Below are 57,671 nucleotides of genomic sequence, written 5' to 3' on the forward strand. Positions count from 1 at the left end.
AACGTGGCACAGTGGAGCACGTGACCGACTCCTCGCCCCGCCGCACACCTTCGCCGCCCGCGCAGGCGCCCCTGAACCCGCCCGCCGCCCAGCCCGCTGGTCCCGGCACGAGCCGGCCCCTGGCCCGTCTGGCGCGTGAGACCACCCCGGAGAACCCCTGGCCGCTGCGGCTGCTGTCCACCAAGATCGACGAGTACGTCAACAAGATGACCTTCGTGTGGGTGGAGGGGCAGATCGTCCAGTTCAACCGGCGCCCCGGCTCGGGCATGCAGTACCTGACCCTGCGCGACGCAGACGCCGACATGTCCATGTCCGTGTCCGTGTTCACCCGGGAGTTGGCCGCCATCGAGCGGGCCACCGGCGTGCAGGTGACCGAGGGGGCCCGCGTCGTCGTCCACGCCAAACCGCGCTTCTGGACCAAGCGCGGCAGCCTGGAGTTGCGCGCCGACGACATCCGCCCGGTCGGTATCGGCGACCTGCTGGCCCGCATCGAGCAGCTGCGCCGGATCCTGGCGGCCGAGGGCCTGTTCGACGCCGAGCGCAAGCACCCACTGCCCTTCCTGCCCCGCAAGGTCGGGCTGGTTTGCGGCCGCAACGCCAAGGCCAAGGACGACGTCGTCGTCAACGCCCGCCTGCGCTGGCCCGGCCTGCCCTTCGAGATCCGCGAGGTAGCCGTGCAGGGGGCGCAGGCGGTGCGCGAGGTCACCGCCGCCATCCGGGAGCTCGACGCCGACCCGAGCGTGGACGTGATCGTGGTGGCGCGCGGGGGTGGGGCCGTGGAGGACCTGCTGCCATTCTCCGACGAGGGGCTGGTGCGGGCCGCGGCCGCCGCCCGCACCCCGATCGTCTCCGCGATCGGGCACGAGACCGACTGCCCGCTGCTGGACCTTGTCGCCGACTACCGGGCGTCCACCCCCACGGATGCGGCCCGTCGCATTGTGCCGGATCTGGCCGAGGAGACCATGGGGCTGGACCAGGCCCGTGAGCGCATGCGCACGGTGCTGCGCTCCCGCCTGGACGCCGAGCAGCGTGGCCTGGACCAGGTGCTGGCCCGGCCGGTGATGGCCGATCCGACGCTCATCGTGCGCGACCGGGTTGCCGAGCTGGAGCAGGCCCGCGAGCGCATGCGCCGGGCGCTGTCCGCCACGCTGTCCCTGGCCGACGCCGATCTGCGCGCCGATCACGCCCGCCTGCGGGCCCTGTCCCCCCAGGGTGTGCTCGACCGGGGCTACGCGATCCTGCGCAGCCCGGGCGGCGGCATCATCACCTCCGCCCAGCAGCTGAAGAAGGGCGACCTGATCGAGGGCGTGCTGGCCTCGGGCCGCCTGGTGGCGCAGGTCGTGGGTACCACCAAGCCCGCCTCCAACGCACCCGAATAACGAAACGCCGCCCCGCGCCGGGTCGGACTACACCCACCTGACCCACCTGCGCCGAGCCCGCCCCTGCCGAGTGCCAGATTCAGCTTCCCGGCCGCGTCACCGACTCCCGCTCAACCACGCGCCCGACGATTCGCAGGTTCTGCGGCTGCGCATCCGGGTTGTCCAGCAGGCCGTAGAGCCGCTCCACCGCCCACGCCGCCATCTCCGCGTGCGGGAGGGCGATGGAGGTCAACGGCGGGGACAGCGACTCGTTGATCAGCACCATGTCGTCGAATCCGACCACGGACAGGTCCTGCGGTATGCGCAGTCCCAACTCGGCGGCGGCCGCGTACACGCCCATGGCCATGGCGTCGGCGAAGCAGAACACTCCGGTGGGGCGCTGTGCCGGTGGCGCGTCGAGCAGCCGGATGGCGGCGTCGTGAGCGGCGCGACCGGTCGGCGTGCAGGCGACAACGACGGGCTCGATGCCACTAGCGCGGCAGCGGGCGAGGAATCCCTGTGCGCGCCCGTGAGCCGCGGGGATGTCATCCTGATTGTTGATCATGGCCACGCGGCGGTGCCCGGACGCTAACAGCGCCTCGGCGCCGGCGCGGCCGCCGGCCACCTCATCCGGCACTACCCAGGAGTAACGGGCGTCGGCGGTGAAGGCGTTGACCACCACCGTGGGCACGCCCGCCAAGGCCGATGGCACCGTCACCTTCTGGTGGTAGAGGGCACCGAGGATGACGCCGTCGACTTGATGGTCCATGAGGGTGGCGATCACACCGTCCTCGTCGTCGGCCGTGTCGGCGACGATGAGCAGCCCGCCGCGGGCGCGCACGGCGTCCTGGGCTCCCAGCACCATGCGGCCCAGGTGTTCGGTGGTGGCCAGTTGGCGCCCGACCAAGGCGATCGTGTCCGTGCGTCGAGTGCGCAGGGCGCGGGCGGAGGGATTGGCGCGGTAGCCGAGAGCCGCCGCCACGGACTTGACGTGGCTGCGGGTCTCCTCCGAGACGCGCGATCCCTCCGGGTTGTTCAAGGCGTGCGAGACCGTCGTGACGGATACGCCGGCCTCCCGGGCCACATCCTTGATGGTGACCCGGTCAGCCTTGCAACCAGGACTCATCGGTCACTCCCTCCTGCAGACACTCGGGCAGGCGGTAAGTATCTCCCATGTGGTCCGCCGCGATGCAGGCGCGGGCCATCAAGACCATCGGCGTACCAGGCGTGCAGTTGCTTGCCGGTTCGCGCGGAGTCTCGATCCGGATTCATCATGCCCGAGCGTTAACTGGCGCACATCCGCCGCCCGCGTGCAACAATCGGTGCCATGAGCGCACCCTCCCCCGCTGAGTCGATCGGCCCCGCAGACGCCAACGCCGACGTCGCCTCCCTGCCCTACGAGCAGGCCCGCGAGCAGCTGGTCGGCGTCGTCCAGCGCCTGGAGGCCGGTCAGGTTCCCCTGGAGGAGGCCCTGAAGCTGTGGGAGCGCGGCGAGGCCCTGGCCGCCCGCTGCCAGTCCTGGCTCGACGACGCACGCGCCCGCCTGGCCGCCGTCGCCGGCAACGGCAGCGAGCCCGCCGAATCCGCCGGCCCCGACGCCAATTCCACACCCTTCTGAGCGCCCTTCCGCCCCGTATTCGCTTGTCACCGTCCGCCCTCGCCACCGCCCATCAACCATGAGGAGCCCAACATGTCCGCACCCGGCCCCGCAGGCGCCGCCCTCGTCATCGGCGAGGCGCTCGTCGACGTCGTCATCCACCCCGGTCAACCCGCCCAAGACATTCCCGGCGGCTCCCCCGCCAACGTCGCCCTGGGGCTCAGCCGCCTGGGCCGCGACGCCGAGCTGGACTGCTGGATCGGCACCGACCCGCGCGGCCTGGCGGTGAAGGCGCACCTGGAGGCCTCCGGAGTGCGGCTGACACCGGGGTCCGACGGCGCCGAGCGCACCTCGACGGCACAGGCCACCATCGGCGCCGACCGCGCCGCCACCTACGTGTTCGACCTGGACTGGAATCCGCCCTACCCGCAGCGCACTGAGGGCGCCCCCGCGCCACTGCTGGTGCACACCGGCTCCATCGGGGCGGTCCTCCAGCCCGGCGCACGCACGGTCGAACAGGTGCTGTCCGACTACCGGGCCACCTCCACGATCTGCTACGACCCCAACGCCCGCCCGCAGCTGATGGGCACGCCCGAGCAGGCACGCGCGCAGGTCGAGCGGCTGATCGCCCTGGCCGATGTGGTCAAGTGCTCCGATGAGGACATTGCCTGGTTCTACGGTGAGGACGCGGATGTCGAGGCCGTGGCGCGCGACTGGCTGAAGCTGGGCGCGGCCGTCGTCGTCGTCACCCGCGGCAAGCAGGGTTCGCTGGCGGTGACCGCCTCCGGGCTGCGCATGGAGGTGCCCGCCGACCCCACCGTGGTGGTCTCCGACACCGTCGGCGCGGGCGACTCCTTCATGGGCGGGCTCGAGGACGGCATCTGGGCCGAGGGCCTGGTGGGCGCCGAGCAGCGTGAGGCGCTGCGCAACATCGACGCCGCGGCGCTCGAGCGCGTGCTGCGGCATGCGGCCGCCATCGCGGACATCACCGTCTCCCGCGCCGGCGCCAACCCGCCCACCCGCGCCGAGCTGGAGAGCCACACCGCCTGACCCCGCCCTGCCCCTTCCGCAGCGGCGGGCAGGTTCGGCACTCAGTACAGCGGGATCTCGTCGAGCATGCGCGTGACCAGCTCGGCGATCTCGCTGCGCTCGGTGCGCACCAGGTCGACGTGCGCGAACAGGTCCCGGTCCTTCAGGGACTCGACCACGCTGACCACGCCGTCCCAGCGGCCCACCCGCAGGTTGTCCCGCTGGGCGACGTCGTGGGTGAGCACCACCTTGGAGTTCTGGCCGATCCGGGACAGCACCGTCAGCAGCACATTGCGCTCCAGCGACTGGGCCTCGTCCACGATCACGAAGGCGTCGTGCAGGGAGCGTCCGCGCACGTGCGTCAGCGGCAGCACCTCCAGCTGCCCGGCGGCGACGATCCGGTCGATTCGGTCCGTGGGCACCACCGAGCTGAGGGTGTCAAACACCGCGTCCCCCCAGGGGGACATCTTCTCCGCCGAGTCGCCGGGCAGGTAGCCGAGGGTCTGCCCGCCCACCGCGTACAGGGGCCGGAACACCATCACCTTGCGGTGCTCGTGCCGGTTGACGACGGCGTCCAGGCCGGCGCTCAGCGCCAGGGCGGACTTGCCGGTGCCCGCACGGCCGCCCAGTGAGACGATGCCGATGTCGGGGTTGAGCAGGTGGTCGATGGCGATGCGCTGCTCGGCGCTGCGCCCGCGCACGCCGAAGACCTCGCGGGAGGGGTCGACCAGGTGAAGGGTCCCGCCGACCACGGTGGCCAGCGCCGATCCGCGTGGGGACGTCACCACCACGCCGGTGTGGGTGGGTTGAGCCGCCAGGTCGTCGGCGGCCTCCTCGTCCGTCAGCCCGGACAGGTCCAGGACGCCGTCGTCCCACAGGCAGGAGATCTCCTCCGCGGTGACAGTTACAGCGGTCATGCCGGAGTAGATGTCCTCGCTGGCGAGCTCGGCCCGATACTCCTCCGCGGTCAGCCCGACGGCCGCGGCCTTGATACGCATGGGCAGGTCCTTGGACACGACGACGACCTCGCCGTCGTCCCCTCCCTGCCGGGCGCGGCGGGCAAGGGTGACGGCCACGGACAGGATGCGGGAGTCGTTATCGCCCAGGCGCATGGCGGCGGGCAGCACGTGGTCGTCGGCGCCGTTGAGCTCGACCCGCACCGTGCCGCCGCGGTCGCCCACGGGGATGGGGCGGTCGAGCCGGCCGTGCTGCTCGCGCAGGCCGTCGAGCAGCCGCAGTGCGGAGCGGGCGAAGTAGCCCAGCTCGGGGTGGTGACGCTTGCCCTCCAACTCGGTGACCACCACGACCGGCAGCACGACGGCGTGCTCGTCGAAGCGCAACACGGCGCGGGGGTCTGACAGTAGGACCGAGGTGTCCAGGACGTAGGTTCGCATGGCTGTCTCCGTCTGTGCTCGGCGGGCTGTACCCGACGTCCGGCCCCGGCCCGTCTGTGATACCGCTCACCATACCCGCTGTCGCTGCCGGAACGCTGAGCACAACGAGGCGTGGTGGCCGGAGCACCGTCGGCGCGGGCCTACAGTCACGGGCCTACCCGCCGACGGCCAGCCACGGCGCCACCGCCGACGGCGGGGTCCGGCGTCCGAAGAAACCTCGGCTACTTGCCCAATCGGCGCTCGCGTCGCCCGTAGTCGCGCAGCGCCCGCAGGAAGTCGATGCGGCGGAAGTCCGGCCAGTACACCTCGCAGAAGTAGTACTCGGAGTGGACCGACTGCCACAGCAGGAAGCCGGACAGGCGCTGCTCCCCCGAGGTGCGGATGACCAGCTCGGGGTCGGGCTGCCCCTTGGTGTACAGGTGGGCGGTGATGTCCTCCTCGGACAGGGAGTCGGCGACCTGCTCCAGCGTGGCGCCGGCGGCGGCGCGCTCACGCAGCAGGGAGCGCACGGCGTCGGCAATCTCTTGGCGCCCGCCGTAGCCGACGGCGACGTTGACCTGCATGCGCCCATCCACGCCCGGCCCACCGGCATTCCCCGCCGCAGACGCCGAGGCGCCGGCGGCGGATCCGGCACCGGGGCCGACGCTCCCGTCGTCGGGGCCGCCGTCGTCGCGCCCGGCGGTGGACGCGACGGCGGCGCGCAGCCGGTCCGCCACGGGCGCGGGCAACAGGTCCACATTCCCAACCAGACGCAACCGCCAGCGGCCGGCGGCGGCCAACTCGTCGACGGCGTGGGCGATGATGTCCAGCAGTGGTGAGAGCTCGGCGGGGTCGCGTGAGAGGTTGTCGGTGCTCAGCAGCCACAGGGTGACCACACCGACGCCGGCATCCTCCGCCCACCCCAGGAACTCCTCGATCTTGTCGGCGCCACGCTTGTGCCCCTGCGCGGTGCCGATACCCATGGCCCGCGCCCAACGGCGGTTGCCGTCGAGGATGACACCCACATGCTCGGGCACGCGGTCGGGTTTGACCTGGGCGACCAGGCGGCGCTCGTAGAGGTCGTACAGGAGGTTGTCGCCCGCCATGGCTCGTCTCTTTCTGTGCGCGCCGGTCCGCTATGACGCCGCCGCACCAGGGTCGGTGGGCGCGCCCAGCTCCGAGGGTACCGCGAGTGAGCCCTAGCCCACCTTCCCCACAAACCTACGGAAGCGTAAGTTACGGTAGCGTAGGTTGCTGGGACGTCCACGTGAGGAGAACCGTCGATGCGTACTTCCGCCCGGTCGCGCGGCGCGGCCGCAATCAGCGCCGCCAACGACCTCGCCCGCGCCGTCAAACCCAAGCTGCGCGGGTGGATCCACGCCTGCACCGCTCCCCTGGCGCTGGCCGCCTGCATCGTGCTGACGGTGCTGGCGCCGGGTGCAGGGCTGAAGTGGGCGTGTGCCGCCTACCTGGCCTGCTCGCTGCTGCTGTTCGCCAATTCGGGCGTCTACCACATCTCCAACGGCCACTTCCCCAGCGCCGTGTCCACGGTGCTGCAGCGCTTCGACCATGCCAACATCTACCTGCTGATCGCCGGCACCTACACACCCCTGTCGGTGGCACTGCTCGACGCCGGCACGGCCCGCCTGGTGCTGGGAATCGTGTGGGGCGGGGCCGCACTCGGCATCCTCACCACGCTGCTGTGGCCGACGGCGCCGCGCTGGCTGTCGACCCTGTTCTACATCCTGCTCGGCTGGGTGGCGCTGTGGTTCCTGCCCCAATTCTGGGTCACCGGCGGTCCGGCGGTCTTCTGGCTGCTGGTGGCCGGCGGCGTCGTCTATACGACGGGCGGTGTCATCTACGCGCGCAAGCGCCCCGACCCGTTCCCCCGCTGGTTCGGCTTCCATGAGATCTTCCATACGTGCACGGTGGCCGCGTGGGCCTGCCACTGCGTGGCCTGTTATCTGGCGGTGCTGGGCTGAGAGGCCGCGAACCGCGCCGCGCCCACCGCAGACATCCGGCCGACATGGCCACGCACACCGCCGTCGCCGACCCACGGGGCGGCGGGAACGTATAGACTCGCGGTTTATATCCGGACAGCACCTGAGGATTCCTGAGGATTTCTGCCGCCCGTTCGCAAGGAGGAACCATGGCCGAAGAGACCACCGAACAGCAGGGCACCTGGCTCACCCAGGAGGCGTTCGACCGACTCACCGAGGAACTCGAGCGCCGCAAGAACGTTGAGCGCAAGGCGATCGCCCAGCGCGTGGAGGCCGCCCGCCAGGAGGGCGACCTGCGGGAGAACGCCGGCTATCACGCGGCCCGCGAGGAGGCCTCGCTCAACGAGGCCCGCATTGTCACGCTCACCGAGATGCTGGAGCACGCGCAGGTGGGCGCCGCCAGCTTCGACGGCTCCGTCGCCGCGGGCACCGTCGTCACGGCGAAGGTCGCCGGCCGCGAGCAATCCTTCGCCCTGGGCGGGCAGGAGATCACCGCGGACGTCCCCGAGGGCGTCAAGGTCTTCTCCCCCGACGCCCCACTCGGCCGCGCCCTCATGGGGCACCGTGCCGGCGAGACCGTCACCTACAACGCGCCCACCGGCAAGGAAATAACCGCCGAGATCATCGACGTCAAGGCGCTGTAGACCACACCAACGATCAACGCGCCCCGTTCCCGCCCACGCGGCGGGCACGGGGCGCGCTTGTTCCTCTCCTGTTCCCACTCTTACTCCACTACTCCACGCCTCGCGCCGCATTCCCGGGTCGGCGCGAGCGTGGCGTTTTCGACCGGGGTGCCGCGGGGGTGCCCGCGCATACGCCTCCGGCGTACTCCCATGGTTCACACTTAACGCGCTCGGCCGCCCCGAGTACGGTCACCCCCATGACAGCAGCTACACAGCCCGCTCCCGCCGCCGCGCCGACGGCGCGCCCCCGCCCGGCCCGCAACCCTCAGATTCCCGGCCGGGAGACCACGCTCCTGCCCAACCCGGGTGACCACGTCGTCCTGGGCACTCCCCTGGACGGCCCCTGGCCCGAGGGCACTCAGGTGCTCTACCTGGCGGGCGGCTGTTTCTGGGGTGTGGAGCGCTTCCTGTGGCGCCAGCCCGGCGTCGTGGCCACCGCCGTGGGCTACATGGGCGGCACCACCCCGAACGCCACCTACCGGGAGGTGTGCACCGGCGCCACCGGTCACGCCGAGACGGTGCGCGTGGCTTATGACCCGGACGTGTGCGGGCAGGGCGGGGAGAGCCTGCTGCGCACCTTCTGGGAGAACCACGACTCCACCCAGCTGAACCGGCACGGCAACGACGTCGGCACCCAGTACCGCTCGGCGGTGTGGACCACCACGTCGGCGCAGGCCAACGCCGCCCTGGCGATCCGCACCGCCTTCCAGGGGGAGCTGACGCGGCTGGGCCGCGGCACCTGCGTGACGACCATCGCGCCGGCCACCGAGCTTTACGCCGACTTCGGCGGCCCCTTCTACCTGGCGGAGGACTACCACCAGGGCTACCTGGACAAGAACCCCGACGGCTACTGCAACCACGGCCCCAACGGGATCACCTGCCCGATCGGGATCGCGAACGTGCCCGCCCAGACGGACGTGCTGCCGCCCGAGGCGGTGTAAGCACACCGAGGCCGCGGCAACGCGTTCGGGCCGGGTAGAGGCGTTCAGCGTCTCTACCCGGCCCGTTACGTTCCCACCCGGCGCCCTACCGGAGCCGGCAGCGGCGAGGAATGCCCCGGCCTTCAGGCACCCAGCGCCAGGTTGACGGCCACCCCCAGCATGACCAGGCCGACCAGTACATCCAGCACGCGCCAGGTGCGTGGGCTGGACAGCGGCCCGGACAGCGCCCGCGCCCCCAGGCCCAGCGCCGTGAACCACAGGATCGACGCCGTACCGGCGCCGGCGGCGGCCACCCACCGGGCCGCCCCGAAGCCGTTGGTGACCGTGCCGAGCATCAGCACGGTGTCGAGATAGACGTGCGGGTTCAGCCAGGTGAGCGCGAGCGTCGTCAGCGCCACCGACGACGCCGGACGCGCCTGCTCCTGCTCAAGCGCACCGGGACGCATGGCCGACCGGAAGCTGGAGATCGCGAAGCCGATCAGGTATAGCACGCCGCCCCAGCGCAGCACCTCCAGTGCCCAGGGGGCCAGGCGCGCCACCACGCCGATCCCGCCGGTGCCAATGGCGATGAGCGCCAAGTCGCTGAGCGCACAGATGGCTATCACCAGCCCGACGTGTTCGCGGCGTACGCCCTGGCGCAGTACCCACGCGTTCTGTGCGCCGATGGCCACGATCAGCCCCAGGCCGGTGGCGAAGCCGGTAATGGCCGGCGCCAAGCCTGCGTTGTGTGCGGCCGACACCGTTCCGAAGACCGGTGCCGCCGTCAGGGCAGCGGACGCCGGGTTCCAGGACGCAGGGACCAAGGCCGCGCAATCCAGCAGGCTCATGGAAGTGATCACGACCCGACCGTACGGGCAACGGCCGGGCTGCCGTAAGCCCGGCCCGCCGTCCGCCTCGGTGGCGGAGCCCACGCGGTGCCGGGTGCAACTCGCCGTCGGCGGACCGCACCGCAGGGATCGCGCCGGAAATGTGCCAATATCAGGGCATGAGTGAGCGCAGTGACTTCACAGACGACCGCGGCTATGGCGACCGCGGCAACCGGCGCGACCGATATGACCGTGGCAATGACCGCGGCGACCGGCGCGACCGCGGGGACTACCGCGGCTCCGGCGGCTACGACCGTGGCTACCGCAGCAACTACCGGGGCGACGGCGAGCGCGGCTACGGCCGGGATCGCGGCTATGGCGACCGGCGCGACGACCGGGGCTATAACCGCGACCGCGACGGCCGGGGATACGACCGGGGCGGACGCGGCTACGACCGCGACGGCCGGGGCTACCGCAACCACCGGGAGGACCGCGATTATCGCGACAACCGCGGCTATGGCGACCGGCGCGGACGCGACTACCAGCGCGACGACCGCGGCGGACGCGGATACGACCGGGGCGGCCGGGGGCATGACCGCGGCGGGCGCGGATACGACCGGGGAGACCGGGACCGCGACTACCGGCGCGAGGGCCGCCGCCACGAGAAGGGCCCGCGCAAGGGCACGCTCAGCGACCTGGTGGATTACCTGCACGTACTCGACGGCCGCTCCTATTCCGCCTACCGCGACACGGTCGGCCACTACCGCGCCCCCGAGGGCTGGGTCCTGCACGTCGACTACGTCCAGCCTGACCCCTACGCCCCGCCCACCCGCATCCGCATTCAGGTTCCTGCCGACCTGCCGGGTCTGAAGCTGCTGCACGAGGAGGACCTGCTGTCCACCCACGACCGGCGCGTCGCGGTGGGCGACTTCCTCACCCGGGAACTGCACCGCGGTTTCCGCGGCACCAACCTCTCGATCGCCGGCCCCGGCCAGGAGATTCTCGAACGCTGCTCCGTCATCGTCTCCGCCCCGGCCGAGGCCGATCCCGAGGCACAGACCGACGCCGATGCCTCCGCCGCGGCGTCCGCCGCGGACGCGGAGGAATCGCGCGGCCCCGCAAAGCAGGCCGACGAGGTCGTGGACCTGTTCACGGTGCTGACCGAGACGGACGCCGAAGACGCGGACGAGTCCGTTGCAGTGGAGGAGGCGAGCAGCCCCCACGCGACCGCCGCCGAGGATGATGCCGCCGCCGAAGATGACGCCGCTCAGGCCGCTGCCGAAGAGGACATGCCCGCCGCGGATGACTTCGCCGCTGCCATCGGCTCCACCGAGCCCGCCGACACCATGATTGCGGCGCCGTCGGCGCAGATCGAGTTCACCGAGCCGGCGTCCGCCGCCTCCGCTCCACAGGCCCCGGACGCCGTCGAGGACGCCGAGGACGCTGCCGAGGTCGCAGGTGCTGAAGCAGAGGAGGCGCCCGCCCCGGCTGCCGCCTCCGGCCCCGACTTCATCATTGAGATCCGCGCCCGGGTGGCGCTGCCGGCCCGTGGCCGCTCCATCCGCGGCCGCGAGGCCGCAAACATCTTCAACCTGGACCTGACCCGCGAAGTCAACGCGGCCCTGGACCTGACCGGCGAGCGTGCCGAGCGCCTGCTGGCGCACGTCGCCGCCCTGGAGGACCACCGGGCGCTGACGCGGGCGGTGCTCGACAACGGCTGGGTCTCCTTCCTCGCCGACGGGTCGATCCTGCCCCGCCGCTCCGGCGTCAGCGATGCACCCATGGAGGAGGGCGCCGTCGCGCTGACCGCCCCGGACTCGCTGGCCGCCACCGTCACCCTGCCGCACGCCGGCGAGGTGCGCGGCACCGCCGTCGGCTCCGGAGTAACGCTCATCGTCGGCGGCGGCTACCACGGCAAGTCCACGCTGCTGAGTGCGATCGAACGCGGCGTCTACCCGCACGTGCCGGGCGACGGCCGCGAGCTGGTCGCCACGGTCCCGGACGCCGTCAAGGTACGCGCCGCGGATGGCCGGGCGGTCACGGGCGTGGACCTGACCCCGTTCATCTCCCACCTGCCCGGCGGGAGGGACACCGCCTCCTTCACCACCACCAATGCCTCCGGTTCCACCTCGCAGGCGGCCTCCATCGTGGAGTCGATCGAGGCGGGCGCCTCGGCGCTGCTGCTGGATGAGGACACCTCAGCCACCAACCTCCTGATCCGCGATGCGCGCATGCGCACGCTGGTGGCCGACGACCAGGAGCCGATCACCCCGTTCGTGGACCGGGTGGGCGCGCTGGCCGAGGCGGGCGTGTCCACCGTGCTGGTGATGGGCGGTTCCGGGGACTACCTGGATGTGGCCGACCGGGTGCTGCTGCTGGACTCCTACGTGCTGCACGACGCCACCGAGCGGGCCGCCGAGGTCGCTGCGGCGCAGCCGCGGGAGGCCACGGCGCTGGCGGACTTCCCCATGCAGACCCCGCGCGTGCCACTGCCCTCGCAGCGCACCCAGCGCGGCCCGGTGCGCACGCGCGCCCGCGGCACGGACTCGCTCACCCTGGACCGGGAGGACATCGACATCTCCGACGTGGCCGGCGTGGTCGAGTCCGGGCAGGCGGAGGCCGTGGCCTACGCCCTGCGGGCGCTGCTGGAGCAGCGCTTCGACGGGGAGTCGACGCTGGCCCAGTGTCTGGATGACCTGGACGCGCTGCTGGACGATGAGGGCCTGGACGCGTTGGATCGTCGCCCGGCCTTCCTGGTGCGCCCGCGCATGGTGGACGTGGCAGCCGCGGTGAACCGCTACCGCAAGCTCAAGCTGGCCTGAGGGGCCCACACAGGCAGCTGAGCGCCGCTCAAGACCCAAATGGACGGGGAGCCCGCCACCTTGCGAGGTGACGGGCTCCCGCGTGTATGGGCAGCGCGAGACGGATTCAGCGCAGCGCGGCCAGCGCCTGGTCCTGGGCGACGATCGCCTCGACCATTGCGGGGACCTCGCTGTCGTGGAAGGCGGCCGGGGCGAAACTGGACATGTTCTCGAAGTCGGTGGCCAGGTGCAGGTTGACCTGCGGCCCCACCACGCCGGTGGTGAAGTTCGACAGAATCAGGCGCAGGGCCTCGATCGGCCGGTGGCCGGCGGAGAAGGAGTAGTCGACCAGGCCGACGGCCTTGTTGGCCAGCACGGACGGGGTGATGAAGTCGATCGCGTTCTTCAGCGCGCCCGGGACGGAGTGGTTGTACTCCGGGGTGACGAAGACGTAGGCGTCGTATGCCGCCAGGGTCTCGTTCCACTTCACCGCGGCAGGGTCCTTGGCGGGGGCGGCCATCGGGGGAAGCTCCTCGGCGAAGACCGGCAGGTTGAAGGCGGCGAGCTCGAGGACCTCGGCCTGCACGCCCGCAACGGTGTTGGCCTTCTCGGCAACCCACTGAGCGACGGGCCCGCCCACGGAGTTGGGTCGAACGGAGCCGGTGATCACGGCGATCTTGGTCATGTTGTACTCCTTGAAAGCACGGTTGGAAGCAAATCAAGCAGACCGGACTCTAGGCCAAAGGTCCCCGTCGACATACAGTCTATCCACTGACCTTGCTCATACTCATCGCTCTTGCTTCTAGAAGGCCGTGCGTTTCCAAGGCGCGCCCCCAGTTAGGCTGAGAGCGTGAGCGATGCCGGAAGCAACGGAAACCACGCCGACCCCAACTCCCATTGGGACGGTGCCCGCTACCTGCGGGAGATTCTGCGCGCCCCCGTCTATGAGGCCGCCGAGCACACCCCTCTTCAGCCGATGCCCGCGCTGTCGACCCGCCTGGGCAACACGGTTGAGGTCAAGCGCGAGGACCTGCAGTCCGTTCATTCCTTCAAGATCCGCGGCGCCTACAACGCCATGCGCTCACTGTCCGACGCCGAGCGCGAGCGCGGCGTGGTCACCGCCTCCGCCGGCAACCACGCCCAGGGGGTCGCCCGCTCCGCCTCCCTGCTGGGGGTGCGCGCACTGATCGTCATGCCCACCGTCACCCCCCGCATCAAGGTCGACGCCGTGCGCACCCTGGGTGGCGAGGTGCTGCTGAGCGGAGACAACTTCGACGCCGCCAAGGCCGAGGCGCTGCGCCTGGCCAAGGCCGAGGGGCTGACCTACATCGCCCCCTTCGACGATCCCCGCGTCATCGCCGGCCAGGGCACCATCGGGTTGGAGATGATCCAGCAGGACGCCGATCTGGACCGCGTGTTCGTGCCCGTGGGCGGTGGTGGCCTGGTCTCCGGCATCGCCGTGCTGATCAAGCAGCTGATGCCGCAGGTACAGGTCATCGGCGTCGAGCACGAGGAGTCCGCCTGCCTGAATGCCGCACTGGCCGCCGGGGAGCCGGTCACGCTGGAGCACGTCGGCCTGTTCGCCGAGGGTGTGGCGGTGCGCCGCATCGGGGATGAGACCTTCCGCCTGTGTGCGCAGCTGCTCGACGACGTCGTGACCGTCTCCTCCGACGAGGTCTCCGCCGCCGTGCGCGACCTGTTCGAGGACCTGCGCGCCGTGCCGGAGCCTAGCGGAGCCGTCGCCCTGGCGGGACTGAAGCAGTACGTGGCCGCGCACGACCTCTCCGGCGAGCGGCTGGCCTGCGTATTGTCGGGGGCGAATCTGAACTTCCACCAACTGCGCTACATCTCCGAACGCGCCGAGATCGGCGAGCAGCGCGAGGCCATCCTGGGCGTGACCATCCCCGAGGTGCAGGGCGAGTTCCTGCGCTTCGCCTCCGTGTTGGGCGGCCGCGCGGTCACCGAATTCAACTACCGGGCGTCCGCCTCGGCCCCCGCGGGCGCACCGGCCCGAATCTTTGTGGGCGTGCGGCTCACTCGCGGACGCGACGAGCGCCGCGAGATCGTCGCCGACCTGGAGGCCGCCGGCTACGGCGTGGTGGACCTGACCGAGGACGAGCTCGCCAAGGTGCATGTGCGCTCCATGATCGGCGGGCGGGCCCCGGAGGGCCTGGTGGAGCGGCTGTTCAGCTTCGAGTTCCCGGAGTCTCCCGGGGCGTTGACCCGGTTCCTGGAGATCCTGGGGACTCGCTGGAACATCACCCTGTTCCACTACCGCACCGATGGCGCCGACTACGGGCGCATCCTGACGGCCTTCGAAGCCGGCCCGGACGACGCCGAGCTGACCGAGCACATGGACCGGCTCGGTTACGCCTACCAAGAGGAGACGGACGACCCCTCCGCCCGCTTCTTCCTGGCCCGCTGAGCCCGCAGACCCCTCCCCGCCCCGCCCCGACCCTTCACCGAGGTCGGTAGATCTTACGTACCGAGGTCGGTTGCACCCTCAGCGGTCTCTTCGTGTTAAAGAGCTCTTCCGGTTTGTGGGTGTGGTGTCCACGGGCCGGTCGAGAGCCTGGGCCGGCGAGCGAGTGGACTGGGGGCTCTGCTACGCCGGTTGGACGTTAACAATGCCACTTAACGGTTTGCTGTATGCCTCGGAGCCCTGCAGCAGACGGTTAACTGGCTCTTCGCGTTTGAGGGTATGGGTGGAGCCGGGAGCCGGTTCGCCTGCGTGCTTTGCGCTGGCGTCGTCTGCTACGCCGGTTCGGTGTCTGCTGAATGGTTCTGGGCCCGTCAGCGGAGCTCAAACTGGCGTAGCAGACGACGAAGGGGCGTAGTAGACGCCGAAGGGGCGTACCCAACGACCGCGCGCTGGCCTTGATCCCACTCGCTCTACGCCCGCGACACCGCCCCGAGGACATCCCCGCCGGCCACAAGTCCTCGTCAGCCTCAGAACATCCTCGCAGACCCCACGCCGACCTCGTGCGCCCGGGCACGACCACCCGCGGGCCCGAACCACCACACCCACAAACCGCAGCGCCCATGAGCATCCGATGGTGCTCCCAGCTGTCACAGATTGCACCACTTTGCTGGGACATGCCGGAACCTTGGCCGACAGAACCGCATGATTTCAACGATTTGCATCAGGCGACTCGCGTCCGGGCAGGTAAAGTGGTGCAATCAGTGACAGCTGGGCGGCGGTCACCGTGGCGAACCGGCAGGCCCACCGGTTTCCTCACCCGGAGACACGCCGGCCGCCACATCCACAAGCACGACGAGCCGGTCCGGATGCCCTGGCGGGGTTGTTCAAGAACACACCCCGGCCCTCGAGGACGCCTCCCAGGAGAGCGTCCTCGGCGGCCCGACGACGTCCCCGCCGACCCGAGCACGACCGCATCACCCCAACCACCACCCCACACCACAGCCCCGGCCGAACCTCACACCCGCAAACCGGAAGCGCCTCTTAACATCGCCATATTAAGGCCAATTCAACAGTTCACCTTGCGCCTTCATTATACATCTGATACATTTGCAGCGAGCGATACCCACATTTGAAAGGCGCGATCAACAATGCCCCCTGAACCTGCCACTCGCTCGCGGCGCACACTGCGTTTGGTAATTGGCCTCCTAGCACTGGCGGTGGCGGTTCGAGCATTCACCATCGGCAATATCCTCGAAGCCATCGCGAGCCTTGTTTTAGGGGCGCTGTTCGTCGCCGCCGCATTCCTAGGGCGCTCCGGATCACCGAAGGCCTGAGCCGCACGCCGACCATCCGTTTCCGCTGCTTTTCACCTCACCCGATCGAGGAGGGAATCATGGAACACGTCTTCGAGGTCGTTGGGCTGCGCTCCTGGTACAACCGCTCCGACCCCGTCCTGACCGATGTCTCGCTGACACTCGATGCGGGCGAGGCGGTGGGGTTACTGGGCGTCAACGGCGCCGGAAAAACCACCATGCTCAAGGCGCTCTGCGACGCGCACCGGGGTTACGAGTTCCGGTCCATGCGGTACCGCGGACGCGCATGCAGACCGGATACGCCCGCATTCAAACAGCAGCGCTATTTCGCCTTAACCAACGACACCTCGTTCCCCACCTGGTCCTTGGACACCTTCATTCGCTTCCTGGACCGCGCCTATGGGCGGCGAGAACGCCCGCAGCTGCTCGACGAACTCATCGACGGCTTCAACTTCGGCGACTATCGGTCAACCCCATTCGGGCAACTGTCCAGCGGCACCCGAAAAAAGGCAGCGCTCATCGCCGCCTTCCAAACGCCGGCCGACATCTTGTTCCTCGACGAGCCGGTGGACTTCCTCGACTTCGCGGCAACGGAATATCTCTACCACTGCATAGTCGCTGCCGCCGAACGTGGGCAGGCGGTACTACTGAGCTCCCACATCGCCGAGTCCTTCACCCGATGCACCACCCGGCTCTACGTACTCTCCGCGGGCCGACTCAGCGGCCCCTTCGACACTCCTGGGGATTCCGATGCTGTCGCAGCCCTCGTCAACTAGCGCTCTGGCAGCTCGCGCCGTGGCGGGCGAGTTCCTCAGCAAACGGACCATATGGTCCAGCCTGATCCTGACGGCGGTCGCGGCGTGGGTTGGCATGCACCTGGGCGTCGTGGTCAACCTGCGGGTCACCTCCGCCGGGGTCTTCCTGGCCACGGCGGCAGCCATGTCATCAATCGCCTGGACCTGGGTCCACAGCGAGCGGTGGCCGGGCCTGACACGTTTCCCGATCGCCACCAAGGACCTGGCTCGCGCCGCCTACCTCATCGGTTCGCTGGTGGTGCTCCTTGAAGTCGTTCTACCCGTGATCGCGTTCATCTCCACGGCTCAAAGCATCACGTGGACCGATGCCATTACGGTGATTCTGCTCGCCCTCGGAATGGCGCCCCCGGTCCTCCTGCTCTGGAGCGGCCCCACGCGCCACCATCGCTTGGGAGCGCTCATCGCATTGGCGGCCGGGATCGTCCTTGGCATTGTCCTCAATCCGCTCATTGCGGCCGTGATGCTCGCCGTCGAGGGCACCGTCTGTTTCCTCCTCGGCTTCGAGATCGTGGATGACGCCGCACGAAGGCGAGGAGCCGGGCCGCGCGTCTCCAGCCTCGTACTCGGTGAGTTGGCGAGCTCCCGAATGACGCAGATCAACACCGCCGCGCTGGTTGCCTTCGGCTGGATGTTCAACGCAATGCTCCACAACCACGGTGCCGCGCTACCGCTCGGGGCCGTCATGGTGGTGCAAAACACCCCGCTCAACGCCTACTTCTCCCGGCATCCGAGCACCTGGCTCGTGGTCAAGACCTGTCCGCGTACGTGGCGCACGCTATGCGTTTACGCCCTCCAACTTGCGGCCCTGTACCTGGCCTGCGGAGCCGTCGCCGTCTTCGCTCCCGAGCCAACCCTCGCGCACTTCGGCAGCGACGTCGTCTTCGTGGTCACCGCGGCTTCATCCGCGGCCCTGGCCGCCGTCCTCATGGAATGGCGCTGGCCGCTGCTCGATTGGAAGTCCGAGCGCGAAGTAATCCGCCACCCGCGCAAGTACGTTCCCGCACTCGTCGCCTGCATACTCTCCACCGCATGCTGGGCGCTCACACGCTGAGCGGGTGCGGCCCCCGACGACGGCGGGACGCGCACACCCGCTCAGCTGCGTTAGTTCCGAATGCGACAGGCGTCAGCGAACGCGGATCCGGCTAAGATCACGGACGGCGCCGAGGTCGGCGCTGGTGGCGAGCATGCCGTAGGCGCGCAGTGCCTTGGACACGTGGCGGGGACGCGGGTTGTGCGGCGTCCACGCGTCCTCCCCGCGGGCCTCCTCCTCGGCGCGACGCCGGGCGATCTCCGCCTCGTCCACATCCAGCTCGATGGAGCGGTTGGGGATGTCGATGACGATGCGGTCGCCGGTGCGTACCAGTCCGATGAGCCCGCCCGCGGCGGCCTCCGGGGAGACGTGCCCGATGGACAGCCCGGAGGTGCCGCCGGAGAAGCGGCCGTCGGTGAGAAGCGCGCATTCCTTGCCCAGGTGCATGGACTTGATGTAGGTGGTCGGGTAGAGCATCTCCTGCATGCCCGGGCCGCCGCGAGGCCCCTCGTGGGAGATGATGACGACGTCCCCGGCCTTCACCTTGCCGCCGAGGATGCCGTCCACGGCCTCCTCCTGGGACTCGAAGACGACGGCGGGGCCGGAGAAGGTCAGGATCGAGGCATCCACCCCGGCGGTCTTGACGATGCAGCCCTTCTCCGCGACGTTTCCGAACAGGACGGCCAGGCCGCCGTCTGCGGAGTAGGCGTGGGCGATGTCGCGGATGGCGCCATTCTCCCGGTCCACGTCCAGGGCCTCCCACCGGGAGTTCTGGGAGAACATCTGGGTGGTGCGCACGCCCGCGGGGGCGGCCAGGTAGCGGGTGCGGATCGCCTCGTCGACACGGCTCGCCTGCGGGTCGCGCACGCCGTCCTCGCCGGGGCGGCCGATGTCGTACTGGTCGAGTTCGTCGGCCAGGGTGCCGCGCAGCACGGTACGGGTAGTGGTGTCGAGCAGACCACCGCGGTCGAGCTCTCCGAGAATGCCCATGATGCCGCCGGCGCGGTGGACGTCCTCCACGTGCACGAGGTTGGTCGAGGGGGCCACCTTGCACAGGTGGGGCACCTTGCGGGAGAGGCGGTCGATGTCGGCCATCTTGAAGTCGACCTCCGCCTCCTGGGCGGCGGCCAGCAGGTGCAGCACCGTGTTGGTGGACCCGCCCATGGCGATGTCCAGGCTCATGGCGTTCTCGAAGGCGGGCTTAGTGGCGATCGACCGCGGCAGGACGGAGGCGTCGTCGTCCTCGTAGTAGGCCTTGGCGATCTCCACGATCCGGCGGCCGGCCTCCTGGAACAGGACCTTGCGGTCCGCGTGGGTGGCGACGAGCGAGCCGTTGGTGGGCAGCGCCATGCCCAGGGCCTCGGTCAGGCAGTTCATGGAGTTGGCGGTGAACATGCCCGAGCAGGAGCCGCAGGTGGGGCAGGCCAGGCGCTCGATGGCGGAGATGGTCTCGTCGGGGACGGTGGGGTCGGCGGCGTCCATCATGGCGTCGATCAGGTCGAGCTTGCGGGTGGTGCCGTCGGCGGCGACCATCTTCCCGGACTCCATGGGCCCACCGGACACGAAGATCGTGGGGATGTTCAGGCGCAGCGAGGCCATGAGCATGCCGGGGGTGATCTTGTCGCAGTTGGAGATGCACACCAGGGCGTCGGCGCAGTGCGCATTCGCCATGTACTCCACGGAGTCGGCGATCAGCTCGCGGCTGGGCAGGGAGTAGAGCATGCCGTCGTGACCCATGGCGATGCCGTCGTCGACGGCGATCGTGTTGAACTCCTTGGCGATTCCGCCGGCGGCCTCCACCTGTTCGGCGACGACGCGTCCGACGTCCCGCAGGCCCACGTGCCCGGGGACGAACTCGGTGAAGGAGTTGGCGATGGCGATGATGGGCTTGCCGAAGTCCGAGTCCTTCACGCCGGTGGCGCGCCACAGGGCGCGGGCGCCGGCCATGTTGCGGCCGGTGGTGGAGGTAGCACTGCGATAGCGGGGCATGAGCGTCTCCTGGGATGCGGACGATTTTCGAATGGCCACAGCGTAGTGTCAGCAATGTCGACAGTCCGTGTGCGTTCACTCACCGGACTACCGTTTTCCCGCGGCACAGCGCCATTCCGCCGACGACGTCCCCACTCACCGGCAGGCGAGACGCCTCACATCTCCCCACCGAATTACGGCACACACTCCTCACGCCTCCCATCTCCTACCCCACCGCCGGGCCCGTCCCACCCGCCGGAGCCCATAACGACGCCCCCTTACACTCTTGAGCACCGGATCAACGGAGGCCGCATGACCATTCCGCGCAACGCCGTCGACATCGCCCGTGCCGTCAGCGCCGGGCGCATCACCGCCCGGGCCACGATCCAGGCCGCGCTGGAACGCATTGACGCACTGGACCCGGATCTCAACGCCTTCACCGTGGTGCGCCGCGAAGCCGCCCTGCGGGAGGCCGATGCCCTCGACCGGCGCATCGCGGCAGCCGGCCCGGGCGCAGCCGGACCGCTCGCCGGCGTGCCGGTGGCGGTCAAGGAGGAGTACGACGTCGCCGGGGAAGTCACCACACTTGGCGGCCGAGGCAATAGCAGTCCCGCCCGGGCGGACTGCGCCGTCGTCGGGCGCCTGCGGCAGGCGGGGGCGATCATCGTCGGGCGCACCAATATGCCCGAGTTCGGCCAGTTCCCGGTGGGAGAGTCCGCCCATCACGGCGACTGCCTGAACCCCTGGGACCCTGCACGCTCCCCCGGCGGCTCCTCTGCGGGCTCGGCGGTCGCCGTCGCCACCGGCGCGGTTCCGGTGGCCATGGGTTCCGACGGCGGGGGTTCGCTGCGCATTCCGGCCTCGGCCTGCGGGGTGCTGGGGCTGAAGCCGACACGCGGCCGGGTCAGTTCGGCGCCGTCGGCGGACCACTGGTTCGGACTGGCGGGCTTCGGGGCGCTCACGCGCACCGCCCACGACCTGGCCGTGGTCATGGACGTCATCAGCGGCAACGAGCCGGTGGACCGGTGGCGGCTCGATGCCCCTACCCGGCGGTTCGTTGACGCCGTGGACGCACCACCGCCCCGACTACGCATCCTCTTGGCAGCCAATGCGGTCATGCCCGGCGCGTGCTCGACGCCGCCCGTCGCTCAGGCCGTGGATGGCCTGGCTGCCCGCCTGCGAAAGCTGGACCATGACGTGCGCACGGCTAGGGTCGCCTGGCCGGTGCCGACCGCGCCGTTCCTGACGCTGTACTTCGCCGGCATGCACGTCGAGGCGCAGCAGGTTGAGCACCCGGACCGTCTGGAGTCGCGCACCAGGACCTCGGCGCGTCTGGGCGCGCTCATTCCGCAGCCGGTGGTGCGCGCGGCGCTGCGTCAGGCGAAGCGCGTGCGCGACGGCGTCGAGGCCGCCTTCGGAAGCGCGGACCTGTTGATGCTGCCCACCCTGCTCGACCTGCCCGGCGGCGCGCAGGACCTGCGCGGGCGCGGTTGGACGGCGGCCATGCTCGCCTCGACGCCGGTGGTGTCCAACACTGCGATATTCAACGTCTCGGGGCATCCGGCACTGTCCGTGCCGGCGGGGCTGTCCCAAGGACTGCCGGTGGGCACTCAGCTCGTGGCCCGCACCGGGCGCGAGGACCTACTGCTGGCGGTAGCAGCGCAGCTGCATACCCACTAGGCGGCAGCGACTCACTCCGGAGGACGCCGCCTCGTCCCCGCCAGCTACACCCCGTCCCCTGCTACGAGCTTTTGCCTTCTACTACGAACTTTTGCACCCTGGTGTACGCCTTTTTGCCGCACACCAGGGTACAAAAGTTCGTGTCGGGGGCGAAAGCTCGTACCAGAGCATGAACTCAGAGCACGAACTCGCGTCTCCGACCGAGTAGATAAGCGCTCCCGGAGCGGACCGCCGCGGCGGTCACCCGCCCGGGCGTCCGCGTCACATGGTGCCGAGGATCTCCGTGACGAACACCAGGGTGTCGCCGCCCTTGATACCGGCCTGCGGCACGCCACGCGAACCGTAACCGAGCTCGGAGGGGATGGACAGGATCACGCGGCTGCCGACTCGCTGGCCGACCAGCCCGTCGTCCCAACCGCGGATGACCATGCCGACCCCGACCTGGAAGTTGAGCGGCTGGCCGCGGTCGTAGGAGTTGTCGAAGACGCGCCCGTTCCAGACCTGGCCCAGGTAGTGGCACACGACGGTGTCGCCGGCCTCGATTACGGCGCCGTCACCGGCGTCGAGCACCTGCACCTGCAGGCCCTCGGGGGCATCCGGCCCGGGGAAGGTCAAGGTCGGCTTGGCGCCCTTGGCGCCGGAAACGGTGGGCATGTTGCTGTTGATCATGCGGGCCAGGCTACGGCAGGGGGCGCCGCCGCGCCCAGTTCGCCGCACGGCCCGACGGCGTCGTCTGCCCCACTCAGAACGCGACGGTGCCCGCGGCGCCGGAGAGACCGGACCGCGGGCACCGTCGTCGGCGTCGAGGCGTCAGTTGTCGCGCAGTATGGCGAGAATGCGCAGGAACTCCACGTACAGCCACACCAGGGTGACGGTCAGGCCGAAGGCGCCGGACCAGGCGTACCGGGTGGGCAGGCCGCGCTCCACCCCGCGCTGAATGGACTCGAAGTCCATGGTTAGGCTGGCGGCCGCCATGACTACGGCGAGCACGCCGACGACCAGGCCCAGCGGAATGCCGAAGATGGTGGCGCCGCGCAGGCCCCACGGGTTGGAGGCGAAGCCCGTGAGCATGAGCACGAAGTTGATCACGCTGAAGATCAGGTAGCCGCCCATGGCGGTCAGCAGGATGCGCTGCGCCTTGGGTGCCAGGCGGAAGCCGGCGAACTTGTATGCCGCCAGCACCACGCCGAAGGTCGCCACCGAGGCAAGAACCGCCTGCAGGACGATGCCGTCGTAACGCGCTTCCAGCACGCCGGAGAACGCGCCGAGCATGGCGCCCTCGCAGACGGCGTAGGCCATGATCAGTGCCGGGCTGGGCTCGCGCTTGGCGGAGTTGACCAGGCCCAGCACCAGGGCACCGATCGCGCCGCCAATCATGGCCAGCAGGCCGATCCCCGCCGTGGCCTCGGTGGTGGCCAGCATCCAGCTGACGGCGCCGACGGCGAGGATCACCGCGAAGATGCCGAAGGTGCGCACAATGACGTCGTCGTAGGTCATGCGGCCGCGGTCCACGTTGGTGGCCGACGGCGCGCCGTACTGGGCCTCCAGGCCGGAGAGCTGCTGCGGGGAGACGCTGCCGTAGGCGGGCGCCTGGCTGTACTGGCCGCCGGTCTGATAGCCGTAGGCGGGCGCCTGGCCGTACGGCTGAGTGGCCTGCGGGCCGGCCTGGCCGGGCTGGTATCCCGGCATGGTCGGATAGCCGTTGGGAGTGCGCTGCTGCACGGACGACGCCGAGCCGGCGCTCCCGTCGAATACGGGGCTGCGGGAGAAGTACGGGTTGCTCATCGCGTGCAGTATCGCCGATATTCCTGAAGAAGCCCTGAATGCGGTCAGCCGCCGGCTCCACCAGGAGTTCAAGGCTCCGGTCACCCGGCATATCTACCGGCCCCGCCGGTGACGTCACCCGGCCTCGGTGAGGTTCCTCCTCCAGGAGGACCCCGCTCCTCCGGCGTGCCCAGGACGGCGCGGCGACTAATCGCCAGCCGGGCCGATGAAGGCGCCCGGGACACTTCCTAGCCTGGTGGTGTTCGGACGCAGGCCGGTAAACATCCGGCCGCAGCCGCCGCGCAAATGCGCGAACACGCAAACTGCGCCACCCCGCCCCGAAAAGAGTTGATTCCGTTGATCGAAGCTGTCGATCTCACCAAGCGCTACGGCTCCAAGACCGCCGTCGACCACATCTCCTTCACGATCGAGCCCGGCACCGTCACCGGCTTCCTCGGCCCCAACGGCGCCGGCAAGTCCACCACCATGCGCCTGATCATGGGCCTGGACAAGCCCACCGAGGGCACCGTGAAGGTCAACGGCCACTTCTACCAGGACCTGCGCGCACCCCTATGCCAGGTCGGCGCCCTCCTGGACGCCAAGGGCCTGCACGGCTCGCGCAGCGCCCGCGCCCACCTGACCCAGTTGGCGGTCTCCAACGGCATCCCCACCCGCCGCGTCGACGAGGTTCTGGACCTGACCGGCCTGACCCCGGTGGCCAAGAAGCGCGTCAAAGGCTTCAGCCTGGGCATGGGCCAGCGCCTGGGCATTGCCGCCGCACTCCTGGGTGATCCACAGGTGCTCATCTTCGACGAGCCCGTCAACGGCCTGGATCCCGAGGGCGTGAAGTGGGTGCGCGAGACCTGCCGCCACCTGGCCGACCAGGGCCGCACCGTCTTCATCTCCTCCCACCTGATGAGCGAGATGGCGCAGACCGCCGACCACCTGCTGGTCATCGGCCGCGGCCGCATCCTCACCTCCGGCCCCGTGGACGAGGTGATCGCCTCCGCCACCAACGACGTCGTCCGCGTCGCCTCGCCGCAGACAGCCGACCTCGCCGCCGCCCTGAACACCGCCGGCATCGACACCAAGGCTCCCGAGCCCGGCGTCCTGACCACCACGATGGCACCCGCCGCCCGGGTGGGAGAGATCGCCGCCGCACACGGCATCGTCCTGCACGAGCTGGCCACCCAGCACGCCTCCCTGGAGGAGGCCTACCTGGAGTTGACCGGCAACGACGTCGAATACACCGCCGGCTCGGCCCCGGCGCCGCTCCCCGCGGCCGCCGCCCGAGCCTGACCGTCGGCCCCGACGCCGCTCGCCGCGCGCCGTCCCGCCGCACCCCACAAGCCACATCGACACACGAAAGCATCCACATGTCCACCTCCACCGTTTCCGAAACCGTCTCCCCTGGCCGGGAGCAGACCGACGCCGCTCCCACCAACGTCGCCCGCACCCGTGACGACCACCCCGCCCGCCGCAGCGACGCCCGCCCGACCGCCGCGCCCTCCGGCTGCCGCCAAACCTTCGGCCGGGCGGTGCGGGCCGAGTGGGTCAAGGTCCGCTCCCTGCGCTCCACCTGGATAACCTCGAGCATCGCCGTTGGCATCACCGTGCTGCTCAGCGCGGCCATCTCCATCGGCTACGCCGGCAGCTCCGAGCTCGCCGACCAGGCCGCCGACGCGGTCATCTCCGGTAACCAGTTCGGCCAGATCGTGGTGGCCGTGCTGGGGGCGCTCGTCATCACCGGTGAGTACTCCTCCGGCCAGATCCGCTCCTCGCTGGCGGCGGTTCCCCACCGGGGACGGCTGCTGGCCGCCAAGGCCCTCGTGGTCGGAGTGCTGGGCTTCCTCATCGGTGCCGTATCCACGCTGGTGACCTGGGCGGTATCTGCGCCCTTCATGAACGGACACGCCGGCTCACTGGCCGACCCCGAGTACCTGGGCTTCGTATGGGGCACCGGCCTGTCCTTCGCCGGGATCGCACTGATGGCCCTGGGACTCGGCTTCCAGCTGCGCTCCACGGCGGGGGCGATCACCCTGGCGCTGACCCTCCTGTTCATCATCGACCTGCCGCTGTCGCTGATGGCCCTCAAATGGGACTGGGCCGCCACCCTCGAGGGGTTCGAGCCGCTGCAGACGGCAATGGCCGTTTACGACCCGTTCCACCACATGGTGACCTGGGGGCAGGCCGACTCCATGTACTTCCTCCAGCAGTGGCAGGCGGCCCTCGTCTTCGGCGCCTGGGCGATCGTGCCGCTGCTGGCCGGCTGGGTGTTGTTCGCCCGCCGCGACGCCTGAACCGCACCCGTGCCCCGGCGGCAACTTGCCGCCGGGGCACAATTAGCCCATGAGCAGAGGGGAGCCCACGCGATGAGCACGCCGTCAAGCGCCGGCCGGGTGCTGCGTTGGCAAGCCGCGCACCCCTACCTCGCCGACGCCGCCATCGCGGTGGTGGTGCTGGTCCTCAACGTCTTCATGGGGCTGTGGCCGCTGCGGCAGGCGCAGATCCCGTCGCTGCACTCCTGGCTGCCGCTGACACTGGCCACCTGCCTGGTGTGCGCGCTGGCCCTGGTCTTCCGCCGCCGCCACCTGACCGTCAGCTGGGCGGTGCTGACCTTCCTGCCGCTCGCCCACGAGGCGGTGGTCGCCCGCGGTTTTCCCGACATGGGGGTGGCCGAGATCGGCTATGCGGCCGACGCGCTGCGCGCCTTCACCCTGCTGGGTCTGCCCTTCACCCTGGCCACCCTGGCCCTGCACCACCGGGCCGCCTGGGTGTGGGCGGCCTGCGCCGTCTCCACACTGACCACCGTGTTCGGCCAGGCCGCGCTCGGCGGTTACGCGGTCGACACCCTCGGCGGGCTGCTCATGCCCTACGGACTGACCAACATCATCGGGGTGCTGGTAGGGGTGGTGATCCGCGCCCAGGAGACCCAGCTGCACGAGGCGGAGCTGCGCTCATCGCGCCTCATACTGGCCCGCGAGCAGGAGGCTGCGCTGGCCGCCGCCAACGAGCGCTCCCGCATCGCCCGCGAGATGCACGACGTCGTCGCCCACTCCCTCGCGGTCATGATCACCCTGGCCGACGGCGCGGCCACCGCCATCGACCGCAACCCCGCCATGGCCAAAGAGGCCCTCACCACACTGGCGGAGACCGGCCGCTCCGCCCTGGCCGACACGCGCCGACTGGTGGGGGTGCTGCGCGAGGACCCCGTCGCCTCCCCCGCTGCCCGGGACGACGCCGACACTCGCCCGGTACCAGCGGCCCGCCGCGCGCCCGCAGAGTCGACCGGGGCGGGTACCTCCACCACCGCCCGCGAAAGCGCCGTCGTCGAGCCGCCCGCGGCCGCGGGCACCACCGTGCGCGAGCTGCCGGTTCCCGAGTTCGCCCCGCCCGGCACCGTCGCCCCGGTCGAGCCCAGCCAGCCGATCGCCGACCTGCGTCGGCAGGCCACCGACGTGGACGCCGACGCCTCCCGCGGTCAGACGCCACTCGCCCCCGCCCCCGAGCAGGCCGACCTGGAGGTACTCGTCGAGCGCTTCCGCACCGCGGGCGTACCCGTCACCTACCGGTGGACCGGCCGCAGGCTGCCCGCGGATAAGGGTCTGCAGCTCACCCTGTTCCGCATCGCCCAGGAGGCGCTGACCAACGTGCTGCGCTATGCGCCCACCACGCGCTCGGTCGCCGTCGCCGTCGACCGGCACGCCGGCACCGCCGTCCTCACGATCGACAACGACGCCGCCCCGGGCTCGACGCCGCTGCACGGTTCCGGCAAGGGGCTGATCGGCATGCGCGAGCGGGCCGCCGTCTATGGTGGCACTGTGCAGGCGGGGCCGACCCCGACCGGCTGGCGTGTGCGGGCCGTCCTGCACTGGGATGAGAGCCTGGAAGACAACGACGAAGGGACAGCGCCGTGGCAGATGCCGCAGTGAACGACGCAGCCGACCCGACCGCAGGCGCCGGGGCGGTGCCGCCCGGGCAGGCGGACTCCGCCCGCCGGCAGCGGCCCATCACGGTGGTGCTGGCCGACGACCAGGCGCTTATGCGCATGGGCTTCCGCATGGTGCTCGACCCCGCCGAGGACATCGAGATCGTCGGGGAGGCCTCCGACGGCGCCACCGCCCTGGCACAGGCACGCGCCCTGAAGCCCGATGTGATCCTCATGGACGTGCGCATGCCCGGTATGAACGGCATCGACGCGACCGCCGCGATCACCGCGCAGTGCCCGGACACCAAGATCCTCATCCTGACCACCTTCGACCTGGACGAGTACGCCTTCGCGGGCCTGCGCGCCGGGGCGAGCGGCTTCCTGCTCAAGGACACGCGGCCGGGCGAGTTGGCGGAGGCGATCCGCACGGTCGCCAGCGGTGAGGCCGTGGTCAGCCCGCGCATCACCCGGCGCATGCTGGAGCTGTTCGCCTCGCACCTGCCCGAGGACGGCGCGCGCGCGCGGGAGGATCCGCGCATCGCCGCCCTCACGCCGCGCGAGCGTGAGATCCTGATGCTGATGGCGCAGGGGCTGAGCAACTCCGAGATCGCCGACCATCTGGTCGTCTCGGCGACCACGGTCAAGACGCACGTCGGTAACGTGCTGGCCAAGCTGGACGTGCGCGACCGGGTGCAGGCGGTGGTGGTGGCCTACGAGACCGGCCTCATGCGCCCCGATCACCAGTAGTCCCCGGCACCACCGCGCCCTCCCGCCCTCTTCGCCGAGGTCGGTCGATCTTACGCGCCGAGGTCGGTAGATATGGCGTTTCGACGTCGGCGGGCGGCTCAGGCCGTATGCAGCCGCTGTTGTGCAGCGGTGAAGCCGTCTACCGCCACCTGTTCGACGACGTCGGCCGCCTGTTCCAGGGTGACGGCCAGCTCCGCCCGTTCCCGCCCGGGGAAGTCGCTGAGCACGAAGTCGGCGGGGTCCTGCCGCCCGGGGGGCCGTCCCACGCCGACGCGCAGCCGTGCGTAGTCCCGGGTGCCGAGCGCCTGGGAGATGGAGCGCAGGCCGTTGTGCCCGCCCTCGCCGCCGCCGCGCTTGAGTCGCAAGGTGTGCGCGGGCAGGTCGAGGTCATCATGGATGACCAGCAGGTGCGAGGCCGGGTCGACATCGTAGAAGCGGGCCAGCGCCTTGACCGGTCCGCCGGACTCGTTCATGTAGCCGGTGGTGCAGGCAAGAATGACGCGCGGTCCGGGGGCGCCGCCGGGTAGGACGCCCAGACGCACGTCGGCGACCCGGGTGTGGGTCTTGTGGCTGGAAAGGCGGGACCCGGCGCGCCCGGCCAGCACGTCGATGACCATTTGTCCGACGTTGTGGCGGTTGTGGGCGTACCGGGTCCCGGGGTTCCCCAGCCCGACGACGAGCCAAGGGGAGTTCATGAGCGTATGGCTGCGACGGCGAGCGTCACTCGGCCTCGGCGGGGGCCGCGCCCTCGGCAGCCTCGGCCGGGGTCTCCTCCTCGGCGACCGCGACGGCCTCCAGGGAGACGTTGACGACGTCGGCGTCGGCCTCGGTGATCGCCTCAACGCCATCGGGCAGAGTCAGGTCGGACACGCGGACGGCGGTGCCGGCCTCGACACCGGTGAGGTCGACGTCGATGGACTCCGGGATGGCGATGGCCGGGGCGGAGACGAGCACGTGGGCCAGCTCGATGATGTGGATGGTGCCGGGCTCGGGCTCGCCGGTCACGACGACGGGCACCTCGACCTCGACCTTCTCGTTGCGGTTGACCAGCAGGAAGTCAATGTGCTGCACGCCCGGGCGGATGGGGTGGCGCTGGACGTCCTTGGCGAGCGCCAACAGGGACTCACCGTCGACGTTCAGCTCGATCAGTGCGTTCTCGTTGCCGCGCAGGGCCAGGCGGGTGGCGTGCTCCTCCAGCAGCAGGTGGCGGGGCTCGGTGCCGTGCCCGTAGACGACGGCGGGTACCTGGCCGGCGCGGCGGGCGCGGCGGGAGGAACCCTTGCCGAACTCGGTGCGGTCGGTGGCGTCAAGCTTGATGGCGTTGGCGGGCATGCGTTCTCCTCGGTTGTGGCGGGGAGCGTGCCCCGCGGTTCGGTGGTCCGGCGGGCACGACGACGCGCAGCACCTTCCGGCACCACCACGTCGATCACGGATGCGCTGGGCGCATCCCTCGCCGGGGCAATGCCGCCACTCTACGCGATTACGGTGCTTCCCGACGACGCCGCCAACGGTGACCCGCCCCACGGCCCGGGCGCTGATCGATCACACGCGTAATACCGATCGACCTCGGCACGTAAGATCAACCGACCTCGGCGAATGGAGACATCAGGAGTGCAGCAGCGCCAGGGCCTCCCGCACCCGAGCCACGGGCAGTTGGCCGGGCGCGGAAGCCGCCGATCCCGCGGTCGCGAAGGTGAGCGCCGAACCGAACACCCCGCCCGCAAGCCGGGTCAGGACGCCCGCCTCCCCCATGGCGATCGCCACCACCGGGATGTCCAGCTCCCCGCGGGCGCGCGCCGCCACGCCCACGAGCCGCTCCACATCCGCCGGATCCGCCGGGGTGACGGCGAGCTTGGCGACCGCGGCGCCCGCGTCCTGCATGGCGTGCAGACGGCGCAGCATTTCGACGTCGTCCGGCGTGGCGGCGAAGTCGTGGCTGGAGGCGACCACGTCGAGCCCCGCCCGGCGCGCCAGCCGCACCAGCCGTGGCAGGTCGCCGCGGGCCAGTTCGACGTCGACCGCGGCAGCGGCACCGCGTTCCCGGCCGACCCGCTCAATCGCGTCCGCGAGCGCGGCCCGGTAGGTGACGTCGTCGACGTCGAGCCCGCCGCCCTCCGCGGCTGTGCGTACGGTCAGCAGCACCGGCATGTCCGAACCGCACAGTTCCGCCCCCACCGCGCGGGCGGCCGCCAACCACAGTCCCGCAAGCTCCTGCGGCGCCCACCGCGCCGGCATGGTCGTGGCGGCGCGCGCACGCCCGGTCGCCGCAGCCGCCTCCGGCGCGGTCAGCAAGTCGGCGCGCAGCTCAACCAGGTCCGCCCCGGCCCGGCGGGCCGCCCGGGCCTGCTCGGCGCAGGCGGCGGCGTCGGCACCGGTGGTGGCGACCGCGACCATGGGCACCGGCCCGCCCAACGTCGCCCGCCGCCAGGTGGCCGGTCGTGCGCACGCCGGTGAGCCCGGCACCGCGATCCCGTTCTCCTCCAGGCGGGCGCGCAGGTCCTGCACCTCCCGGAGTACTGCCCGTCGGTCTGCGGGGACGCCCGCCGACGACGAGTCCTCGGGGACTTCCGTTGAGTCGGTCCCGGCCGCGGGCTTGGCTGCCCGTATGCCGTCCGTGTTCATGCCTGCGCTCCCGCGGGAAGGAGCGAGATGGCAATGCCGTCCAGGATGTCGGACAGGCTGGTGACGGCGGTGGTCAGCGGATGCCCGGCGGCGGCAGTGTCGGCGGCGACCCGGCTCACCACCTCGCTCCACACCAGCGCCCCGGCGGCGATGACGTCGCGGCGGCCGGGCAGCAGGTACCCCCAGGACTCCCGCTGCGCGGCGGTGGAGTGCACGATCGCGTCGCAGGATGCCAGCACCCGCGCGATGCTCAGCTCGGCCCCGTCGATGGCGTCACGGTCGAAGGCGTCCAGGCCGAGGGCGTGGGCGGTGACGGTGGAGATGGTGCCGGCGAGCCCGACCAGCCGGGTGGCGGCGCCCAGGTCGACGGCGTCGGCGGCCCGGTCCAGTAGGGCGCGCACCTCCGCGCGGGCGGCCTGCTCCGCGGCGGGGGTGACGCCGTCGGCCAGGTAGCGCTCGGTGATGCGCACCGAGCCGGTGTTCATCGAGTAGGCGGCCTGCGGGGCGTCCACGCCCAGGACCAGCTCGGTGGAGCCACCACCCAAATCGACGACGAGGCGGGGACCGTGTGTAGCCTCGTTCCGCTGCTTGGCGGGCTCTTGCCCGGCCCGGTCGGCCTCGGCGGGCCCGGCCGCCGGCGCACCGTCGTCGTCAGCCCCGAGTAGTGAGCCGGCGAAGGACAGGCGGGCCTCCTCCTCGCCGGAGACGACCTCGGGGACGATGCCCAGCGCGGCGCGCACCCCGTCGACGAACTCGTCACGGTTCTCGGCGTCGCGCGTGGCGGAGGTGGCGACGAAGCGCGCGTGCTCGGCGTTCAGCGGCACGTCCAGGCCGGCGCAGGTGGCGGCGTACTCGCGTACCACCGCCAGGGTGCGGGCCAGGGCCTCGGGGTCGAGGCGCCCGGTACGGTCCACGCCCTGTCCCAGGCGGACGATGGTGCTGGAGCGGTGCAGGGGGCGCAGGCGGACGGCGCCGGCGCGCTCGTCCCGGACGGCGTCGGCGACCAGCAGCCGGATGGTGTTGGTGCCGCAATCAATGGCGGCGACGCGGGTCATGTGTGGCTCCCCCTCGGATGGCTGTGCCGGCGGCTTCAGCGGTAACTCTACGGCGGCGGTCGGCGCTCAGCAGGAGCAGCGTTCGGGGTCCCACAGGCCCCGCTCGCGCAGTGCGTCCAGGGTGAGGTCGCCGATGGGGTTGACGCCCCGGCCAACCGCGAGCGTGTGCGCGAGCAGCGCGTGCAGGCACTTGACCCGGTTGGGCATGCCGCCGGCCGATACCCCGGTGATCTCCTCGGGGCTGCCCAGTTCGGCGCGGCGAGCCAGGTAGTCGTTGTGAGCGGCCGCGTAAGCGGCGGCCAGATCGGGTTCGGCGGCCAGGCGCCGGTTGAACTCCTCCATGAGGTGCTCCGCCTCGAGGGTGGAGCAGCCGCGCACCGCCGCCGGATGGGTCAGGTAGTACATGGTGGGGAAGGGCGAGCCGTCGGGCAGGCGCGGCGCGGTGCGCACCACCGTCGGTCGGCCGCACACGCAGCGGGCGGCCACGTCGACGACACCGCGCGGTGTACGCCCCAGCTGCATACGCAGGGTCTCCAGGTCGGCTTCGCTCACGGTCACTGCTGGTCTCCTGATTCGGTGTCGGCGCCGGTCGACGGCGTGGCCGGCTGCGGCGTCGTGGTGGACTGCGGGGCGGGGGTGGACCAGCCTCGGCGGGCGGGATCGTCGGCCTGTTCCCGTTCGACTTGTCCGGCCACGCGCGCCGACTCGCGCAGCTCCTCGTACCAAGGCAGTCGCTCCTCGGCGTCGGCCCGGGCGGAGCCGGCCGCGTCGGTGTCCTCGAAATCGTCGGCCCCGACCACGACGTAGGTGGTCTCACCGGGCATGACATACGACAGGCGCTCGCGGGCCTGGGCCTTGACGTAATCGTCGTCGTCCCAGCGGGCCAGTTCCTCCTCCAGGGCTGTGGAGGTGGCACGGGCCTCATCGATCTGGTCCAGCACGGCGTCGTACTGGGCGCGCTGGCTTAGGTAGCCGCGCAGCGAGGGGAAGACCACGACGAAGGCCAGGGCCAACACACCGGCGAGGATGAGCAGGCGCATGGGCAGGGACAGCCCCTCCGCGCCGCCCAGGCGGGGAGCCGGATCTTCGGAATCTTCGTGGGTGGGGGCGGAGGTGGCATTGTGGTCGGCGTCGGCAGCGCCGCGGGAAGTGCTGCGGGCGGTATCGGGCTTATCGGTGTGCCTGCCGGCGCAGGCTCGAGCGTCGCGGGAGGGGCCGGAGCGGGTTCTGCGGGCGCCGGGGCGTGCTGGTACAGGTCGGCGCGGCGTCATGGAACCGATCCTGCCTCACGGACGTGCGCATGGCGAGCGTGCGGCGCCGGTGCGTCGGCCACGAAGCGGCAAGTATCCCGGCACTGCCCCGACACCGCGGCAGGGCGGCGGCCCGATGGCAGGGCGGCAAGACGACCGCACGGCGGGGACGACATCGGGGCGTCAACGTCCCTGTTTGGACCGCAATCCTCCATTTGGACCGCCGTAGTACGCCACTGGGGCGGTCCAACCCGACACGGGCGGTCCCAAGAGACTTTCGCGGTCCGAATAGAAGGCGATCGGAGAGATGCGTGCGTGGTTCGGGGCTATTGGCGCGAACGCGTGTTTTGGCCCGGCGGCGTGCGGGGGCGGTGTTGTTGCACGACCCTGGGCGACACTGCACGACCTTGGTGCGCACTCCACGACCCCGGGGTGGTCGTGCAACACACACCAAGGTCGTGGAACGCAGCCCGAGGTCGTGCAGCACATACATAGGGGCGGGGTGAGCATCACCGCCACCGGGGTCATCGGCACGAACGTGGTGCATTAGACCGGCGTGTCGCGGGGTGTCGTGCTGAGCCATACCCAACCCGATAAACCCCAAGTTCTCCCCACTATTTCAACGAAAACCCCCGATCACGCGCACACATTCGCGCCGATAACTGGCGTTTCCGGTTTGTGGGTGTGGTGGTGGATTCTGGTGTCGTGGGGTGCCGAGCTGTCAACCTGCGGGCATGCCGGCTCGACGTCGCCCGCTGAACCGTGAGACGGCCCCGCACTCTGTCCGCCTACGGGGCGTGCCGGCTGCAACCGGCAGCCGGCCTGCCGTTGGCGCACATGCCACTGTGCGGTGGTGGCCCGAAATGTCACCAACCGGGACAAACGAGCCTCAACACCTACCAGGGGCATCCGGCACCCGCATGATTCCAACGTTTCCTTCACGGCCGCCAACGCCGCCGGACCCGTTTGTCCCGAATCATGACAATCGCCCCTCCTAGAGACTCCCGGTGCACGGGCCACCCCGAAGGGACAGGCGAGCCGACGCTCCCGACCCACCGCGACATGCCGTGCGCACACCCCGCCCACCCGTCACACCCACCAGACGGTCCACCTCCACCAGACGCCCGCCACCCGCCCCGCCACACCCGCAAACGGGAAACGTCCGACAACTCCAAACAGAGCGGTCCCGGGGCACGCACACGATCAACGCGTGCATACCCCGGGACCAATCCGGGAAAGCAGGCCTCGGCTCAGGCAGACAACTTACGCCGTGCCCGCCCCGAGCCTCCGCTAACGCTTCGGCTCAGGCAGACGACTTACGCCGTGCCCGCCCCGAGCCTCCGCTAACGCTTCGGCTCAGGCAGACGACTTACGCCGTGCCCGCCCCGAGCCTCCGCTAACGCTTCGGCTCAGGCAGACGACTTACGCCGTGCCCGCCCCGAGCCTCCGCTAACGCTTCGGCTCAGGCCTTGAAACGCGGGAAGGCGTTGGCGCCGGCGTAGACAGCGTCCTCGCCCAGGGCCTCCTCGATGCGCAGCAGCTGGTTGTACTTGTTGATGCGCTCGCCGCGGGCCGGGGCACCGGTCTTGATCTGGCCGGAGTTGGTGGCAACCGCCAGGTCGGCGATGGTGACGTCCTCGGTCTCACCGGAGCGGTGCGAGGTCATCGTCTTGTAGCCGGCGCGGTGCGCCATCTCCACGGCCTCGAGGGTCTCGGTCAGCGAACCGATCTGGTTGACCTTCACCAGCAGGGCGTTGGCGGCGCCGAGCTCGATGCCCTTGGCCAGGCGCTCGGGGTTGGTGACGAAGAAGTCGTCGCCGACCAGCTGGACGCGGTCACCGATCTTGTCCGTCAGGGCCTTCCAGTCGTCCCACTCGTCCTCGGAGAGCGGGTCCTCAATGGAGACGATCGGGAAGTCGGTGATGAGCTTCTCGTAGTAGTCGACCATGAAGTCGTTGTCGCGGGCCTCACCCTCGAACTGGTAGGTCTTGGTCTCGGCGTCGAAGAACTCGGAGGAGGCTACGTCCATGGCCAGGGCCACGTCCTTGCCGGGGGTGTAACCGGCCTTCTCAATGGCCTCGACGATCAGCTCGAGCGCCTCGCGGTTGGAGTCGAGGTTGGGGGCGAAGCCGCCCTCGTCGCCCAGACCGGTGGACAGGCCCCGGCCCTTCACGACGGCCTTGAGCGAGTGGTAGACCTCGGCGCCCATGCGCAGCGCCTCGCGGAAGGTCGGGGCGCCGACCGGGGCGATCATGAACTCCTGAATGTCCACGTTGGAGTCGGCGTGGGAGCCGCCGTTCATGATGTTCATCATGGGAACGGGCAGGGTGTGGGCGTTCGGCCCACCGAGGTACTGGTACAGGTCGAGGCCGGCGGAGTCGGCGGAGGCAGCCGCGGCGGCGAGGGACACGCCCAGGATGGCGTTGGCGCCGAGCTTGCCCTTGTTGGGGGTGCCGTCCAGCTCGATCATGAGGCGGTCGAGGCCGCGCTGGTCGGCGGCGTCGTAGCCGATGATCTCGGGGGCGATGGTGTCGTTGACGTTGGCGACCGCCTTCTCGACCCCCTTGCCGAGGTAACGGTCCTTGTCGCCGTCGCGGAGCTCGACGGCCTCGAAGGCTCCGGTAGAGGCGCCGGAGGGGACGGCGGCGCGGGCGGAGGAGCCGTCCTCCAAGAGGATCTCGACCTCGAGGGTCGGGTTGCCGCGGGAGTCGAGGATCTCGCGCGCGTGAACGTTCTCGATGAGGGCCACTTGATGCTCCTTGCTGAAGTTGTGTTGCCTGGGGAACAGGCACATGCAGGGCCAGCCTAGCGGCCCGCGGCCCACATCACGAGTGCATTGGTCCCGTCACTTCCGCAGTTGTTCACGCCCGGCGAGATCGCGCACCCGGCGCGCCGGCGGTTTCGGCCGACGACGTCGCCGCAGCCGCGCGCCTCCTCCACCCAGTCGAGGCGCATGGGCCGCCGTCTGCGTCAGCCCAACTGCAGTTGGGTGTCATCCTGCAGCAGCCACGCACCGCCGCCCTGATACCGCGGTGAGGCCTCCACACTCAGGGCGCCATGCAGTTCCTGGTATCGGGCGCTGACCGCGTCCTGGTCTTCCAGCGCGAAGACCTGGTTGGCTATCTGCACATAGCGATAGGTGTCGACGGCGGCGGGCGAGTAGTCAATATCCTTCTGCGCCTGCAACTCGGCCAACGCATCCGCGTCCGAAACTTCGATATCGAATTCTGCGGCCAGCTGTTCGGCCGCCGGCAGATCCGCGAGCGCGGTCACGACGAAGGCGGCGGTGGGTCCCTGCTCGCCGCCGGCGGCGGCGTACTCGGCGAGGTCCTGTGTGGCGTCCTGCACCTCCTGCTCGGAGAGGGTAAACGTCTGAAGGACGCCGTCGGCATCGGTGTAGTTCACGATGGCGGCCTGCCCCGGGTGTGCGGAGCAGCCGGCGAGGGCACTGACGCCGAGCAGCAGGGCGGCGCCGGCTCCCAGTACTCGGGCACGCCGGGTGAGACTTGTGGTGGTTCGGGTCACGGTCTACTCCTTGCGAGGTCGACATCGATGAGGACTCCGGGCGCAGCGACCTGGCTCCTAAGCGGTGGTGGTTACCATTACCGGTCCCGAGCGCTGTGCAGGACAGTTCGCCACCATACGCCCGTATGCCGCCGACGCGTCGCGGCCGCCCCGCAGTCGGTACCGAACTCGACACGTAACAAGTGCTGGTCTCGGCGCCGACGCCGGTACTTGGTGGCCTCGGTCTCGTACTCGCTCTCCCCGGCGACGACGGCGCACGGCGGCGCCCCGAGGCAGCTTCAGGCACGACACCGCCGTTTCGCAGGCACGACACCGCCGTTTCGCACACGATTGACGAAAACGCGCCTATCTCCCACACTGAGGGCATGCTCCTTCGATTCAGCGTGGAGAACTTCCGTTCGATCCGTGACCTCGCAGAGCTCTCCATGGTCGCCGTCGACGAAGAACGGGAGATCGTCCGGCACCCGTCTGCGGACGACGTCGGCGTCCTGCCCGCTGCAGGCATATTCGGGCCGAATGCCTCGGGGAAGACAAATGTCCTGCGGGGACTGAGCTGGTTGTCAACAGCGGTCCGGTGGAGCCTAAGGCTGTGGGACGACGAGGTCCCGGTGGACCCCTTCGTCCTACTGGAGTCTCCCAAACCTGTCTCCTCCTTCACCGTGGACCTGCTGCTGAAGGGCATCCGTTTCGAGTACTTTCTGGACGTCACCAGCGAACAGGTCGAATACGAGGCGCTGTTCTACTTCCCCGAGAACAATCGTCGGCGCCTGTTCGAGCGCGAGGGCTCCTCGGTAAAGGTAGATCCAGAACGTTTCCCAAGCCCATCGGAGATCACTCGCCTACTGACCAGGAGGGTCCTGCTTCTCACTCTCCTGCCCCGGATTGTCGAGGATACGGACATCACCCAAGCGAACAGTGCTCTGCGTAACATTGAGACGCTCGGGGTTGGGTTATCCCGCCGACAGTTCATACCTAGATCAACGTATCTGGCCCTCGACGACGCGCAAGCCGCGCCTGATACTCGCGCGAGAGCACTGGCTCTGCTCCGCTACGCAGACCTTGGAGTCACCGATGCCGAGGTATCCAGGGAAGATCAAGAAATCGGGAGCTCAGGACGAACACTGTCCAGGACGCGCCTACGCCTTGTCCATGGTCAGGGCACCCTGGCGCGTCCTTTCGAGCAGGATCAGGAATCGGCCGGCACCCTTGAATGGCTACGTAAGATCGGGCCCGCGCTGGAGGCCCTGAATCGAGGCACCATACTGCTGTGCGACGAACTCGATGCCAGCCTCCACCCCGCTCTTTCCGTAGAGCTCCTGCATCTGTTCCAGTCGCCCGAGACGAACCCACGCGGCGCACAGCTGATCTTCACCACACACGACACGAACCTCCTGAATCACCTCAACCGAGACGAGATCTGGCTTACACATCGCAACGACGACGGCTCCACCTTCCTGCGTGCCCTCGCGGACTTCTCCGGCAAGAACGTCGAGCAGTCGCGAGGCCTGGAGCGCTCCTACCTCGACGGCGCCTTCGGTGCCCTGCCGGACATCCGGAGCTCCGAGGTCCAACGCACCCTGGGGCTGATCCCATGAGTGCCCGAGACCGCTCCAAGGGGCAGGACCTGCGCAGACGGGGCGTGGCCGGCACTCCGCGGCGTCCTGTTGTCCACATCTTTGTCGAGGGCTCCGTCACGGAGAAGGAGTACATCGAACGGCTCCAGGACGTCTCCGAGGTGACGGGCAATACCTTTCTCAAGGTCCACCACCGCGGGAACAGCCCACGCAGGGTCGTCGACGCCGTCATCCAAGAACGAGCCACGAGCCCGGACGCCGACGTCCACCAGTTCTGGGCCGTGTTCGACGTCGAGGCCCCCACACCACACGGCGACCTGGACAAGGCGATGGAGCTCGCCAGGCACCACCAGGTCCACACCGCCGTCTCCAACCCTTGCTTCGAGTTGTGGCTGCTCCTGCACACCACCGACCAGTACGCCTACCTCACCTCCGCCGAGGCCACGAGGCTGTACCGGGAGACGGACGGTTCGACGGATAAGCACCTGACAGCCATCGCCCCCGTAAACGCCGAGGGAGTCTCGCGGGCATGTAAACGCTCCGCCCGGCTCCGTGAGCGTCACAAGAGGAACGGGACGGTGTTCCCGCAGGACAACCCCTCCACGACGATGGATCTGCTCATTGACGCCATTCGCAAGGTGGGCAACCAGGACTGACCCCCAGGCCTCACCCAGGCACTCGTCCGGGCGACGGGACCCCGCGTAGGACCGAGCACCCGGCCCTCGGCGCTAAGGCTCATCCGCCCATACAAGTGCCGGTCTCAGCGGCGCCGGCGGTACTTGGTGGCCTCGGTCTCCCAGTCGGTCTCCCCCGCGACGACGGCGTGCAGCAGTACCTCCGCCCAGCGCAGCAGCTCCTCCCCCTCGATGGGGCCGCCGCCCATGCGGGCGGTACCGGGCGCGGGGACCACGATGGTGCGGGTGGCGGGCTTGAGCACCGTGCCCGGGTACAGGCGGGTGACCTTCATGCGCGCCGATTCGGGCAGGTTCACCGGCGCGAAGCGGATCGACTTGCCCTGCGCCACGATCTCGCGCACCCCCAGCTGGGCGGCCAGCGCCCGCAGCCGCGCCAGGGCCGCCAGGCGGCGCACCGCCTCGGGCACCGGCCCGTAACGGTCGGTGAGCTCGTCCAGCACGTCGGCCACATCCGCGTCGGTGCGGGCGGCCGCGAACTTGGTGTAGGCCTCCAGACGCAGCCGCTCGTGGGGCACGTACTCCTCGGGGATGGTGGCGTCCACGGGCAGGTCCACGCGCAACTCGACGTCCTCCAGGTCCTCCTCGTCCGCGCCGGCGGCCCCGGCTCCGCCCGCGTCCCCCACCTTGAGGGCCTTCTTATAGGCGGCCACCGCCTCGGAGACCATGCGCACGTACAGGTCGAACCCGACCCCGGCGATGTGCCCGGACTGCTCGCCGCCCAGCAGGTTGCCGGCGCCGCGGATCTCCAGGTCCTTCATGGCCACCTGCATGCCGGCCCCCAGGTCGGTGTTGGTGGCGATGGTGCGCAGCCGCTCCAGCGCCGTCTCCGTGAGCGGCTTGTCCGCCGGATACAGGAAGTAGGCGTAGGCGCGCTCCCGGCCGCGTCCCACCCGTCCGCGCAGCTGGTGCAGCTGGGACAGGCCCATGCGGTCGGCCCGGTCCACGATCAGGGTGTTGGCGTTGGACACGTCCAGGCCGGTCTCCACGATGGTGGTGCACACCAGCACGTCGATCTCCTTGTGCCAGAAGTCGTCGATGACCTTCTCCAGCCGGGACTCGTGCATCTGCCCATGGGCGGTGGCCACCCGCGCCTCCGGCACCAGGTCGGCCAGCCGGGCGGCCACGGACTCGATGTCCTCCACCCGGTTGTGCACGAAGAACACCTGCCCGTCGCGCAGCAGCTCGCGGCGAATGGCGGCACTGACCTGCTTGGTCTCGTAGGTGCCCACATAGGTGAGGATGGGGTGGCGGTCCTCCGGCGGGGTGGACAGGGTGGACATCTCCCGCAGGCCGGTCACCGCCATCTCCAGGGTGCGCGGAATGGGGGTGGCGGACATGGACAGCACGTCCACATCGGTGCGCAGCGCCTTGAGGGTCTCCTTGTGCTCCACGCCGAAGCGCTGCTCCTCGTCGATGACCACCAGCCCCAGGTCCTTGAAGCGCACCTGCCCGGTGATCAGCCGGTGGGTGCCGATGACGACGTCGATGGTCCCGTCGGCCAGTCCCGCCAGCACCCGCTCGGATTCGGCGGCGGTCTGGAAGCGGGAGAGTTGGGCGACGTTGATGGGGAAGCCGGCGTAGCGCTCGGTGAAGGTCTCGGCGTGCTGGGACACCAGCAGGGTGGTGGGCACCAGCACCGCCACCTGTTTGCCGTCCTGGACGGCCTTGAAGGCGGCCCGTACGGCGATCTCGGTCTTGCCGTAGCCGACGTCCCCGCAGATGAGCCGGTCCATGGGCTGGGGTTTCTCCATGTCGGCCTTGACGTCGTCGATGGTGGCCAGCTGGTCGGGAGTCTCGGTGTAGGGGAAGGCCTCCTCCAGTTCGGCCTGCCAGGGGGTGTCGGGGCCGAAGGCGTGCCCGGTGGTGGCCGAGCGGGCGGCGTACAGGCGCACCAGTTCCCCGGCGATCTCGCGCACCGCCTTGCGCGCCCGCTGCTTGGTCTTGGCCCAGTCGGCGCCGCCCATGCGGTTCAGGGCGGGGTTGTCGGAGCCGACGTACTTGGTGACCTGGTCCAGGGCGTCGGTGGGCACCAGCAGCCGGTCTCCCGGCTGGCCGCGTTTGGAGGGGGCGTACTCGATGACCACGTACTCGCGGGTGGCCTTCTCCTTGCCGGCGCCGCGTCCGGAGCCGACGTCGCGGCGCAGCAGCTCCACGAAGCGGCCGACGCCGTGCTGGGCGTGCACCACCAGGTCGCCGGGGCGCAGGGACAGCGGGTCCACGCTCTTGCGGGTGCGGCGGGCCGGCAGGGTCTTGGTGGAGCGGGCCGCGGCGGGGGCGCGGCCGGTCAGGTCGGACTCGGCCACCAGGGCCAGGCGCAGTCCCTCGGCCACGAAGCCGTGCCCGGCGGAGGCCTGGGTTACGCGCACCACGCCGTCGGGGGCCTGGTAGGACAGGTCGGCGGCGTCGTCCAGGCCGGTGACGATGCGCGCGGGCACGCCGCCGTCGGCCAGCAGCTGGGCCATGCGGCGGCCGGGTCCGGGACCCTCGGTGGCGACGACGACGCTCCAGCCGCCCCGGGTCAGCTCGCCGATGTCCTTCACGGCGGCGTCCAGGCGCCCCCGGTAGCTCTCGGGGTCGCGCAGCGGCAGTTCGAGGGTGTCCGGGGAGGCCTTCAGGGAGGTGAAGGACCACCAGCCGCGGTTCGTGGACAGGGCCAGGGCGCGGGCCTCGGCGAGGTGGGCGAAGGCGGCGGCGGACAGGTCGATGGGGGCGTTGCCGCCGGAGGCGGCCGAGGTCCAGGCGGCGGCGAGGAACTCCTCGGTGGTGGCCGCCAGGTCCTCGGCGCGCCTGCGCACCTTCTCCGGTTCGGCCAGGACCACGAGGCGGTCCCCCACCAGGTCCAGCAGCGGCACCATGCGGTCGGTGAGCACGGGGGCGAGGGACTCCATGCCCTCCACCGGGATGCCGGCTGCGAGCTTCTCAAGCATGTCGGCAGCGCCGGGGATCGCGTTGATCAGCTTCCGGGCGCGCTCACGCACCTGCTGAGTGAGCAGCACCTCCCGGCAGGCGGTGGCGGTGACGGCACCGAGGTCGGCGAGGGTGCGCTGGTCGGTGACGGCGAAGGAGGAGACGGACTCGATCTCGTCGCCGAAGAAGTCCACGCGCACCGGCCGCGGCTGGGTGGGCGGGAAGACGTCGAGGATGCCGCCGCGGACGGCGAACTCACCGCGACCGGTGACCATGTCCACCCGGGTGTAGGCGGCCTCCGCCAGGCGGGTGGCGAGCTCCTCCAGGTCGGCGCGCATTCCCGCCGCCAGGTGGATCGGTTCCAGCTCCCCCAGGCCGTCGACCACCGGCGCCAGCAGGGCGCGCACGGGCACGATCAGCACGCGGATGGGGCCGCGCCACGGGTCCGGCATGGCGTCGGGGCCGGCCGGGGCGCCGTCCTCGGGATGGGCCAGGCGCCGCAGCACGGCCAGCCGGGTGGCGACGGTGTCGGCACGCGGGGAGAGCCGCTCATGGGGGAGGGTCTCCCAGGCGGGGAAGACGGCGACGTCGGGGTCGGGCAGGTAGCAGCGCAGGGCGGCGGCGAGCTCCTCGGCCTCCCGCCCGGTGGCGGTGACCACCAGCAGGGGGGTGCCGTCGCCGGCTGCTCCCACCCCGGGGCGCGCGAGGCGGCCCGAGGGATCCGGGCCGGCCCCGGTGACGCGGTCGACGCCGGCCGCGCCCAGGGCCATGGCGGCCAGGACGGCGGGGCGGGCGCCGGGGGCGACGACGACGCTGCGGTCGGTGCGCGAGCGGCTGCCGGCGGCCGTAACCAGGGAGTCGATGGCGGGGTCGGTCAGCAGCGGGGGCAGGAGAGCAGTCAGACGCACGGTGGGGAGTGTACGAGGCCTGCGGCCGCGACGATGCGGCGGTATGCCGTCAGCGTTTAACCATCATGCGCGTCATCGTCCCCAGGTCGCGCATGTCGGCACGGACGACGGGCAGCACCAGCCACAGAAGCGCCATGGCCAGGCACATCCCGACGACGGCCACCAGACAGATGACGATGGCGGGCAGACCGGATGCCAGGGTGCACAGTCCCCAGGTCACGGCGGTGGCCAGGGCGGAGACGGCGAAGATGCGCAGTCCGTTCCAAACCAGGGGAACGGTGTTGAGCCCCGATTGCCGCCCGGACCACAACAGGGAGATCGGCCACAGGATCAGCGGGCTGGCCACGTAGGCGTAGGCGACCCCCAGGGCCCCGAACTGCGCCCCGACAATGATGGCGGCCAGGCGGATCACCGCGGAGAACAGCGTGTAGCGCAGGTAAGCCCGTCCCAGCCCGCGGGCGGTGTAGATCCAGCCGCCGACCACCGCCAGAGTGGTTAGTCCCTCCCCGATCGCCACCAGACGCATGTAGGGAACCACGCTGAGCCAGTGATCGCCGAGTACCACGGACACGACCGCCGGCGCGGCCGCCACCACGATGCCCATGGCCAGGAACACCGGGTACCCCAGGCCGAGCTGGCCGCGGCGCAGATAGGCGAGGGTACGTTCGTCGTCGTCCTGAAGCTTGGCGACGACGGACAGTCCGAGCGTGGTGACCTGGGGACGGAACTGGTTCAGCGGGGTGCGCAGCGTCTGGACGGCGCGGTTGTACAGGCCGAGGGTGCCGGCGCCGAAGAGCCGCCCCATGAGAATCGAGTCGAGGTTGGAGGCCAGGTAGAAGACGATCTGGGTTCCCGCCATCTGCATGCCGAAGCCCAGCAGGGCGCGCATGGGCTCGCGCCGGTCGTACCAGCGTGGTAGCCAGCCGGCGATAATCGGCAGGGCGATGAAGGGCACCAGGGCGTTGACAATGCGCTGGACTACCAGCGCCCAGTAGCTCCAGCCCCAGGCGGCCGTGATTGCCCCCAGCACCAGGGCGAGAGCGGCCGCCGCCAGGTCGACGGCGAGCAGGCGGCCCACCAGCAGTTTGCGGTTCAGGTCCGCGCGGTACTGGTTGACCATGCCGGCCATGAGGAACGTGGGGGCGATGGCCGCGCAGACGCCGGCAACAGCCGGCTCGTGGTAGAAGGCCGCCAGCAGCGGGGAGACGGCCAGGCCGATGCCGGTAAGCACCGCCCCGGAGGCGGTGTTGAGCCACCACAGGTTGGAGCGCTGTCCGTGGCTGAGTGTGCGCCCCTGAATCGCGGCCGTGGACAGGCCGAAGTCCTGGAAGATGGTGGCCACGCCGACCACGGCGGTGACCATGCCCACCACGCCGTAGGCGCGGTCGTCAAGCAGGCGCGCCAGCACCACGACGTTGCCCAGCTGCAGGAGGATGCGCAGCCCCTGCGTCCATACCGTCTGGCCGGCGGCCTTGGCGGCGCGTTTGCCGAGTCCGCCCCCGGCTCCGGCTTGAAGGCGCGGGCCGGGGGCGGGCTCCGTGCGTTCCGCGTCGGCACCACTCACAGCAGCTCTCCCAACGCATCGGTGAAGCGGGCGAGGTCTCGGTCGGCGCGACGCCGTACCTCGATCACGTCCTCCTGCAACCGGGGGGAGGCGACCGCTGACAGGGCGCGGTCGGCGACGTCGTCGCCACGCAGGTCAACGACGTGCTCCCAGCCGATGCCGGACAGCAGCGGCGCGAATTTGCGTGAGTACGCCAACGGGATGGCGGGGGTGCCCATGGACAGGGCGTTCAGACACGCGTGCATGCGTGAGCCCAGCACCACTCGGGCCGAGCCGACGGCATTGCGCACCTGGTCCAGGGCGTCTGCTCCCTGCGGCACGATCACCTCCACCTCCCCGAGCTCGCGTTGCAGATCTGCCAGCGGATGGCGGTCGTTGTCGCCGGCGGACTCGTCGGGCCCGACGACGTGCGTCAGCAGGGTGATGGCGCGCCCCTGCGCCTGCAGGCGGTGAGCGATCTCAAGCACATCGCGCCGGTAGCGGGCGGCGTCGACATGAGGATTGTCGTCCCAAAGGAGTCCGGAGACGTTGAGCACCACGTCCCGGGTGGTCGCCACTGGCGGGTGGTCGATCGCGAAGACCACGTCGGTGGACTCCACGTCCACGGGCCGTCCCAGTCGCGCCGCGCAGGCGGCCGAACGCGCATCACGGCTGGCCACGAGCCGGGCATGGTTCAGGGCACGGCGGGCCATACGGGCGCCGCGCCGGGTGTTGAAGGGACCGATGGTCTGGGGAGTGAGCACTAGGGGGACGCCAAGATGGTGCAGGACCTCAGGGAAACGAGACATGTTGCGCAGGCGCTCCAGCCCATAGATGTCGGCGAAGGAGTCACCGGAGCGAGTGTCCAGCACCAGGTCGAAGGAGGCAAGCCAGTTGAACAGGCCGTGCGCGCCGGTCACGCGTTCCTTGAGCAGCCCCCTCCGACTCATGAACAACGACGTCGGGGCGTCTCCATCCCCGGTGCCTTGAATCTGAATCTCCGCGTTCGGGAACACCTTTGCGGCGACCGCCCGGGTACCGACGGCGAGCGCCCGCACGCCGAGGTTGGGCTGATCGAGCGAGGCCCAGAGGATCAGAATGCGCATGGATTCCTTCGTAGCTGGTGAAGACGTAAGGGCCGTGAGCGCAAAACCGTTATCGCTGGAGGGCCGGTACCAGGCTACCCCGAAACCCGCCCACCAAGAGGCTACTGCCGCCACTCATAACCACGGGCAGAGCCATCAGCAAGTGATATTGCACACGCAAATCCGGCGATCATCCCCGAACACATGAGGCGACCGGTAACGTCCTGCATGAATGAACGAACTCATCATGACTGTCGTGCACCAGTACCACGCACTGACTCTGCGGAAGGTCTACCCGTGACTCCCGATCGCATCGTTCGGGCCCTCCGCAGACGCTGGCCCGTCGTCGCCGCACTTTCCCTGTTGGCGGCTGTGCTCGGAGTCCTGAGTGCCGCGGTAACACCCCCCGTCTACCGCTCCACCGTCACCAGCATCCTCGCCGTCTCGTCCTTTGACGGAGTCAGCAACGTCACGAGCGCCGCCAACATCATCAATACCGTCGCCCCCACCCTCGCCGAGATCAGTACCTCACGCTCAATGCTCGACTCTGTGGCCGCAGAAACTGGTATCCCTGCCGAGGAGACTGCCGCACACATCACGGTCTCCAACCCCACCGACACTCTGTTGATCGTCGTACGAGCGACAGGCCCCTCACCGGATCAGGCTGAGGCTATAGCCGCTGCAGCGACCCATGCACTCGCCGAACATGCATCGTCGATGAACGTGACTATTGGATCCACCAACGTACATTTGTCGCTGTCGGAGGTTGACGCTTCACCCACCGCCCAACTCATCGGCCCCTCCAAGTCACGTTATGGAACTATCGGGTTGATCGTGGGCGGATGGTTGGGGCTGGCGGTGACGCTCGCCCTGGAGACGGGACAGCGGACGATGCACGCAAACCCGTCACCACAACCGCGCCCCAACCGGCCGTAGTCCGGTCTACGCTGCTGTCCTCATGACAGAGATCCGCCCGCCGCACTACCGGCGCTCAACGACTTCCGCAAGATGCAAGCCGCTCTGACCCCCACCCGGAGGAAGGTGCTCGCAGGTGCCGTGGTGGCCACGGTGTCCTGGCGAACGAGCCTGGCGTTCGGCATCAACCTGGGCGACATCGTCGCGATAGCACTTCTGCCACTGACCTGGAGGGCATCACGGCATTCGCGGGTGATCGGTCTACTAATGCTGTGCTCGCTGACGGCGATTGCGGCCGGCGTGGCATTGGCGCTCGCAGCCGCCGGGGAGTTCGTCGTCGTACCGAGCGGGGCAGTGTCCGCGATCCTCGCAGCGGCTGCTATCCCGGTCGGCGCAACCGCAGTCATTTGGGCCGCCCAGGAGCTGGGCGTGGATCTTGCCGCCGCATGCTTCACAATCGGACTGCTCATAGACGCCTCAATCCGCGCAGTCTCACTCGATAATCCCTGGAAGTTCGCCTTCGGCCTACCCACCAGTGTGCTGCTGCTGGCTTTGGCGCACAGGCGGAGTCGCACAAGCGAACTGCTCGCCGCAATCCTCCTAACGGTGGTTTATTTGCTCAGCGACGCCAGATCCGCGGTCGGTTTCCTCCTAGTCACCGCCACAATCCTGGCGTGGCAGGCGGCCGCAGCACGGACCCAGGTGCGTTTGTCGCGCACAGCCGCTGTCGGGACACAGGTCTCTCTCATCGCCATACTGGGAGTGTGCGCCGGAGCGGCGGTACTGGCAGCATCATCAGCCGGCTACCTCGGCGAAGCAGCACAGACTCGCACCGCAGCCCAGTCCGCATCTTCAAACATTCTGACTGCTGCACGCCCGGAGATGGGCGCAACACTGGCCCTGTTTCAGCACCGCCCTTGGGGCTATGGCGCCGGAGTGGCACCTCGCTACAGCGATATTCGGGTGGCGATGGACGGCATGCACGCTCTCGGATATGACCCAGACAACAATTATGTCCTGCATTACATGCTTGGCGGCGGCCATTTCGAACTGCACTCCGGATTGGGCGACATGTGGGCCGTGTTTTCGCTTCCCGGACTCGCACTCGGACTGCTCGTGATCGCGTGTTCTTTGCTGGCATCGGTGCGCACGTTGGCCACACTGCGCTCCCGGGGATGGATGATTTTCATCGCTGTCGCCGTCGTTTGGAACTGTCTGTTCGGGCCGTTCAGCACCATCGTTCCTTATATGGAGCTGGCCATTGCCGCGGCAGTTTGTTTACCACCTGTGGCTGCGCGAACAGCATAGGGCCCCATACCCGGCCCGCATGAATCTGCGATCTCTGGGTACGGGGCCCTATACATGAGCGCCCACTGTGCCGGCTACGCGAGCCTCTTGACTACAAGGTTGTCCACTCGCAGCGTGAGCCTGGACGAATCGGCTTCTCCGGACGTATATGTGACGAGACCCACCGAACCGGCCTCTGAGAGCAGCGCATCGGCATCCGTCACCTCGATGCCCCATTCCTGTGGCTCCTCAACCTCGCCGATCCACGCCTTCGCCTGGAGCTTCGTAGACTCGGCACCATCGACTACGAACCTGACGTGTAGTATTTGGCCGGCGCTGTAGGTTGCACTTAACCTGGAAGTGCCGAGCGTCGTCTCGGTTCCACCGACCTTCTTCGAGACCGCCATCTGCACCGTCCCATTGGCAGTCGTGTGGAATCCAACCTGGTAGAGCCCCGAGGAATTGGCACGTCCAATATAGCTGACATAGACGCCACGTCCGCTGGGCATTTGGTCGAGAACGAAATCGACGGTGGAGTCGGTGGAGGTCGACTCAACTACCGGCGATGACACCGAGTTCGCCGTACCCGCACCGGTCATCGTCATCAGGCCGGCCGATCCGTCCACCGACATACGGCTCACCCCGTAGTTGGCAGTCCAGACGGCCCCGGAATCCGTGGTGCCCCAGCCCCTGCCGGTCTCACGCGTGAACGAGTCGGAGATGAGCACGTCATCCGCCAACGCGCCCGCTGCGTCCTGCCCGTCGTCGGGATCGGCCTGCTCGGCAGGATCCTGTTTCGGCAGCTCACCGGTGGTCCCGAGGGTGTGGTGGGCGGCCACCTGCTGGGCGCTCAGTGCCTTCCCGTAAACGGCGACCTCATCGATCGATCCGGCCAAGTAACCGCTCGAGCCCGCATTGGGCAGCCCCGAGTTGGTGTCACCACCAATGCGCCAGTACCCGGTGTAGGACTGGCCCGAGGTCATCGCAGCATCCGAGGCCACGGCCTCGCCGTCCAGATAAAGCACGGAGCCAGCGGTTGGATCAGTGGTAGCGACGACGTGGTGCCAGGCATTGTCGTTGTATCCCGCAGCGGAAGAGATCACCTTGGTGGAGCCCGGGTACAGCATGTAGGTGACGGTCCCGTTGTTGCTCAGGTAGAGCATGCGATCCTTGTTGCCGCTCTCGGCGTCGCTGCGGGAGGAGAATCCGACGATCTCGCCACCACTGGTGCTACTGGTGCGGAACCAGGCCTCGACGGTGAATGCAGCCGGGGCTGTCGATGCGGAGGTCTGCGCCGCCCAGGACGAGCTCTGCCCCCGGTTCCGGTTCCACCAATTCCACCAGTTCCCGTTGCTGGGCGAGAACGTGACCGATGCTCCCTGGGTAAGGAAAGTCTGTGACCCAGTGGTATAGCTGGAACCGCGGTAGGTCAGGTTCTTGCCGCCCAGGACATCAGCGGCGGTCTTGGCACCTGAGGCATCATCAAGCGGCCAGTAGTTCACCGCCCCGTCACCGATCACCTGTTTGCCGTATTCGGCCATTCCCTGACCCTCACCGGCAGTGATAGTGACCCAGTCGGAACGGGTCGACGCCCCCCAAGGGTCAGTGACCACAACAACATACTGGTGGGTTGATCCCGGGTCGACGGTATCGGACGCGGCCAGCGCGGGAAGCTCCCAGAATCCCGCCGTCACGTCCTGCACAGAGATCGGCTCACTGTCCAGGCTGTCGCGGTAGACGGCGTAGGAGAGTGTCTTGTCATCACGGTCCCAGTTGGCGGAGAAGCTAAGACTGACCATGCCGGCAGCCGGGCTGCTCGCCGACAGCTTGTAGCTGCCACCCTTGTTCACAGGCCCCTGCTCATTGGGAGCGAGGTCACGTCGCGCAAAGCGGGTCAGTCCCTGCTGGGACTCCCCGTTAACGGCGGTGAACTCACCACCGTAGACGATGTAGTCGTTGTTCCCGTCAACCGACCATGTTGCCTGCCCGAGCCCCGTGTAGGTGCCGGGGGTGAAGTCGGGGTACCAGTTGAGGTTCGTGGTGGCCGGCTGTCCGGCGAAGTTGTAGTAACCGGAAGCCGTGTTGGTGCCGACGACGCCCGTCGCATGGTTGGCATAGGCGAGCACGTAATGGTAGTTCTTGGTGTTGTCGGGGAAACCGCCGATATTCGAGCAGTCATGCGCATGATTCGCCGCATAGACGACGTCACCGCTGGGGAACACGCTGTATGAGTCGCCATGGCAGTCGGCAAGGTACGCCACGTCTCCGGTCGCCCAGTCCGCACGGAAAACACCCTCCAAGTTACCGTGTGAACGGTTCTGGGTGTAAGCGGCGCCGTACAGCCCCTGCTCATCCGCCTTCAGATCCATAATGCCGCCGTAGGTATTGCCGGACTTGACCACGGAGGTGAGCCTGTTCTTACGCACGCTGCCGTCCTGCTCAAGGATGGCCATGCCGTAACCGGGACTGGTGGAGCCGTTGACCGAGGTGAACGAGCCACCGATGGCAACCCCGGTGCCGTTCGGCTCGGCGGCGATCGTACGCACGCTGAAGTCGGGGATGTTCGCCTTTAGGTCAAGAAGCTTCTTGGTCGTCAGATCCACGGCCGCGAAGCGCAGGCGCTCCTGGTTGTTCACCTGGGTAAAGGCTCCGCCCACGTATAGCGTCGATCCATCGGCCGACACCTCCACGGCGAACACCTTGGCGTTCGCCGCAGCCGTGAGGGGCTTGCGCTCGGCGGTGACGGGATCTATCGCGGCGACCCTCCACACGGTCTCGCCGTTCACCTGAGAGAAGGCCCCGCCGATGAAGAGGCGGGAGCCGTCGGGCATAGCCGCAATCGACTGGATCGCTCCGTTGGTCTGCGGAGCCCAGTCCAGCAGATCACCGGTGGTGATGTCGTAGGCGAGAGCGTTGGTGCGGGTGGCCGTGGCGTCGGAGCCCGCCGGCCGGACGGTGGTGAACTCGCCGACGACGTACACGGTATTGCCGACGACCACCTGATCACGCACGACCCCGTTGACGACCTGTGGGGTCGGGAGCGCATCGGCGGAGACGGTGTCCGGCAGGACTTCCGCGGCATCACCCTCCGCTGCCTGAGCCGATGTTGAGGCCATTACCGGCAAGGCCACCAGCGAAGATGTGACCAGCAGCGCCAAGGCGCGGCGAAGCAGACCGATGTGTTTCACACAACCTCCAGAGTTGGGCGGGGAGAGACGGGCCGGCAAGTCTCGGAAAGGCGTCCCGCCGGGTCCCGTCGAAGATGAAGTATGGCCACATAAAACGCCGTACGGGACCATTTCGTAACACGATCACGTCCGACCGCTCCCCAACCGATATGTTGAGATGCTTTCGACTCTAAACCGTGATTTTAGGAGGTGGGGGCGACGCCCTGGAACACCGCCGCCCGACTCTGCGCCCCCAGGTCCACTACGATACTGACGTTCTCGCGTAGTTCCTGCGGAACCACGAAGGCCATGTCGATGGTCACGGCCTCGCCGGAGGCCAGCGACGCCGGGATCTGGTCCGAGGCCGAGAGCATCTGTGACGCGGGAACATCCTCCTCACCCGCCGCCACCGTGACCACGAGTCCTGCAAGTGACAGCTCATCGGCGCCGGTGTTCGCCACCGTGACGGGGATGATGATGCCGTCGCCGGAGACCTCGTCGGGAAGCGCGGCGTCGAGATGCCGACTGCTCAGCTCGCCGATGGCCACGGTGACGGAGTCCTCGAGCGCAACCGCCTGCGTCAGCTCAACCGGGTCGAGCCAGTCGGCACTCATGTCGCCATCGGCGAGCGCCTGGTCCTGATCATCCGGGGCCGGCGACGGGATCATGGCACCGGTGGGAACCGCGGCGGGCCTTGCCGTGGACTGCGTCGGCGCGACGCTGGATGCGGCCGACGCATCCGACGATGTGGTGTCCGTGGAGTTTGAGCATGCGGCCACCATCAGGAGGGGCAGAATCAACGCTCCGGAGTAACGAATCATCTTCACGGGCTAAACAGTATAGGAATGCGGGTGCATGTACCGTGTGAACCTGCGCCCCGTCCCGAGTCGCTCAAGGAGTTGAGTATGTACCTTGCCCACCTTCTCCCCGCGCCGCACCGGCACCCCTGGCGATGACGGATTCCCGCATGCACGCCACGGTCGCGATCCTCACCTTCCACCGCCCGGAGCAGGTGTGCGAGACGGTGCGGCTGGTCCACGCCCAGGCCGCAGCCGCCCCGCCGTGGTGCGAAGTCGACGTGCTGGTCGTGGACAACGATCCGGCCGCCTCGGGTAAAGAAGCCGTCGAGTCCCTGGGGCTGGCGGGGGTGCGCTGCGTGGTGGAGCCGGTTCCGGGCATCTCCGCAGGTCGTAACCGCGCCCTGGATGAGGCATCAGCCTCGGGGCGCGACCTCCTGCTGTTCATCGACGACGACGGAACGCCGGTATCCGGCTGGCTGGTACGCATGTTGGAGCGCTGGCGGGAGACGGGCGCGGCCGCCGTCGCCGGCTGGGTGGACACCCGCTACCCGACTCGCCCCTCCCCCTGGATCCTCGCCGGAGGCTTCTTCGAGCGGCGCCGCTTCCCCGACGGCTCCGAACGGCCCGCGGCCGCCTGCGGGAACCTCCTGATCGACCTGCATCAGCTCGGCGATCTCCGCTTCAACGGGGCGCTGGGGCTGTCGGGAGGTGAGGACACGCTGCTGACCCGCACGCTGGTGGCTCGGGGCGGGCGCATTGTCTTCGCCCGGGATGCGATCGTCGTCGACCACGTGGCCACCGAGCGGATTACTCGCCGCTGGGTGCTGGCCCGCCAACTCAGCCATGGCAACACCTCCGGCCTGCTTGACCTGCACTTCGGCACCGGCCCGATGACACGAGCGCGCGTGCTGGCAGGCGGCGCGGGCAGGGTCGCCGTCGGCCTGACGCGCGCCGGCTGGGGAGCCTTACGCCGCGACCTGAGCGCCGACGCGCGGGGCTGGCGCTTGGCCGCTCGCGGAGCCGGCATGACCCTGGCCGGCCTGGGGCTGTCATGGAACGAGTATGCGCGTTCGACTCAGCCCCTGAGCCGGCTGGTCCGAGCGCCCCGCTCCCTCACCCCAGGTTCCTTCCGCCGCGAGGAGGACGGTTCACGATGACCATGAAATCATTGCTCAGACGGCCTGCGGACGCCCTCCTCGGCCCCGTGATGGGATCAGTGATGAGTGTGCGTACGCGTTCTCGTCAGGTGGTGCTGACGTTTGACGACGGTCCCCTGCCCGGCAGCACCGAGCCGCTTGCCACCGTCCTGGCCGATCACAACGCGCAGGCGACCTTCTTCATGCTGCTCACCCGGGCGCGACGCAGCCCCGGCCTGGTCCGTAACCTCCTCCAGGCGGGCCACGAGGTTGCCCTTCATGGGCTCGATCACCGCCGGGTCACCACCCTGCCCCGCCACGACCTCGCCCCCTGGCTGCGGGACGCCCGCGCCGAACTGGAGGACATCGCCGGCGTGCCGGTGCGCTGGTTCCGGCCGCCCCACGGCGCGCAGTCCCCGCGCAGCCGCCTGGCCGCGTCGGCGGCGGGGTTGACCACTGTCCTGTGGTCCGGCACGACCTGGGACTGGAAGGACGTCTCCCACGAGGAGCGCGTCGCGCGCGCCATGCGCGACGCCGTCCCCGGGGCGATCCTGCTCGCCCACGATGGTGCCGCCGACGCCTCCGATCTGGCGACGGAGGAAGCCGTGGGCGGGGTCGACAAGGTGGCGTTGCTGTCCGAGGTGCTCACGGGCCTGGAGGAACGCGGCCTGTCCGCGGTGTCACTGGGAACGGCGCTGACCGCCGGCACCCCGGTCCGTCGGCTCAGTTTCTCGCGTTAAGGACGGTTGCAGCCCGAGGCCGCCATGCCGGCCGGCCGTGTTCAGGACTCGAACAGGCTGGTCACCGAGCCGTCGTCGAAGACGGCCTTGATGGCACGTGCCAGCAGCGGCGCGATCGGCAGCACGGTCAGGGAGTCGAAGCGCTTGCCGGGGGCGATGGGAAGGGTGTCGGTGACCACCACCTCGCGGGCGCCGCAGCCCGACAGGCGCTCGACGGCGGGGCCGGAGAGCACGCCATGGGTGGCGGCGACGATCACATCCCTGGCGCCGGAGGCCAGCAGTACCTGCACGGCCTTGGCGATGGTGCCGCCGGTGTCGATCATGTCATCCACGAGCACGCAGGAGCGTCCCTCCACGTCGCCGACCACGCGGTTGGCCACGGACTCGTTCGGCCGGGTGACATCGCGGGTCTTGTGGACGAATGCGAGCGGCACCCCGCCCATGGCGTTCGCCCAGCGCTCGGCGACGCGGATGCGTCCCGCGTCCGGGGAGACCACGGCGGCGTTGGCCACGTCGATGCGGCGGCGGATGTAGTCCACCAGCACGGGTTGGGCCCACAGGTGGTCCCAAGGGCCGTCGAAGAACCCCTGCTCCTGGCTGGAGTGGAGGTCCACGCTCATGATGCGGTCGGCGCCGGCGGTCTTGTACAGGTCGGCGACGAGCCGGGCGGAGATGGGCTCGCGCCCCAGGTGCTTCTTGTCCTGCCGCGCGTAGGGGTAGAAGGGGGCGACCACGGTGATGCGCTTGGCGGAGGCGCGTTTGAGCGCGTCCACCATAATGAGCTGCTCCATGATCCAGTCGTTGACCCGGTCTCCGTGGGACTGCATGACGAACACGTCGCAGCCGCGCACGGACTCGTTGAAGCGCACATAGGTCTCGCCGTTGGCGAAGTCGTAGGCCGTCGAGGAGAGGACCTCGGTGCCGAGCTCGGAGGCCACGTCCTGGGCGAGCTGCGGGTGGGCCCGGCCCGAAACGATGACGAGCCGCTTCTCGCCCTTGGTGATGATGCCGGTCATGACGTGGTTCCTCTCTCGTGGCCGGTGCGGTCCGGATTTCTGGGCTCGGACGGTGGGAAGAGTCGGTCAGGCCGGTCTTCCGGCGGCAGGCAGGTCCGATCCGAGCAGACTGAAGGGGGCGACGACGGCGCCCGCCGGGATGTCGGCGTCCGTCAGCACCGAGTACGGTCCGACGACGGCGCCCTCACCGATGCGGGTGGCCCCGCGCAGCAGGACGCCGGGCTCCAGCCGAACATCGCGGGCGAGCTCGACGGTGACGTCCACCCAGGTCCCCGCCGGATCGACGACGCCGACGCCCTGCTCCATCCAAGCCGAGAGGACGCGCCGGTTGAGTTCGGCGCCGAGCGAGGCGAGCTGGGCGCGGTCGTTGCAGCCCTCGACGAGCCAGTGGTCGGTTACGGCCAGCGCGGAGGTGGCCCGTCCTTCGCGGTACGCGTGGGCGACAACGTCGGTGAGATAGACCTCGCCCTGGTCATTATCGGTCCCCAGAGTGGCCAGGGCCCGGCGCAGGTGGGCGGCGTCGAAGACATACACGCCGGCGTTGACCTCGTTGACGGCGAGCTGAGCCGGGCTGGCATCACGCTGCTCGACGATTCCGGTCACGGCCCCGGCGTCGTCGCGCAGGATGCGCCCATAGCCGGTGGGGTCGTCCAACACGGTGGTGAGCACGGTTACGGCGTCGTCGTGCTCGGCGTGCTGACGCACGAGCGCCCGCAGGGTGGCGGTATCCAGGAGCGGAACGTCGCCGCTGGTGACCACCACCGGTCCGACCAGGTCCTCGGGTAGGGCCGCCAGCCCGCAGGCGACGGCGCGTCCGGTACCGGGAATCTCATCCTGGTCGGCGGGAAGGGCGTCCGGGGCGAAGTCGGCGAGCTCGGCCACGACCGCGTCGCGCTGGTGGCGCACCACGACCACCAGGTGCTCCGGCTCGAGCCCGCGGGCGGCCACGACGGCGTGCTCCAACAGACTGCGCCCACCGATGCGGTGCAGCACCTTGGGCAGGGACGAGCGCATGCGGGTGCCCTTGCCGGCGGCCATGACGATGACGGCGGCGGGGGAGGTGGAAGCCACGGGTCCTCTTCTCAGTGGATCTCAAGGTGAGGCTCAAGGCCGCTGGCGGCCCGGCGATGCCATCCTACGTCGCCCGCCGCCAGGCCCCAACCCGATCCGCGCACCGTCTATTCAGCCGGCGCGACTGCGTGGCGTCGTGCCGGCTCGGTTCCGCCCCCAGGATTCGAACCCGGCTCTCAAGGCTCCAAAGGCCTGCGTGCTGCCTCTACACCAGGGCGGAAGAGCGCCCGTGGCCGACCGTGCGGCCGGGCGCCGGCATAGTTTCTCATACTCTCGCCGCCGCTTCTCCCGCATCTCGGCCTCGCAACCGACCATTGCACCTTGGCAACACGATTGCCTGCATTCCTTAGCCGCCTGCTAGCGTGCATCTCGCTATTACCGCGGAGACAAGGTCGGCGCTCATGGTATTTCAGGCGCCGAACAGACGAAGGGAGCTCTCGTGATACAGGTTGAAGCCTCAGCACACGCCGAGGCCTATGCCGGCTCCGGCTCCCCACTGACCGTCTCCACTCGGGCGGGACAGCTACTGGTACTGATCACCAGTTCGCAGTGGGGCCACATGGGCAAGGCGGGCGTCCCGGAGGGGTGGGAGCACTCTTACTCGGACGGAACCGACAGCGCGAATCGCTCTGGCTCCATCGCTTGGACACGAGCCACCCAGACCGGCGAGGTGACTGTCCCCCAATGGTGGCACTCCGGTACGAGCTACGCCGCACGACAGCGAGCGCTCCTCCTGGCCCTGTCGGGCGTGGAACCGGGCTCGACTCCTGTGCTCACGAACTGGACGACGACCCGCCCAGCAGCGCCTGCTCCTGGCCTGCTCATAACTCAGCAGCATGGATCTAAAGGTGTGCCGCTCAACGCCTTTACCGTGACGGGCGGGCAGATGGTCTATGACGGCCAGGCAAGCACAACCGCTGCATGGTCATCCCTCCGCGTTCTCCTCATCTCCGACTCAGGAAGTTCGATAACAGAGACCAAGACGGCCGCCACCACCGTGTGGGCGGCGGTCGGACTACAGCCTGCGCAGGACTCGGCTACGACCGTGAACGTGTCCGTGCGTCGAGCCGATGAGCAGACAACCTCCAGCACCCAGGCCGTGTTGAACGAGCCGGTGAGCGTCGACGTGGACACTCTGCTTTCACGTACGGGCAGTTGGATGATCGCCCACCGAGGAGGCTCGGCCGACTGGCCAGAGATGAGTCTGCGCGCCTATAGCGAATCCGCAACGCGGGGCATACCGGCCATGGAGTTCAGCTTCAATCTGACTGCCGACGGTGTTCCCGTGGGCGTCCACGACCGGAATCTCCAGGGCGTTGACGCTGGCGCTCCAACCACGCCGGTCGCCCAGATGACCTGGGCCGAGGTGCGCCGATTCACCACCAAGGGTGAGCCCTTCACGCGGCTCGATGACCTACTGGCCGCCTATGGCGACGACCACGTCCTCTTCGTTGACCCAAAATACAGCGCAGCCGCACATGAGACCTACCTACCATGGCTGGATCCGGAACACACGATCCTCAAGTTCTTCGGCGACGCCACCTGGCTGGCAACAATCTGGCGCAAGGCGGGCTTCCGCACCTGGGGTTACGTTTACGAAGAGCACATCACCAGCGGTCAGGCCGCCGTCTGGGCGCCTTACTGGGACGTACTCGGGGTGCCCTGGCACGCGAGCGACGCCGCCTGGCAGACCGCCGCTGGATACGGTGTGCCGCTCATCGGGCACATCTGCGAAAGCCAACGGGCGCTGGATACCTGCATCAACCACGGCGCGATCGGCGCCATGTGCGCAAAAGTTGATGGGATGGTAATTTCATGAAAGCGTTGTCAATGACCGCTCGACACCTCGCCCCGGGTACATCAAACATGCCATTCTCACTGAGCCGACGCCGATTCGGCCTGGTCGTCGTCGGCGGCACAGCGATGGCTCTCGGCCTCCCCTTCACAGAACCGTCGGCATGCGCCGCCGCCGCGGAGCTGATCGTCGGACCTGCAGCTGTCATGAACGGCAAGACGGTGCTGCGCGTGGCGACGAACTCGGCCGGCACCGACCTGCTGACCTGCACCGGCGCCTTCAAAATGGCATCCATGGGCTACACGCCCGGGAAGATCCGACTGCT

45 protein-coding genes, 1 tRNA gene and 2 pseudogenes (1 of these 48 cut by a window edge) are annotated in these 57,671 nt (G+C 69.4%); 24 read left to right on the top strand and 24 right to left on the bottom strand.

Annotation, left to right across the window (positions count from 1 at the left end; genetic code table 11):
- Window positions 1-11 precede the first annotated feature (11 nt).
- A complete protein-coding gene (xseA, locus tag C3B71_RS12075) occupies window positions 12-1,379 on the top strand; it encodes an exodeoxyribonuclease VII large subunit (protein WP_108968351.1) in 1,368 nt (455 codons plus the stop codon).
- A gap of 79 nt (window positions 1,380-1,458) precedes the next feature.
- Here xseA and C3B71_RS12080 read toward each other — a convergent pair whose 3' ends face one another.
- Complete coding sequence (locus C3B71_RS12080) at window positions 1,459-2,484, bottom strand: LacI family DNA-binding transcriptional regulator (RefSeq protein WP_108968353.1); 1,026 nt, start codon at window positions 2,482-2,484, stop codon at window positions 1,459-1,461.
- Window positions 2,485-2,685: 201 nt separating this feature from the next.
- On the opposite strand from C3B71_RS12080, the gene C3B71_RS12085 reads away from it, so the two are divergent.
- Window positions 2,686-2,976, top strand: coding sequence for an exodeoxyribonuclease VII small subunit (locus tag C3B71_RS12085; RefSeq protein ID WP_073328383.1), 291 nt, complete (start codon window positions 2,686-2,688; stop codon window positions 2,974-2,976).
- Between the two features lie 72 nt (window positions 2,977-3,048).
- Complete coding sequence (locus tag C3B71_RS12090) at window positions 3,049-4,005, top strand: carbohydrate kinase family protein (protein ID WP_108968355.1); 957 nt, start codon at window positions 3,049-3,051, stop codon at window positions 4,003-4,005.
- Window positions 4,006-4,046: 41 nt separating this feature from the next.
- Here the strand turns inward: C3B71_RS12090 and C3B71_RS12095 are convergent, their stop codons facing one another.
- Both C3B71_RS12095 and uppS read right to left on the bottom strand, forming a co-directional pair.
- Window positions 4,047-5,378: a PhoH family protein gene (locus C3B71_RS12095; RefSeq protein WP_108968357.1), complete on the bottom strand. Its 1,332-nt coding sequence runs from the start codon at window positions 5,376-5,378 to the stop codon at window positions 4,047-4,049.
- A gap of 221 nt (window positions 5,379-5,599) precedes the next feature.
- Window positions 5,600-6,463, bottom strand: coding sequence for a polyprenyl diphosphate synthase (gene uppS / locus C3B71_RS12100; protein WP_108968359.1), 864 nt, complete (start codon window positions 6,461-6,463; stop codon window positions 5,600-5,602).
- A 177-nt stretch (window positions 6,464-6,640) separates the two neighbouring features.
- Here uppS and trhA point away from each other — a divergent pair, with 177 nt between their 5' ends.
- From trhA to msrA, 3 genes are all read left to right on the top strand, one after another.
- Complete coding sequence (trhA, locus tag C3B71_RS12105) at window positions 6,641-7,339, top strand: PAQR family membrane homeostasis protein TrhA (protein ID WP_108968361.1); 699 nt, start codon at window positions 6,641-6,643, stop codon at window positions 7,337-7,339.
- Between the two features lie 167 nt (window positions 7,340-7,506).
- Window positions 7,507-8,001 carry a GreA/GreB family elongation factor gene (locus C3B71_RS12110; protein WP_073328370.1) on the top strand — a complete coding sequence of 165 codons (495 nt, stop codon included), beginning with the start codon at window positions 7,507-7,509 and terminating at the stop codon, window positions 7,999-8,001.
- Between the two features lie 236 nt (window positions 8,002-8,237).
- Entirely contained in the window at window positions 8,238-8,981 is a 744-nt protein-coding gene (gene msrA / locus C3B71_RS12115) for a peptide-methionine (S)-S-oxide reductase MsrA (RefSeq protein WP_108968364.1), read from the top strand.
- A gap of 122 nt (window positions 8,982-9,103) precedes the next feature.
- Here the strand turns inward: msrA and C3B71_RS12120 are convergent, their stop codons facing one another.
- The gene (locus C3B71_RS12120; RefSeq protein WP_234415901.1) at window positions 9,104-9,820 is read right to left on the bottom strand and encodes a LysE/ArgO family amino acid transporter; all 717 of its coding nucleotides are present in this window, start codon (window positions 9,818-9,820) and stop codon (window positions 9,104-9,106) included.
- 146 nt (window positions 9,821-9,966) lie between these two features.
- On the opposite strand from C3B71_RS12120, the pseudogene C3B71_RS16960 reads away from it, so the two are divergent.
- Both C3B71_RS16960 and C3B71_RS16965 read left to right on the top strand, forming a co-directional pair.
- Window positions 9,967-10,803, top strand: a pseudogene (locus C3B71_RS16960) (ABC-ATPase domain-containing protein); the annotation flags it as partial.
- Window positions 10,804-11,301: 498 nt separating this feature from the next.
- Window positions 11,302-12,609, top strand: a pseudogene (locus tag C3B71_RS16965) (P-loop domain-containing protein); the annotation flags it as partial.
- 106 nt (window positions 12,610-12,715) lie between these two features.
- Here the strand turns inward: C3B71_RS16965 and C3B71_RS12135 are convergent.
- A complete protein-coding gene (locus tag C3B71_RS12135; protein ID WP_108968366.1) occupies window positions 12,716-13,273 on the bottom strand; it encodes an NADPH-dependent FMN reductase in 558 nt (185 codons plus the stop codon).
- A 165-nt stretch (window positions 13,274-13,438) separates the two neighbouring features.
- On the opposite strand from C3B71_RS12135, the gene ilvA reads away from it, so the two are divergent.
- From ilvA to C3B71_RS12150, 3 genes are all read left to right on the top strand, one after another.
- Complete coding sequence (gene ilvA / locus C3B71_RS12140) at window positions 13,439-15,013, top strand: threonine ammonia-lyase, biosynthetic (protein ID WP_108968368.1); 1,575 nt, start codon at window positions 13,439-13,441, stop codon at window positions 15,011-15,013.
- A gap of 1,390 nt (window positions 15,014-16,403) precedes the next feature.
- Window positions 16,404-17,099 (top strand): ABC transporter ATP-binding protein, encoded by a 696-nt coding sequence (locus C3B71_RS12145; protein ID WP_108968370.1) that lies wholly within the window; start codon window positions 16,404-16,406, stop codon window positions 17,097-17,099.
- Window positions 17,074-18,189: a hypothetical protein gene (locus C3B71_RS12150; protein ID WP_146752326.1), complete on the top strand. Its 1,116-nt coding sequence runs from the start codon at window positions 17,074-17,076 to the stop codon at window positions 18,187-18,189. Before C3B71_RS12145 ends, C3B71_RS12150 begins: the two co-directional genes overlap by 26 nt.
- Window positions 18,190-18,261: 72 nt before the next feature.
- Here C3B71_RS12150 and ilvD read toward each other — a convergent pair whose 3' ends face one another.
- Complete coding sequence (ilvD, locus tag C3B71_RS12155) at window positions 18,262-20,157, bottom strand: dihydroxy-acid dehydratase (RefSeq protein ID WP_108968374.1); 1,896 nt, start codon at window positions 20,155-20,157, stop codon at window positions 18,262-18,264.
- 291 nt (window positions 20,158-20,448) lie between these two features.
- On the opposite strand from ilvD, the gene C3B71_RS12160 reads away from it, so the two are divergent.
- On the top strand, window positions 20,449-21,816 hold the full coding sequence (locus C3B71_RS12160) for an amidase (RefSeq protein ID WP_159097689.1): 1,368 nt from the start codon (window positions 20,449-20,451) through the stop codon (window positions 21,814-21,816).
- 261 nt (window positions 21,817-22,077) lie between these two features.
- Here C3B71_RS12160 and C3B71_RS12165 read toward each other — a convergent pair whose 3' ends face one another.
- Both C3B71_RS12165 and C3B71_RS12170 read right to left on the bottom strand, forming a co-directional pair.
- Complete coding sequence (locus tag C3B71_RS12165; RefSeq protein ID WP_073328349.1) at window positions 22,078-22,485, bottom strand: FKBP-type peptidyl-prolyl cis-trans isomerase; 408 nt, start codon at window positions 22,483-22,485, stop codon at window positions 22,078-22,080.
- A 141-nt stretch (window positions 22,486-22,626) separates the two neighbouring features.
- Window positions 22,627-23,601 carry a Bax inhibitor-1/YccA family protein gene (locus tag C3B71_RS12170; protein WP_108968378.1) on the bottom strand — a complete coding sequence of 325 codons (975 nt, stop codon included), beginning with the start codon at window positions 23,599-23,601 and terminating at the stop codon, window positions 22,627-22,629.
- Window positions 23,602-23,937: 336 nt separating this feature from the next.
- Here C3B71_RS12170 and C3B71_RS12175 point away from each other — a divergent pair, with 336 nt between their 5' ends.
- The 4 genes from C3B71_RS12175 to C3B71_RS12190 all read left to right on the top strand — a co-directional run bounded on the left by C3B71_RS12175 (window position 23,938) and on the right by C3B71_RS12190 (window position 28,255).
- Complete coding sequence (locus tag C3B71_RS12175) at window positions 23,938-24,879, top strand: ABC transporter ATP-binding protein (protein WP_108968380.1); 942 nt, start codon at window positions 23,938-23,940, stop codon at window positions 24,877-24,879.
- Between the two features lie 77 nt (window positions 24,880-24,956).
- Complete coding sequence (locus C3B71_RS12180) at window positions 24,957-25,880, top strand: ABC transporter permease subunit (RefSeq protein WP_108968382.1); 924 nt, start codon at window positions 24,957-24,959, stop codon at window positions 25,878-25,880.
- Between the two features lie 72 nt (window positions 25,881-25,952).
- On the top strand, window positions 25,953-27,512 hold the full coding sequence (locus tag C3B71_RS12185; RefSeq protein WP_108968384.1) for a sensor histidine kinase: 1,560 nt from the start codon (window positions 25,953-25,955) through the stop codon (window positions 27,510-27,512).
- Window positions 27,494-28,255: a response regulator gene (locus C3B71_RS12190; protein WP_396027125.1), complete on the top strand. Its 762-nt coding sequence runs from the start codon at window positions 27,494-27,496 to the stop codon at window positions 28,253-28,255. The genes C3B71_RS12185 and C3B71_RS12190 overlap by 19 nt, the downstream gene beginning before the upstream one ends.
- A gap of 98 nt (window positions 28,256-28,353) precedes the next feature.
- Here C3B71_RS12190 and pth read toward each other — a convergent pair whose 3' ends face one another.
- From pth to C3B71_RS12230, 8 genes are all read right to left on the bottom strand, one after another.
- Window positions 28,354-28,950 carry an aminoacyl-tRNA hydrolase gene (gene pth / locus C3B71_RS12195; protein WP_073328339.1) on the bottom strand — a complete coding sequence of 199 codons (597 nt, stop codon included), beginning with the start codon at window positions 28,948-28,950 and terminating at the stop codon, window positions 28,354-28,356.
- A 25-nt stretch (window positions 28,951-28,975) separates the two neighbouring features.
- A complete protein-coding gene (locus tag C3B71_RS12200) occupies window positions 28,976-29,587 on the bottom strand; it encodes a 50S ribosomal protein L25/general stress protein Ctc (protein WP_108968386.1) in 612 nt (203 codons plus the stop codon).
- Between the two features lie 273 nt (window positions 29,588-29,860).
- Complete coding sequence (locus tag C3B71_RS12205) at window positions 29,861-30,877, bottom strand: type I 3-dehydroquinate dehydratase (protein ID WP_108968388.1); 1,017 nt, start codon at window positions 30,875-30,877, stop codon at window positions 29,861-29,863.
- Entirely contained in the window at window positions 30,874-31,932 is a 1,059-nt protein-coding gene (locus C3B71_RS12210) for a Ppx/GppA phosphatase family protein (protein ID WP_108968390.1), read from the bottom strand. The genes C3B71_RS12205 and C3B71_RS12210 overlap by 4 nt, the downstream gene beginning before the upstream one ends.
- Before the next feature lie 66 nt (window positions 31,933-31,998).
- Window positions 31,999-32,454 (bottom strand): DUF501 domain-containing protein, encoded by a 456-nt coding sequence (locus tag C3B71_RS12215; RefSeq protein ID WP_108969906.1) that lies wholly within the window; start codon window positions 32,452-32,454, stop codon window positions 31,999-32,001.
- A gap of 32 nt (window positions 32,455-32,486) precedes the next feature.
- Complete coding sequence (locus tag C3B71_RS12220; protein WP_108968392.1) at window positions 32,487-33,203, bottom strand: FtsB family cell division protein; 717 nt, start codon at window positions 33,201-33,203, stop codon at window positions 32,487-32,489.
- 1,441 nt (window positions 33,204-34,644) lie between these two features.
- Complete coding sequence (gene eno, locus C3B71_RS12225; protein WP_073328330.1) at window positions 34,645-35,931, bottom strand: phosphopyruvate hydratase; 1,287 nt, start codon at window positions 35,929-35,931, stop codon at window positions 34,645-34,647.
- A gap of 221 nt (window positions 35,932-36,152) precedes the next feature.
- Window positions 36,153-36,707 (bottom strand): hypothetical protein, encoded by a 555-nt coding sequence (locus C3B71_RS12230; RefSeq protein ID WP_073328327.1) that lies wholly within the window; start codon window positions 36,705-36,707, stop codon window positions 36,153-36,155.
- A gap of 365 nt (window positions 36,708-37,072) precedes the next feature.
- Here C3B71_RS12230 and C3B71_RS12235 point away from each other — a divergent pair, with 365 nt between their 5' ends.
- The gene (locus C3B71_RS12235) at window positions 37,073-38,302 is read left to right on the top strand and encodes an AAA family ATPase (protein WP_108968394.1); all 1,230 of its coding nucleotides are present in this window, start codon (window positions 37,073-37,075) and stop codon (window positions 38,300-38,302) included.
- A complete protein-coding gene (locus C3B71_RS12240; RefSeq protein ID WP_108968397.1) occupies window positions 38,299-38,937 on the top strand; it encodes an RloB family protein in 639 nt (212 codons plus the stop codon). The genes C3B71_RS12235 and C3B71_RS12240 overlap by 4 nt, the downstream gene beginning before the upstream one ends.
- Window positions 38,938-39,041: 104 nt before the next feature.
- Here the strand turns inward: C3B71_RS12240 and mfd are convergent, their stop codons facing one another.
- From mfd to C3B71_RS12255, 3 genes are read right to left on the bottom strand one after another with little or no spacing between them, the layout of a single operon-like run.
- Window positions 39,042-42,791: a transcription-repair coupling factor gene (gene mfd, locus C3B71_RS12245; protein ID WP_108968399.1), complete on the bottom strand. Its 3,750-nt coding sequence runs from the start codon at window positions 42,789-42,791 to the stop codon at window positions 39,042-39,044.
- Window positions 42,792-42,840: 49 nt separating this feature from the next.
- A complete protein-coding gene (locus C3B71_RS12250) occupies window positions 42,841-44,355 on the bottom strand; it encodes a lipopolysaccharide biosynthesis protein (protein WP_108968401.1) in 1,515 nt (504 codons plus the stop codon).
- Window positions 44,352-45,440, bottom strand: coding sequence for a polysaccharide pyruvyl transferase family protein (locus tag C3B71_RS12255; RefSeq protein WP_108968403.1), 1,089 nt, complete (start codon window positions 45,438-45,440; stop codon window positions 44,352-44,354). The genes C3B71_RS12250 and C3B71_RS12255 overlap by 4 nt, the downstream gene beginning before the upstream one ends.
- Before the next feature lie 276 nt (window positions 45,441-45,716).
- Between C3B71_RS12255 and C3B71_RS12260 the strand changes: the two genes are divergently transcribed.
- Window positions 45,717-46,355, top strand: coding sequence for a Wzz/FepE/Etk N-terminal domain-containing protein (locus C3B71_RS12260; RefSeq protein WP_159097690.1), 639 nt, complete (start codon window positions 45,717-45,719; stop codon window positions 46,353-46,355).
- Between the two features lie 123 nt (window positions 46,356-46,478).
- Window positions 46,479-47,642, top strand: a complete 1,164-nt coding sequence (locus C3B71_RS12265) for a hypothetical protein (protein ID WP_146752325.1) — start codon at window positions 46,479-46,481, stop codon at window positions 47,640-47,642.
- A gap of 74 nt (window positions 47,643-47,716) precedes the next feature.
- Here C3B71_RS12265 and C3B71_RS12270 read toward each other — a convergent pair whose 3' ends face one another.
- Window positions 47,717-50,809: a LamG domain-containing protein gene (locus C3B71_RS12270; protein WP_309300298.1), complete on the bottom strand. Its 3,093-nt coding sequence runs from the start codon at window positions 50,807-50,809 to the stop codon at window positions 47,717-47,719.
- A gap of 182 nt (window positions 50,810-50,991) precedes the next feature.
- Window positions 50,992-51,615 carry a hypothetical protein gene (locus C3B71_RS12275; protein WP_146750892.1) on the bottom strand — a complete coding sequence of 208 codons (624 nt, stop codon included), beginning with the start codon at window positions 51,613-51,615 and terminating at the stop codon, window positions 50,992-50,994.
- A 140-nt stretch (window positions 51,616-51,755) separates the two neighbouring features.
- Here C3B71_RS12275 and C3B71_RS12280 point away from each other — a divergent pair, with 140 nt between their 5' ends.
- Complete coding sequence (locus C3B71_RS12280; protein ID WP_234415904.1) at window positions 51,756-52,745, top strand: glycosyltransferase family 2 protein; 990 nt, start codon at window positions 51,756-51,758, stop codon at window positions 52,743-52,745.
- A gap of 62 nt (window positions 52,746-52,807) precedes the next feature.
- Window positions 52,808-53,464 carry a polysaccharide deacetylase family protein gene (locus tag C3B71_RS12285; RefSeq protein ID WP_199912508.1) on the top strand — a complete coding sequence of 219 codons (657 nt, stop codon included), beginning with the start codon at window positions 52,808-52,810 and terminating at the stop codon, window positions 53,462-53,464.
- 41 nt (window positions 53,465-53,505) lie between these two features.
- Here C3B71_RS12285 and C3B71_RS12290 read toward each other — a convergent pair whose 3' ends face one another.
- The 3 genes from C3B71_RS12290 to C3B71_RS12300 all read right to left on the bottom strand — a co-directional run bounded on the left by C3B71_RS12290 (window position 53,506) and on the right by C3B71_RS12300 (window position 55,771).
- Window positions 53,506-54,480 (bottom strand): ribose-phosphate diphosphokinase, encoded by a 975-nt coding sequence (locus C3B71_RS12290; protein ID WP_108968414.1) that lies wholly within the window; start codon window positions 54,478-54,480, stop codon window positions 53,506-53,508.
- A gap of 66 nt (window positions 54,481-54,546) precedes the next feature.
- Window positions 54,547-55,551, bottom strand: a complete 1,005-nt coding sequence (locus C3B71_RS12295; protein ID WP_108968416.1) for a bifunctional UDP-N-acetylglucosamine diphosphorylase/glucosamine-1-phosphate N-acetyltransferase GlmU — start codon at window positions 55,549-55,551, stop codon at window positions 54,547-54,549.
- A gap of 148 nt (window positions 55,552-55,699) precedes the next feature.
- Window positions 55,700-55,771: transfer RNA gene (locus C3B71_RS12300), tRNA-Gln, on the bottom strand.
- A gap of 219 nt (window positions 55,772-55,990) precedes the next feature.
- Here C3B71_RS12300 and C3B71_RS12305 point away from each other — a divergent pair.
- Together C3B71_RS12305 and C3B71_RS12310 are read left to right on the top strand one after the other, a co-directional pair.
- Window positions 55,991-57,370, top strand: coding sequence for a glycerophosphodiester phosphodiesterase (locus tag C3B71_RS12305; protein ID WP_108968419.1), 1,380 nt, complete (start codon window positions 55,991-55,993; stop codon window positions 57,368-57,370).
- A gap of 47 nt (window positions 57,371-57,417) precedes the next feature.
- Window positions 57,418-57,671: the 5' portion of a hypothetical protein gene (locus C3B71_RS12310; RefSeq protein ID WP_111890598.1), read on the top strand. It continues 208 nt past the right edge of the window; the window shows 254 of its 462 coding nt (coding positions 1-254); its start codon is at window positions 57,418-57,420; its stop codon lies beyond the right edge, outside the window.

Source organism: Actinomyces sp. Z16 (assembly GCF_003111765.1).
Classification (GTDB): domain Bacteria; phylum Actinomycetota; class Actinomycetes; order Actinomycetales; family Actinomycetaceae; genus Actinomyces; species Actinomyces glycerinitolerans.

Bases quoted from the DNA above. Each gene is read 5' to 3' on its own strand.
- C3B71_RS12215 (WP_108969906.1), bottom strand. From the start codon at position 32,454: ATGCAGCTGGGGCGTACACCGCGCGGTGTCGTCGACGTGGCCGCCCGC.
- C3B71_RS12255 (WP_108968403.1), bottom strand. From the start codon at position 45,440: ATGCGCATTCTGATCCTCTGGGCCTCGCTCGATCAGCCCAACCTCGGC.
- C3B71_RS12235 (WP_108968394.1), top strand. From the start codon at position 37,073: ATGCTCCTTCGATTCAGCGTGGAGAACTTCCGTTCGATCCGTGACCTC.
- C3B71_RS12085 (WP_073328383.1), top strand. From the start codon at position 2,686: ATGAGCGCACCCTCCCCCGCTGAGTCGATCGGCCCCGCAGACGCCAAC.
- uppS (WP_108968359.1), bottom strand. From the start codon at position 6,463: ATGGCGGGCGACAACCTCCTGTACGACCTCTACGAGCGCCGCCTGGTC.
- C3B71_RS12170 (WP_108968378.1), bottom strand. From the start codon at position 23,601: ATGAGCAACCCGTACTTCTCCCGCAGCCCCGTATTCGACGGGAGCGCC.
- C3B71_RS12290 (WP_108968414.1), bottom strand. From the start codon at position 54,480: ATGACCGGCATCATCACCAAGGGCGAGAAGCGGCTCGTCATCGTTTCG.
- C3B71_RS12240 (WP_108968397.1), top strand. From the start codon at position 38,299: ATGAGTGCCCGAGACCGCTCCAAGGGGCAGGACCTGCGCAGACGGGGC.
- C3B71_RS12285 (WP_199912508.1), top strand. From the start codon at position 52,808: ATGAGTGTGCGTACGCGTTCTCGTCAGGTGGTGCTGACGTTTGACGAC.
- C3B71_RS12080 (WP_108968353.1), bottom strand. From the start codon at position 2,484: ATGAGTCCTGGTTGCAAGGCTGACCGGGTCACCATCAAGGATGTGGCC.
- C3B71_RS12210 (WP_108968390.1), bottom strand. From the start codon at position 31,932: ATGACCCGCGTCGCCGCCATTGATTGCGGCACCAACACCATCCGGCTG.
- C3B71_RS12180 (WP_108968382.1), top strand. From the start codon at position 24,957: ATGTCCACCTCCACCGTTTCCGAAACCGTCTCCCCTGGCCGGGAGCAG.
- C3B71_RS12145 (WP_108968370.1), top strand. From the start codon at position 16,404: ATGGAACACGTCTTCGAGGTCGTTGGGCTGCGCTCCTGGTACAACCGC.
- C3B71_RS12110 (WP_073328370.1), top strand. From the start codon at position 7,507: ATGGCCGAAGAGACCACCGAACAGCAGGGCACCTGGCTCACCCAGGAG.
- C3B71_RS12220 (WP_108968392.1), bottom strand. From the start codon at position 33,203: ATGACGCCGCGCCGACCTGTACCAGCACGCCCCGGCGCCCGCAGAACC.
- trhA (WP_108968361.1), top strand. From the start codon at position 6,641: ATGCGTACTTCCGCCCGGTCGCGCGGCGCGGCCGCAATCAGCGCCGCC.
- C3B71_RS12185 (WP_108968384.1), top strand. From the start codon at position 25,953: ATGAGCACGCCGTCAAGCGCCGGCCGGGTGCTGCGTTGGCAAGCCGCG.
- C3B71_RS12090 (WP_108968355.1), top strand. From the start codon at position 3,049: ATGTCCGCACCCGGCCCCGCAGGCGCCGCCCTCGTCATCGGCGAGGCG.
- C3B71_RS12165 (WP_073328349.1), bottom strand. From the start codon at position 22,485: ATGATCAACAGCAACATGCCCACCGTTTCCGGCGCCAAGGGCGCCAAG.
- C3B71_RS12200 (WP_108968386.1), bottom strand. From the start codon at position 29,587: ATGCCCGCCAACGCCATCAAGCTTGACGCCACCGACCGCACCGAGTTC.
- C3B71_RS12095 (WP_108968357.1), bottom strand. From the start codon at position 5,378: ATGCGAACCTACGTCCTGGACACCTCGGTCCTACTGTCAGACCCCCGC.
- C3B71_RS12150 (WP_146752326.1), top strand. From the start codon at position 17,074: ATGCTGTCGCAGCCCTCGTCAACTAGCGCTCTGGCAGCTCGCGCCGTG.
- pth (WP_073328339.1), bottom strand. From the start codon at position 28,950: ATGAACTCCCCTTGGCTCGTCGTCGGGCTGGGGAACCCCGGGACCCGG.
- ilvD (WP_108968374.1), bottom strand. From the start codon at position 20,157: ATGCCCCGCTATCGCAGTGCTACCTCCACCACCGGCCGCAACATGGCC.
- msrA (WP_108968364.1), top strand. From the start codon at position 8,238: ATGACAGCAGCTACACAGCCCGCTCCCGCCGCCGCGCCGACGGCGCGC.
- C3B71_RS12280 (WP_234415904.1), top strand. From the start codon at position 51,756: ATGCACGCCACGGTCGCGATCCTCACCTTCCACCGCCCGGAGCAGGTG.
- C3B71_RS12205 (WP_108968388.1), bottom strand. From the start codon at position 30,877: ATGAACACGGACGGCATACGGGCAGCCAAGCCCGCGGCCGGGACCGAC.
- C3B71_RS12135 (WP_108968366.1), bottom strand. From the start codon at position 13,273: ATGACCAAGATCGCCGTGATCACCGGCTCCGTTCGACCCAACTCCGTG.
- C3B71_RS12160 (WP_159097689.1), top strand. From the start codon at position 20,449: ATGACCATTCCGCGCAACGCCGTCGACATCGCCCGTGCCGTCAGCGCC.